Source organism: Natronospira elongata (genome assembly GCF_034931365.1).
In the GTDB taxonomy this organism is placed as follows: Bacteria; Pseudomonadota; Gammaproteobacteria; order Natronospirales; family Natronospiraceae; genus Natronospira; species Natronospira elongata.
In genome coordinates this window covers 1-57,671 of the sequence record NZ_JAYGII010000006.1, presented here as the reverse complement: position 1 = coordinate 57,671, position 57,671 = coordinate 1, and the positions used below count along the sequence as shown (strand labels likewise).

Sequence of the window (57,671 nt, the reverse complement as noted above, 5' to 3'; positions counted from 1 at the left end):
GGCACATAGCAACGCTACGTCACCCCGAAGGAAGAGACCGTGGGGTCGCTGGCCCGGGGGGAATGCGAGTGGCTGAGGGGCTGTGCGGTTCTCTCGCGCCGCGCTGGAGCGAGGTGCGTAGTGGCGCTACGTGCCGAGCGAAGCGCAAGCGAGAGGGCCGCACAGCCCCTCAGACGCCGCAGCCACCCCGGGTCAGCGACCCCCACCAAAAAAAACCCCGGCACATCCCGTGTGCCGAGGTTCACCTGTCAGCGAAGGTGATTGAGTGCACGCCCGCCACCATCCCGGTGTGCATCCCTTCGTGGCCGGTTCCGGTGACGATCCTGTCACCCCTCCCTGTGGGTGCCGTCCTGGCACTGTCCTTTCCAGCCTGCGGACGGTTACAGTATGGCCCCTGTTCCGGGCCCCGACAGTCGGGGAAGCGCGCATTCGGCTGTAGGACAATGCCTACAACCCCGTGGACAGACAATAAGTTGACAATTTTTCCCAGTCAGCAAGGGAGGCGAGGTGATTGCACTGCTACAAAGGGTTCGCGAGGCCAGTGTTCGCATCAAGCAAGAGACGGTGGGCCGGATCGATACCGGCCTGATGGTGCTGTGGGCGGTTGAACGGGGCGACAGCGAAAGGGCTGCGGAGCGCCTGGTGCGGCGAGTACTGGCTTACCGTGTCTTCCCGGACGAGGGCGGCCGCATGAATCAGAGTCTGGTGGATATCGATGGCGGCTTACTGTTGGTGCCCCAATTCACCCTCGCGGCCGATACCCACAATGGTACCCGCCCAAGCTTCACCCCGGCGGCCCCGCCGGAGGAAGGCCAGCGCCTCTTCGAGCATGCCCTGGCTTTCGCCCGGCAGGAACACGCCCGCGTCGAGGCCGGCCGTTTCGGCGCGGACATGCAGGTGGCCCTCGTCAACGATGGGCCGGTGACCTTCTGGCTGTCGGTGCCGCCGCAGGTCTAGGTGACCCGCGGCGGCAATCCAGGCCCTAGAAGTGGTAACTGGCACCGAATCGGATAAAGGTCTGATCGACAAAGTCAGCCTCGTAGACTTCCACATCAAGGCCGAGACTGAATTCGGGCGTTATGTCATAGGCCGCACCGACCCCGATTATCGCCGTCTCGTCATCCAGATGGTCGAATATAGCGAACTCCAGGCTACCCCGAAGATGCAGTTCGGGCAGCACGGAATACTGGACCTTGGCGTGTAATGAGTAAATGTCTTCGTCAAAATCGCCCTCAAAGTCCCAGTAGCGATAGGAGTAGCCCAGGTCGATTTCCAGCTCATCCATGTCAAGCACCCAGCCGGCGCTGAAACGCAGGACATCCAGGTACTCGACAGAACTGAATTCACCGCCCAGGCGAAGTTGTGGCAGGAAATCCAGTGATTCTATGGACCCGGAAACACCAAAACCGTCATCGAAATCATCAAAATCGGCATAGTGGAGTCCAATTTGCGCTTCCATGGCATTGGCACTTCCCGCCATGGCTAGACAGGTCAGCCCGGCAAGTGAGAACCGCTTAATCGCTGTCAATTTCATATGTTCCTCCAGAATCTGTCACGCTATCAATCTAGGGCCAGCCACCTCCGCCGTTGATTCGGCGGAGGTGGCACCAGTGTCATTCAATGCTGGAACGGATCAGATCACCATCAGCATCTGCTGCCTGTCTTGATGGCTCAACCATCTTTGTTTCCGAAATGCTCTCTGCCGCCTCGGGTGCGGACCAGATCGGCTCGAAGGTATCGGCATCCAGAAGCGCAATATAGCGCTGCCGGTAATCACCCACCTGGACAAACTCACCCGCCACTGCAATGAGGGTGTCCGTCTGCGCAATGGCATGGACACGACCATCGAATCCCGGCGTATTGTCCTTCAGGGTGAAGTCGTCACCGTCGAAGTCAAAGGCAGCGAATCCATGGCGGTTGCTGACGTTGATCTCGTTGAAGTCCCCACCGATGAGCAGTCGCTCGCTGTCAAGCCGATAGTCGATCGCCCACACAGTGCCGTCGGGCTGAGGGGCATCATCTTCCGGGTTGTAGGAGTCAGGATTCCAGACGAAGTACTCATGCGGATCACCCTGAGCTTGGGTGAACTGACCACCAACGAAGGATAGATTCTCATCGTCCTGATCAATCCACACAGCGCGGACGTTGCCATTGAACTCCGTAAGGGAAAAGGTATTGGAAAAATCCGTATCACCAAAACCGTGGTAGTGGTCCACATCATCCCCAGCAGACTGCGTGAAACGACCGCCGACAACGACAGCATCTGAAATGCCCGTGTAATGGCCCAGACTGTAAGCGACATCATTCAGTTCAGGGTCGCCAGTATCCGCATCCCATATCCCGAGATCCGGATCCACGAGCGCCATGCGCTGACGGTCCGCTGTGCCCACACCCGGAAAATCAAGGGTGGTGAAGGCACCTGCCAGGTAGACACCGTTCCCCGAGAACAGAAGATCATGAACGGTATCATCCGTACCGGGATCCCAACCCTCAAGCTCCCCGGTCTGACTATCGAAAGCAGCGGCGTTGCCGCGCTCCTCACCGTCGGCGCCCGCGGTCGAAAAGCTGCCACCGACATATAGATGACCATTGGAATTATCAACATCGAGGGCATAGACCGGGCCGTCGACCTGGGCCTGCCAGTCAACTTCGAGATCGCCCGACTCAATCTCGAAGGCGGCGAGATGATCGACCCTATGGCCACCAGCAGCCTGAACATAGCCTCCAAGTGCGGCATAACCATCAAAGAAATCAATACTCCAACCATAGGCGAAGCTACCCTGATGCTCCACCACCGGCACCCAGCTTTCATCCAAAGCGGCGGTATCCGGGTCCAGGCGAGCAAAGGCATGGACTGTGCTATCGGCTACCTGCCGGAATTCGCCAGCAATATAGAGCTGACCTTCGTGGACCGTGATTCGATACACCTCCTCATCAGTCTGAGCATCCCAGTCCGGATCGACACTACCATCCTCCCGGTCGAGCGCAGCAAATCCCATTCTGCTTACACCGGCCACTTCGTTAAAAAGGCCACCCACGAAGAGGTAATCGTTCCAGGCATGAACCCCAATGGCGCTTCCGGAAACCTCCGGATTCTCGAAATCAGAATCCAGGCTACCGTCTGACAGATTGAAGATGGCAACGCCCTCATAGGGCTCACCATTAGCCTCGCTAAATTGGCCGGCGACAATTAAGCGCTCTGAATCGACGAACAGGTCGAACGCACCATCGTTCAGACTGGCTTCAAAGTCCTCAATGACATCGCCGGTCTGGGAATCCAGCGCCGCGATGCCTTGCTGATCGTTGGGCCCGTAATCTGAAAACCTGCCAGCGAGATAAAGTCGATCATCTTCAATCAGGATGCGGAATGCCCGGTCATTCGGAGATTCAGGGCTAAAATCCGTATCGACAGTACCATCCAGATTCAATGCCACGAGATTGGCATGGCTATCATCGCCATCGACCTCACCGAAATCCCCCGTGACATAGAGACGATCTTCGTACATCACCATGTCCAGAGCGAAACTACCGGAGAATTCCGCACCCCAGTCTTCATCAAGACTGCCATCAGGATTCAGGCGAGCAACCAGGGGCTTGTCCACGCCCTGAACGGTTTCAAAGTGGCCGGCAACGAACCACCCCCCCTCAGGGTCCTCAATGACCCTGGAGGCTTTGCTGAGGACGCTAGCATCGAGCTGCACGATCGGGCCAGTTGTGGGAGCACCATCGAGGTCCGGTCGCACAAAGCTCAGCCCAATTGATTGGTCACCGTACATGCCAAATTCGCCACCGACGATCACATGTTCACTGAGAATCACGGTGTCATGAACGGGCCCGGAAAGCTGGAAGCTGGCCGGCGTAGCGACGACTGGAGCAGAAGTTTCGCCCGCAACTCGCTTTACGAAGGTGTAGGCGGCATTCAGCTCAAGGTCGTCTTCCGACACCGATAGACTGTGCTCACCGCCTTCGACATCGACCACCGTGCCGCCATTTTCACAGGCCTGGACATTGGACCAGTCGCATTCATAATCGGTGCTATAAAGAATATCCACAGGCCCGGCCAGGTCCCAATCCAGATGAACCGCGCCTTCGGCGTTGGAAGCGTTGAGGGCCAGTGAGTCGCAGTTGACCTGGAGATCCGTGACATCACTACCTGCCACGACGCCACTGCCATTGGACACCTCACAGAACTGGCCGGACGGTTGCCCATCCACCACAACTTCATAATCACTGCCGTCTTCAATCTCTTCCTCGAAATTGAAGGCGCCATTCTCGCTCAGGGTCAAGGTGTGCTCGTCGTTGAGCAGCAAATCGACGCTGTCATCGCTCAGGCCCTGGAGCTCGCCGCCAACGGTGAAAAAGTCGGGCTCCTCACCAACTGCATCGCCTGGATCACCCTCGCCATCGGCGAGACAGGCACTCAGACCAAAACCTGCGAGCAGCGCCAGTGCCGCTGCCGACCGCTTATGGAAGGAGCACGCCTTTTTAGGCGCGGCCCCATCTTTCACTTCAAATTCCATCTTTGCCTCCCGGCCCTTCGCGGGGCGATCATTCAAACCAAAATCACACGGTTTGCAGCTTAGTTGGGAATTTTGGCGCATTCACCCCCCCGGGCAGGGGGCCCCAATGCCCCCCAGATACCCCCCAAATCAGGTGGGATTGTGCCGGGGTACTGACCATGACGGGGACATGCGGTATGCTGGTCTCCTTGATTTCCAACCGTGAAGATGCACAATGACCGCCCGCAAGGCAGCCATCCACCGCAAGACCCGTGAGACGGACATCCGGGTATCCCTGGACCTGGACGGCAGCGGCGAAGCCCGACTGCGCACCGGTGTCCCCTTTCTCGAGCACATGCTGGATCAGATCGCCCGCCACGGCCTGATCGACCTTGAGGTCGAGGCCGACGGTGATCTGGAGATCGATGCCCATCACACCGTGGAGGATGTCGGCATCACCCTGGGTCAGGCCCTGGCCGAAGCCTGGGGCGAGGGACGGGGCCTGACCCGCTACGGCCATGCCTATGTACCCCTTGATGAGGCCCTGTCACGGGTAGTGGTGGATCTCTCCGGACGCCCGGGACTGGAGTATCGGGTTGACTACCCCCGGGCGCGAATCGGCGATTTCGATGTGGACCTCATCCGTGAGTTCTTCCAGGGGCTGGTCAATCACGCCCGCCTGACTCTGCATGTGGACGGACTGCAGGGTCGCAACGCCCACCATGTGGCGGAGACCGTCTTCAAGGCCTTTGGCCGGGCACTGCGCATGGCGGTGACCGACGACCCACGCATGGGCGATACCACACCATCCACCAAGGGCAGTCTCTAGCAAGGGCAACGGGGAGCAAGCCAGCAACACCGGGCCGGCATGAACAGAATCGCTGTCATCGACTACGGAATGGGCAACCTCCACTCCATGGCCAAGGCCCTGGAGAAGGTGGCCCCGCGCAGCCGTGTGGTGGTGACTGCCGACGCTGACGAGCTCGCTCGGGCCGACCGCATTGTCTTTCCCGGCGTGGGGGCCATGGCCGCCTGCATGAGCGAACTGCAGCGACTGGACCTTGTTGAAACCGTCCGCCGCTTGAGTCGCGAACGCCCCTTCCTTGGGGTCTGCCTTGGGATGCAGGCGCTATTCGGCCACAGCGAGGAGAGCGGCGGGCAGGCGGGCCTCGGCATCCTGCCCGGACGCGTGCGCGGCTTTTCCCCGGAGTTGGCAGAGACTCACGGCCTCAAGATTCCCCACATGGGCTGGAACCGGGCCCGGGCCAGACAGGACCACCCCCTGTGGTCGGGGCTGGATGCGCCGTGGTTCTATTTCGTTCACAGTTTCTATTGTCAGCCTGATCGGGACGAAGACGTGCTGGCCGAATGTGACTATGGGCAAGCCTTCTGTTGTGCGGTGGCCCACGAGAATGTGGTGGCGGTGCAGTTTCATCCCGAAAAAAGCCAGGCCGCGGGCCTCAGGCTGTTGAGCAATTTCGTCGAGTGGCGGCCGGAAACGGGCGCCCGGGGTGGGTCCCGGGTCGCCTGAATCAGTCCGGCTGGCAAAAAGTGGAGGAAGGACCATGCTCGTGATTCCCGCAATCGACATCCAGGATGGGCGCTGCGTGAGGCTTCGCCAGGGCAAGCTGGATGACGCCACGGTATTCTCCGAGGACCCGGCCGAGGTGGCACGCCGCTGGGTGGAAGCCGGCGCCGAGCGGGTCCATGTTGTGGACCTGGATGGTGCCAAGGCCGGCCGCCCGGTGAACGATGGCGTGGTGCGTGACATCGTTGCCGCCTGCGGAGATATCCCGGTCCAGGTGGGCGGCGGCATTCGCGATGAAGACAGTGCCGACGCCTACCTCAGCACCGGCGTGGAATGGGTCATCATCGGCACGAAAGCCGTCAACACCCCCCATTTCGTGGAAGACCTGTGCGTGGAGTATCCCGGCCGCATCATCGTTGGCCTGGACGCCCGGGACGGCAAGGTAGCCATCGACGCCTGGTCCAAGCTTTCCGAGCATGATGTGCTGGATCTGGCCCAGAAATATGAGGGCGATGGTGTCTGCGCCATTATCTTCACCGATATCAGCAAGGACGGCATGATGGCCGGCCCCGCCGTCGATTCCACCGCCGAACTGGCTCGCAGCATCAACATTCCCGTCATTGCCTCCGGCGGGGTCAGCAAGCTGGATGACCTCAAGGCTCTGGCCACTTACCAGGAGGAGGGCATCCAGGGTGCTATCGTCGGTCGTGCGATCTACGACGGGGGCATGGACCTGGCCGAAGCGATCCGCCATTTCCACGGCGACCCGCGTCCAGACGAGTCGATGGTATGACCCAGAGTGACGGGCTTGCCCGGCGCATCATCCCCTGTCTCGATGTGGATCGGGGGCGTGTGGTCAAGGGCGTACGCTTCGAGAACATTCGTGACGCCGGCGATCCGGTGGAGATTGCCCGACGCTACGACAGCGAGGGCGCGGACGAAATCACCTTTCTGGACATCTCCGCCAGCCACGAGGGCCGTGACACCATGGTGGACGTGGTGGAACAGGTGGCCGGGCAGGTCTTCATGCCGCTGACCGTGGGCGGCGGCATCCGCGAGGCGGACGATGTCCGCCGCATGTTGCGCGCCGGCGCCGACAAGGTGGCCATCAACACCGCGGCGGTGCACCGGCCCGAACTGGTGGCCGAGGCGGCGGAGCGCTTTGGCAGTCAGTGCATTGTCGTGGCCGTGGATGCCAAGCAGGTGTCGCAAGCAGAGGAACCCTTGCGCTGGGAGATCTTTACCCATGGCGGACGCCGACCCACGGGCCTGGATGCCGTTGAATGGGCGCAGCGGATGGCCGAGCTGGGCGCTGGCGAACTGTTGCTCACCAGCATGGACCGGGACGGCACCCGCTCGGGCTTCGATCTGGCGCTGACCCGCGCGGTCAGTGATGCGGTCACGATACCTGTGATTGCCTCCGGTGGTGTGGGCAGCCTGGATCACCTGGTGGACGGTTTCATCCACGGCGGTGCTGATGCCGTGCTGGCTGCCAGTATTTTTCACTTTGGCGAGTACCGCATTGGCGAGGCCCGAGAGGCGCTGGTGCGAGCAGGCATCCCCAGCCGTGAGGTGGAAGCGGCATGAACGCGCCGAGCTGGCTCGAGGCAGTAAAATTTGATGATCGCGGCCTGGTCGCGGCCATTGCCCAGGACGCCGACAGCGGCCAGGTACTGATGCTGGCCTGGATGAACCGAGAGGCACTGCTGGAAACCGTTCGCCTGGGGGAGGCGGTCTATTACTCCCGCTCCCGCCAACGTCTCTGGCACAAGGGGGAACGATCGGGCCACACCCAAACCGTAAAGGACATTCGCCTGGACTGTGACGGTGACACGGTGCTGATGCAGGTGGAACAGCACGGTGGCATTGCCTGCCACACGGGGCGGGCCCGTTGTCTTTTCCGGCGCCTGGAAGCGGGGACCTGGAAGAGTACCGACCCGGTGCTGGCGTCGCCGGAATCCATCTATGGCGGGGACAATGACAGATGAGCGATGCCGAAGGCAGTGACATCCTGGCAGCCCTGGACGCGGTCATCGAGGCCCGCCGGCAGGAGGATCCGGAATCTTCCTACGTGGCCGGCTTGCTGGCCGCGGGGCCGGCAAAGATCGGACGCAAACTGGGAGAAGAGGCCGTGGAGGCCCTGATCGCAGGGATCGAGGAAAGTCCGGATGCCCTGCGCGATGAAATCGCCGATCTCTGGTTTCACAGTCTGGTCCTGCTGGCGGCCCGTGGCCTGGACTCACGCGATGTGCTGGCCGAGCTGGAACGGCGTTTCGGCCTCTCCGGGGTCGAGGAGAAACGGCGGCGCCAAAAATGACCCAGGACAAGCCCCCACGCCGTCGGGTCGGCTACAATGTGCCCGTTGATCAAACCTGAGTGGAATTCACCCCCGACCACCCGTGGTCGAGGCATTGTTCCGGGAGCATTCTTATGGGCATTGGCGGCATCGGTATCTGGCAACTTCTGATCATCCTGGCCATCGTCATCCTGCTGTTCGGCACCAAACGGCTGAGCAACCTGGGACAGGACGTGGGCAGCGCCATTCGTGGCTTCCGCTCGGCGGTCAAGGAAGAAGACAAGGATGAGGGGGAAGAAACCTCGGAGCGCCTCTCCCAGAATGAGGAGTCCGCAGACGCGGACTTTGAGCAGGATGAAAAACAAGATCAGCAGAAGCCTTGAGCCCGACTAGCTGATGGGTATCTGGGAAATTCTGCTGATTGCGCTGATCGTTCTGGTGGTGGCTGGCCCGGAGCGGCTGCCGGTCATCATGCGTAATGTCGGTGGCTGGGTGGGCCGCGGCCGGGCCGCGTTGCGGGGCCTGCAATCGGAACTGGAGCGTGAAGGCGAAGAACTGCGCCGAAACGTCGAGAAGCCGCTTGGCGAAGGTAGCGAGGGTGAGGAGCAGGGGCGTGACTGAACAAACGCCGCTGATTGATCATCTGACCGAGTTGCGCAACCGCCTGCTACGCATGGTGGCGGCGGTGCTGCTGGCATTCATCGCCATAGCCCCCTTCGCCCGCCATCTCTTCACCATGCTGGCCGAGCCCCTGGCCAGACATTTGCCGGCGGAAAGCAGTCTGATCGCCACCCAGGTGGCATCCCCCTTTCTGACCCCGTTCAAGATGGCCCTGGTGGCGGCGATTTTCCTGGCCATCCCCTATCTGCTCTACCAGGTCTGGGCCTTCATCGCCCCCGGCCTTTATCAGCGTGAAAAACGGCTGGTATTCCCATTGATGGTGGCCAGCAGTCTGCTCTTCTACCTGGGCGCCGGATTCGCCTGGCTGGTGGTCTTTCCCCTGGTATTCGGCTTCTTCGTCGCCGTGGCGCCGGAAGGCGTCGCGGTCATGACCGATATACACCACTATCTGAATTTCGTGCTCAGTCTTTTCATTGCCTTCGGCCTGGCATTCCAGGTGCCGGTGGCCACCGTGCTCATCGTCCGGGCCGGCATGACCACGCCGGCCGCGCTCAAGAAGAAACGCCCCTATGTGCTCGTGGGCGTCTTCGTCATCGGCATGCTACTGACGCCCCCCGATGTGATCTCGCAAACCCTGCTCGCCCTGCCGGTCTATGCCCTGTTCGAGTTGGGGCTGGTGATGGCCTACTGGCTGGTACCCGGCATTCGCGAGGTGGAGGCCCAGCGCGGGGAACGCTGAGGCGGGACCTGGCCGCAAAAAAAGGGCGCCATCAAGGCGCCCTTAAAGCATTTTAGTCTGTCGTTCAGCGGATTCGCGGATCCAGATAGCGCAGGGCATCGCCGATATGGACATGGCCACTGCGTTCAATATCCTCTCGGGTATAGACCCGCAGCCCGGAAGACGTGGCGATGGTACGACCAACCCGCACACTGTCCACATCCCGGGCAATCCGGCTGCCAGTGATCCGGACCTTACCATTCTCAACCTTGAGAGCCGCAATATCGTTCATCAGCGGCACTTCAGCCTTCTCCTTCTCCTTCTCCTCGGCCTGGGCGCTGTCCAGCCCAAGCCCCAGGGCAAGAAAGACGGCAGCAACGCTGCTGATGGTGTATTTCTTCCACATGAGCCGAAACCTCCCGGCACCTCTGGGGCACCTCCGAATCTGCTTTCGCTGATACTTCGACCATTGACGGATTGTGGTGTTCCCGGCGTCAAAGGGCCTTTGGCCAGACCAAAAGCGTAGACTAGGATAGCCTCTGTGTCTGCCAGTCCCTTCTCCGCACCGTCGTCACTGCCGGATGGGGCGATTGGCCGGCGCCCTGTTATGCTGTGCCTGTCAGCGGCAAAAACGTGATCAAGCGATGCTGGAGAATCTGCTCAAGATGCTGGAAAGGGGCCAGGACAGCGCCATGCTGCGCTTCAGTCTCGGCAATGAGTATCTGCGCCGGGATGCGCTGCCGGAAGCGGCCCAGCATTACCAGGCCGCCCTGGAGCTGGACGCACAGTATTCTGCTGCCTGGCGGGCTTACGGCCGGACCCTGTTGCGCCTGGAACGACTGGAGGCGGCCGTGGAGGCCCTGGAACAGGGCATCCCCGTGGCCGAGGCGCGCGGAGACAAACAGGCTGCGCGGGAAATGCAGGTCTTTCTCAAGCGGGCCAGAAAGCAACTGAGTGAACGGGATCGAGACAAATCATGAATGACGACAATTTCCGGGAACTGACCGAAAGACAGCAGGCCCGGCAGCGCAACGACAGCAGTCTGACTCGGGAATCATGGAAGATCTTTCAGATCATGGCCGAGTTCGTGGAAGGCTTCGAGAAGCTATCGCGAATCCGGCCATCGGTCAGTATTTTCGGGTCGGCCCGCACGCCATCGGAGGAGCCTTACTACAAACTCGCGGTGGACATCTCCCAGCAGCTCTCCGATGCCGGCTTTTCCGTGGTCACAGGTGGCGGCCCCGGGATCATGGAAGCGGCCAACCGGGGTGCTGAGGCGGGGAAATCGCCCTCCATCGGTCTCAATATCGAACTGCCCCACGAACAGGTGGCCAATGCCCATCAGGACATTGAGCTGCATTTTCGGCATTTCTTCACCCGCAAGGTCATGTTCGTCAAGTACGCCTCCGCCTACGTAGTGCTCCCCGGCGGTTTCGGCACTCTGGACGAAATGGCAGAGATCCTGACCCTGGTCCAGACCGGCAAGACACGCCGAATTCCCATTGTCCTGGTGGGGCAGAGTTTCTGGGCGGGTCTTGTGGATTGGTTCCAGTCCCATCTTGTCGGCCAGGGAATGATTTCTCCCGAGGACATGGAACTCTTCCACGTGGTGGACAAGCCCGAGGAAGTATTGGATGTGATTTTTGACCATTACAGTACCCGCTCCTTCCAGCCGTCCGATGCGGAAGCGGATTTGATGCTGGACCTTTGATCTAAGGAGCAATGGCGGCAATGAAATACAAAACCGTGAAGCAATATCGCAACAGCCTCCAGGCTGAAGTGGGAAAAGGCAGGCTGGAAGCGGAAGGCATTCCGGTGATTCTGGCTGGCGTTGGTCTGGGCCCTCTCACCGGTTTCTTCAATCCACGCAGCAATGATGTCCGCCTTCAAGTCCCCGAGGATCGGCTGGAGGAAGCGCGGGAGATCCTGGAGACCGACTTTTCCGCGGATGTGGATGAGCAATGGGATCAGCAATAGTTTTGCTTGAGCGCGTCCCCTCGAAGCTCAATGCCGATCAGCGCTGCCAGAAAGCCGGTGTCAGCAATACCAGGACGGTAAAGATCTCCAGCCGCCCCATCAGCATGGCCACGATGAGCACCCATTTGGACAGGTCATCCAGGATGGTGAAATTGGCCGCCACATCGCCCAAGCCCGGCCCCAGGTTATTGAGGGCCGCGGCCACCGCCGAGAACGCGGTCACCTGATCCAGGCCCGTGGCCATGAGGATCAACATCATGACCACGAAAAGGGCCACATAGACTGAGAAGAACGCCCACACTGAATCCAGGACCCGCTGAGGAAGGATCCGGCGCCCCAGCTTCGCCGGAATCTCCGCATTGGGGTGGATTAGCCGGGTAATCTCCCGCGCGCCCTGGTTTACCAGCAAGCGAATACGGATCACCTTGATCCCGCCGCCGGTGGACGCGGCGCAGGCGCCGACAAAACTACTGAATATCAGCAAAACGGGCAGGAATCCCGGCCAGGCGACGTATTCAGCGGAGGTGAATCCTGTGGTCGTGGCGATGGAAACGGCCTGAAAGCTGCCCTTGATCAGGGCATCCAGACCGGATTCATAGACCTGGGCCAGCAGCAGATAGCCCACGACCAGACTGACCACCAGAGCCTGAATGACTAGATAGGTGCGGAATTCGGGGTCCTGGAAGTAGTGCCCCACGATCCGCCGCCGGACAGCAAGGAAATGAAGGGCGAAGTTGACCCCGGCCAAGAGCATGAAAGCCACTGCGATGAGTTCGATGGCGTGGCTGTTGAAATGCCCGATGCTGGCATCGTAGGTCGAGAATCCCCCAATGGCGACCGTGGAATAGGCATGCCCAATGGCATCGAATGGCGTCATCCCGGCCAGCCAATAGGCCAGGGCACAGGCAGCAGTCAGGCCCAGATAGATGTACCACAAGCCCTTGGCGGTCTCGGCAATCCGGGGCGTGAGGCGAGCCTCCTTCATGGGTCCGGAAATCTCGGCACGAAAGAGCTGCATCCCCCCCACGCCCAGCATGGGCAGGACGGCAATGGCGAGCACGATGATGCCCATGCCACCCAACCATTGGAGCTGCTGACGATAGTAGAGAATCGATTCAGGCAGATGATCCAGGCCCACAAGAATGGTGGAACCGGTGGTGGTCAGACCGGAGACCGCCTCAAAAGCGGCATCGGTAAAACTGATTTCCGGGTTTTCCGACAGCAGCAAGGGGACCGCGCCGGCCAGGCCGAGCACCAGCCAGAAGCTGGCCACGACCACAAAGCCGTCGCGGGTGCGCATGTCCCGGAATTCCCGCCGCGCCGGAAACCACATCAGCAGGCCGGTCCCGGCGACGATCAGGAAACCGACAATGAAGGCGAAGGCGGCGCCGTCCTGATACCACCAGGAGACCCCGATGGGGGGCAGCATGGAGAGGCTGAAGGCCATCAGCAGCAAGCCGAGAATGCGCTGGATCACCTTGACATGCATCAGGCGCCCTCCTCCCCTGGGATGCCCCGCCCCATCATATGAAGGTTACATCCACCTGAAACAGGCGCTCCACATCGGCCACATACTTGCGGTCGACGAGAAAGAGGATCACATGATCCTCGGCCTCGATCACGGTGTCGCGATGACCCATGAGCACCTCATCATCCCTGACAATGGCACCAATGGTGGTGCCGGGGGGCAGAGGAATATCCTCGATCGCCTTGCCCACGACACTGGAAGTATTTTCATCCCCGTGAGCTACTGCCTCAATCGCCTCGGCCGCGCCTCGGCGAAGGGAATGCACGGCGACCACATCACCCCGGCGGATGTGGGCCAGCAGGGAACCGATGGTGACCTGCTGGGGTGAGATGGCGATATCGATGGCGCCGCTCTGAACCAGGTCCACATAGGAAGGCCGATTGATCAGGGCCATGGTCTTGCGGGCGCCCAGATGCTTGGCGAGCATGGAAGACAGAATATTGGCCTCCTCGGCATTGGTCACGCCGCAGAAGACATCCGTGGCCTCAATGTTCTCGTCCCTGAGCAGCTCCTCGTCAGCCGCATCGCCATGAAGAACGATGGTCTTGTCGAGCTGCTCGGACAGCTTTCGGGCCCGGTCCTTGTCCCGCTCGATCAATTTGACGTTGTGGGTCTCTTCAAGCGCGGCTGCCAAACGCATGCCGATGTTGCCACCACCGGCAATGATGACCCGGCGGGCGGGTTTATCGAGCTTGCGGAGTTCGGAAATGACCTGGCGAATGTCTTCCCGGGCGGCGATGAAGAAGACCTCATCGTCGGCCTCGATCACGGTGTCACCCTCGGGGATGATGGCATCCCCCTGGCGATAGATGGCTGCTACCCGGGTATCCAGATCCGGCAAGTGCTCCCGGATGGTACGCAATTCGCTGCCCACCAGTGGCCCTCCGTAATAAGCCCTGACAGCCACCAGACGGACCCGGCCCTCGGCAAAGTCCAGCACCTGCAGGGAACCGGGGTACTGGATCAATCGGCGGATATAGTCCATCACCAGCTTCTCCGGGCTGATGACAACATCCACCGGCATGGCTTCCTGCACGAACAGCCCCTCGGCCTGCACATATTCGGTGGAACGAATGCGGGCGATCTTGGTGGGGGTATGGTAGAGGGTATAGGCCACCTGACAGGCGACCATATTGGTCTCGTCGCTGTCAGTGACCGCGACAATCATCTCGGCATCATCGGCGCCGGCACGCTTGAGAACGTCGGGAAAGGAGCCGAAACCGCGAATCGTGCGAATATCGAGGCGATCCTGTAATTCCTGCAGGCGTTCACTGTCCAGGTCAACGACGGTCACATCGTTGGCCTCTTCTCTCGCCAGATGCTGCGCCACGGTGGATCCCACCTGGCCGGCCCCAAGAATAAGTATCTTCATGCGCTCGCAGATTACGCCTAGGGCGGGAAGGGTGCAAGATCGAAGTGCTGAGTGCTGAGTGCTGAGAGGGCAGTGCCTTCCCACACTCAGAACTCAGAACTCCTCACACCGGTTCAAGATTTGCGTAGGCCAGTACCAGCCATTTCGCGCCCACGCCCTCGAAGTTGACCTGGATTCGGGCCTGGGGGCCGTCGCCCTCCCGGTTGAGCACCACGCCTTCGCCAAAGGCGGCATGACGGACGCGGGATCCCAGGGTGATGCCATCGGCCGGGCGGCCGGCATCCATCAGGCCACTGCCGGCCACGGCGGGACGGCTGACCTGCACCCGAGGCCGAACTTCGTGCAGGCATTCAGCCGGGATCTCGGCCAGGAAGCGGGAAGGCACACCGTAATTCTCACTACCATGCAGACGTCGTCGCTCAGCATAGCTGAGATAGAGGTGCTTCATCGCCCGGGTCATGCCCACATAGCAGAGCCGCCGCTCTTCCTGGATGCCGTCCGGATCCTGAATGGAGCGCTGGTGAGGGAAGAGGCCATCCTCCATACCCGTCAGGAACACCAGGGGGAACTCCAGGCCCTTGGCAGAATGCAGGGTCATCAACTGAACGCAGTCCTCCCAGGCCTCCGACTGGCCCTCGCCGGACTCCAGCGCCGCGTGGGAGAGAAAGGCGGCCAGTGGTGGCAGGGTTTCTTCCAGCGGATCGGGCTCATAGCCCTGGGCGGCGGTGACCAGCTCATCCAGGTTCTCCAGCCGGGCATCGGCCTTCTCGCCCTTTTCCTTGCCGTAATGCCCATAGAGACCGGAGGCCTGGATTACATGGTCCACCTGTTCATGGAGGTCCAGATCGGCCGTATCGGCCGCCATGCCATCCACCAGTTGGGCAAAGCGCTGCAGGGCTGACCCGGCCCTTGAGGAGATGCGACCACTACTGACCAGATCATGGGCGGCCGCCCACAGACTGCCGCCCATTGCCCGGGCATGACTGCGCAGTTGCTCCATGGTGCGCTGACCCACGCCCCGGGTGGGGACATTGGCAACACGCTCAAAGGAAGGATCGTCGTCGCGATTGGCAATCAGGCGCAGATAGGCGAGGGCGTCCTTGATCTCCTGGCGTTCGAAAAAGCGCAGGCCGCCGTAGACCCGATAGGGGATGCTCTCCGCCATGAGCAGTTCTTCGAATACCCGAGACTGGGCATTGGAACGGTAGAGAATGGCAATATCGGAGCGGGCGCCACCATCACGCAGATACTGCCTCAGTGACTCCACCACGTATTGGGCTTCATCGCGCTCATTGTAGGCGGCATAGAGAGTGACCGGCTCGCCCTCCTCGCCCTCGGTCCAGAGGTTCTTTCCCAGACGGTCGGGGTTGTGGGTAATCAGGGCATTGGCCGCCCGCAGAATGAGGCCGGTGGAGCGGTAATTCTGCTCCAGTCTCACCACCAGGGGATCGGGGAAATCCTCGCGAAAGCGCTGCAGGTTCTCGATCTTGGCGCCACGCCAACCGTAGATGGACTGATCATCATCGCCGACAATGAAGGGATGGCCGGTCTTACCGGTAATCAGGCGCACCCAGGCATACTGGATGGCATTGGTGTCCTGAAACTCATCCACGAGCACATGCCGGAATCGCTGCTGATAGTGGCGCAGGATATCGGCATTGTCCCGCAGCAGTTCGTGGGCGCGGAGCAGCAGTTCAGCAAAATCAACCACACCGGCGCGCTCACAGGCCTCTTCATAGGCATGATAGACACGCAGGAAATGGCGCTGGACCGGATCACCATTGTCGGCCACATGACGGGCACGCAGACCTTCATCCTTGCGGGCATTGATAAACCACTGGATCTGACGCGGCGGCCAGCGACCATCGTCGATTTCCAGGGCCCGGAGCAGGCGACGGATCATGCGCTGCTGATCTTCGGCATCGAGTATCTGGAAGCCTTCACGAAGACCGGCTTCGCGCCAATGCAGACGAAGCAGGCGATGGGCCAGACCGTGGAAGGTACCCACCCACATGGTCCCCGCCGGCGCGCTCAGCAGGGATTCGATCCGCCCCCGCATTTCGGCGGCTGCCTTGTTGGTGAAGGTCACTGCCATGACGCCCAGGGGCGAGACCCCTTCGACCTGCATCAACCAGGCAATTCGATGGACCAGCACCCGGGTCTTGCCACTGCCGGCGCCGGCCAGTACCAGCACAGGGCCGGCCGGGGCGGTAACGGCCTGGCGCTGGGCATCATTGAGAGGATCGAGAATTGCGGTGACATCATCCATGGTGGATATTCTAACAGTCCTCGACCTTGGTGGGCCTTCCGTCGCAATATCCTTGCCCTGCGCTGCTCGAATTGAGAGTATGCTCGGCTGCGAACTTGGGTTGGGGAACCCACAGGGGTGTTGAGGGGGCCGACGAAGGAACGCTGGAACTCGCATGATCGAAGCACTCACCCTGATGGTGGCCTTGGCCGCCGGTGGCAGCTGCCCGGCGGCGGCGCCACTTCACCTCCCCGAAGATGGTCTGCATATTGTTGCCCCCGAACAGCTTCTGTCCTGGAGTGAAGATGGGGGGCGGATCAAGGCTGAAAAGCTCATCGAGGCACCCGCCTGCCAGGCGTTCACTGGCGGCCACCAGGATGAGGCCCTGGCCGGCCAGCGAGTATGGCTCAAGCTGAACCCGGAGAAGCTCAACGGGAACCAAAGCTGGGGTATTCGGATCCCCGCTACCGGCTATCGCGAATTCTGCATTCACTGGCCAGTGGCTGAGTCAGACTGGAACAGGCAATGCATGCGGGCCGTGGCCGACACCCAGCCCACCGACCCCACCCGCATCCTGAACGCGCCCCCGAACATGGCCAGCGTGGCACCGCCCGACCTGGATGCAGACCGGGCCATTCTGATCTCCGCCCGTTCTCCCTTTCGCGCCTCGATTCCCCTGCTGGTCGGCCCCGCCGATGCGCTGGTCAGCGGCAACAATCGGCAAATGCTCTTCAATGGAGCCGCCTACGGCGCGCTGGCCACGCTGGTGATCTATGGACTGCTGCTCCTGGGCAGTATCCGTCAGTCGGGCCTGCTGTACTTCTCCGTATACATCGGGGCCTTTGGTACCGCGCTTTTCGTTGGTGAAAACCTTCACCAGCAATGGTTCGGACTCAATGCCATGGAACTGAACCTGCGGGGTCCCTACTTTCTATTGGCATTGAGCTTCCTGGCAGGCAGCTTCTTCCTTGCCCGCTTTCTGCGTGACCGGGACGCCCCCGCCTGGCGGGACCGCCTGCTCTGGCTCGGGGCCACCTTCAGCATTGCCTTGATGATGTTGGCCGGCATTCGTCTGGACTGGGCGCTCTGGAGCTCGGACACAGCGGCGCTCTTGTTTGCCTCGGTGGGCCTGGTGGTTACCGCCGAAGGCGTATTCAATCGCCGGCGGAATGCCGGCCCCCTGCTATTGGGCTTTGTCTTCCTGCTGCTTGCTCTTTGCATTAACGGTCTGGTGCGTCTGGAGTTGCTGCCACCCGTGGGCCTGGGAAGCTTCGACTTGTTGAAGCTGGGCATCCTTGCCGGGGGCCTGAGCCTGGGGCTGGCGGTGCAAAGGGAATTCGCCACGCTTCGGAAACAAAGGGACAGGGCCTCCCTGCTCGCCGATACCCATCAGCGGATTGCCCGCTACCGCGCCGACTTTGACACCACCACCGGCCTCCCGGGTCGCCGGCGCTTTTTTCGTCTGGTCACTGAACGAGTGGCCCACGCGCAAGGGCGAGGCGTGGGCCTGCTGATGATCCGGCTGGAGGGTTTTCGTCGCCTGCGCCACTTCCGCGGCCAGGAGGCCAGCGATGACCTGCTTCGAATCGTCGTTGGCCGACTGCAGGCCCTGGAGACCGGCGGGCGCGTACTGGCCCGGACGGAAACAGACGAATTCAGCCTGCTGTTGCCATTGCCCGCCCTGCACAACGCCGCGGAAAGCCTGGTCGACGCACTCGCTGCCGAGCTGAGCGAGATGCTGCGCGAACCCATTGAGCTTGGCGGCGAGGATATTGCCCTGGAGATGAGTATTGGCGGCAGCCTCTACCCCGGGGCGGCAAACAGTGGTAACACTCTTCTGCGACAAGCGGAAGCGGCTCTGTTTGAAGCGCGCGCCACCGCAGAACGGAGTTTCAGTCTCTACGGACGGACTGATGGGCCGGGCCTGGTGGAACGCTGGGAAATGAGAAATCGATTGGTTCAGGCCCTGGCAGACGATGCCCTCGACATCCATTACCAAACGATTATCGATCTCGATAGCGGCCAGATTCGACAACTGGAAGTGCTGGCACGCTGGCATGATCCGGTCCTTGGAGATGTGCCGCCCTCTTTGTTCATCGGCGTCGCTGAAAGCTTCGGCCTGATTGATGATCTCGGCCGACAGGTGATTGAAAAGGCCTGCCGGCAACTGGCGGCCTGGGAACGCAAGGGTCGCTTCCGTGGGGTACAACTGGCACTGAACCTTTCACCGCTGCAGCTCCGTGATCCCGAATTCGAGCCGTGGCTTGTCCGATTGCTGCGCCGCCTGGAACTCTCCCCCCATCGGCTGAACCTGGAAGTCACCGAGAATGTCCTTGTGGAGAATCTGGCGGCGGCCCGGGTTCAATTGGGACGACTGGCCCGACGAGGCATCGGCATCAGCGTGGACGATTTCGGTGTGGGCTATTCCTCGCTCAGCTACATCCGCGAACTGCCCATCGACGTGATCAAGATCGATCGCAGTTTCGTGGCCAGGCTGGACCAGTCGGCACCGGAGAGGGAGATTCTCCGCAGCATCCTGGATATGGCGGCCAAACTCCAGCTCGACGTGGTTGCCGAAGGCATCGAAAGGGAGAGCCAGGCAGCGTTTCTAAGAGAGAATCACTGCCCCATGGGCCAGGGCTTCCTGTTCAGCCGACCGGCACCGGCGACAGCGATGGAGGGTGATGAACCGGGTCCGGGCGCGGTGGTCTATACTGGACACGCTCCCAACTGACGCCGACTTTCACGGAGGTTTGGCATGCAGTATCCCCGCTCACTGATACTCCTCATCAGCTTGCTCGCCCTTGGCCTGGGCGGCTGCGATGATGACGACAATGATGCCGGTTCGGAAGGACCGCGCTTCGTTACCGAAGTCCATGTCGAAAACACGGCGGGCGAGCGCGTGGACAGCCTGCCGATAGGTCAGGATGCGGTAGTGGTATTGACGGTGAGGAACCGAAGCACCGAAGCACAGAGCCTGACATCATCCGACGCCAGGACCCGGGATTTCGTGGTCCTCGACGACGCCGAGGAGGCCGTCAGGGTCTGGTCTACCCGCCATGGCTTTGATCAGGCTGTAAGAGAAGTAGAATTCGAGCCCTTGGAAACGCGCCGCTTCGACATGGAGTGGGAGGGCCTTCTGGATGACGATGGCCAGCCCTTGCCGGTCGGCCAGTATGAGATCCAGGGCTGGCTGTCGGTCGAGGAAGAAGACGGCATTGACGATCTCTCGCCAGGACAGTTCCGGTCGACCCTGCAACCGTTTGCCATCGAAGGCTGAACAAAGCTACGTTGACGAGCAAGGGGCGTGTCCCGATGGGACACGCCCCTTCTGCTTGTCGCATCTAAACTTCAGGCGCTGGGCCCGAGAACCACGGCATTGAGAAATAGCCGGTCAACACCGCGCCAATAGCCACGGAAATTCAGATCCTCCGGAAAGGCCACCACCCGACCACTGCCCACCCGTTGCTCCCAGGCGAATACCCCGCCGGGCAGCTTGTCCAGGCTCTCTTCCCAGACATGTCCCGCCACCGGGGCGTCCAGGTTGCCGGCATAGCGAATGACTGCATTCTGCGCGGGTGAGGGCGGCCCCTCGGGCGCACGGTAGATTCGATTGGAATTGACCATCACTCGCGGGGCGCGATCAAAACCGGCAGACAACCAGTGGCGCTCGTCGATCTCGGTTTCGAAGAAAGCGCCGGGAACAGCAATGCGGTGGGCCGGTGGCTCATCATCGCCGGTCGCCCAGGCGTCCTCCAGGCCGATCAGCTCCAGTTGCTCCCGGACCAGATCGACGGCATTGCCAATCACCACGAGATTGCCGCCGTCTCGCACCCAGCGCTTTAGCCGTTCCTGGCCATCCTCACCCAGACGCTCGGCGAGGGCGGCGGCGCTGAAGGTATCCGCGATAACGATGGTGGAGAAGGATTCCAGGCGGGTCCCGGCGACGGACTCCACCCGCAACACGGTGCTGTCCAGTCGGTAGGCCTGGTCCAGGGTGTGCCATGCCCAGCCGAAGGAATAGGGATGCATGGGCTGTTCCGCCAGCAGCGCGATTTTTCCCGGTGCCAGATGGAAGGTCTCGGCGCCACCAAGGGCGGGCAGATCGCCGCCGCTGGTGCGACCGCTGTCCACCCCGTGGGCCATCAGGTCGTATTCCGCCACCAGATCGGCGAGTTGCTGTTCCAGGCCCTCATCCTGGCCACCGCGTCGAATAATCACCGTGCCCCGGGAAAAACGCTCGCCACCGGCCTCGAAAGCCCGGGGGCTGACCGCCACTCGGTAGCCGGCATTGCGCAAGCGGTGAGCCAGGGGAATGGCCGCGGTCTGGCGGCCATCCAGCAGCCAGGCATAGTCAGCATCCGGGAGTTCTCCCCCCACCCGTGGTTTTTCTGTGACCGGCTCGGTGGGCAGATTGGCCCCACTGGTGCTTGAGAAGGCCTGGAGATCGAACAGCAGGGGCAGAGACCAGGCGGTGATGTCATAGAAGCGCGGATTCTCGCCCCGGTCCACCCGTTCACGCGCCTCGGCCAGAAAGTCCTCCGGCACCGGCGCATCCGGCTCCAGCAATACACGGATCAGTCGATTACGCGGCTGCTCGGCCTCGATCACGTAACTGTTGGCGGGCAAGGCGCGGGTACCGACGGAGTTGCCCTCCCGGTCACGAAGGCCTCGCAGTCTTACCGATTCGCTGAGACGGGACACTTCAATGCCATTGCGCTTGAGCATGGCCACGGTCTCGGCCAGGATCTGCGGGTCGGCGTCCGGGGTGAGAATATATCGGCGGACCCCGCTGCGGCCCTCATCCAGGGCGCTTTGGTGCCCGGCCAGATAATCTTCAAGCAGTCTTGCCCGTTCCTCGCTGGCCAGGCGAACCGCTGCCCGTGCGGTGATGTACTGCTGCTCTACCGCCTGACGGAAGTGGCGAACGGAGCCGTCACTCAGCTCAAGGGCAAGCCCTCTTGTGGAGCCCTGCTCATAGAGCATGCCCACGGCGCCCTGATAACTGCCCCAGGAGGTGGTGTAAGCGGGATAGAAGTAATTGAAGATATCCCGCTTGGTGTACTCGGCACCGGCCTCATCAAAGGCATCGGCGTAGGCAGCCCCAAAATCCTCGAACCAATCCCAGGCAAAGTCGGGGAAATGGGGATTGCGCGGCCCGGTGGGCGGATCGAAGTAAAATTCGGTGTCATGCCCCATTTCATGAGCATCAATCACCACCTGCGGACGCCAGCTCTGAATCAGGGACATCCGCTCCCGTGTCTCGGGATGGGTATGGGCGAACCAGTCCCGGTTGATGTCGAAGAAATAATGACTGGTCCGAAAGCCCAGGGCATCCCAGCCATCGAAATCATTCGACCAATCCTTCTGCGAGGGATTGGCCTCACGACCGATACGGCGGTGATTGAACATGGCGAAGGCGTCACGGCCATCGGGGTTCAGGGTGGGATCAATGATCACCACCGTATTTTCCAGCCACTCAAGAACCTCCTCGTCCTCGCTGGTGGCCAGCTCTTCCATCAACCGGGTCAGACCGTCGCTGCCGGACAGCTCGAAGCCATGGATAGAGCCGCCAAACCAGAGCACGGCGGGTTGATCGTCGATCTCCGCCTCACCCAGCCGGGGATCCCCCAGACGCTGGGCGCCTGCCTGGATCTCGTCCAGCCGCTCGTGATTGGCCGGTGAGGTGATGATGGCGGCGACCAGGGGGCGGCGCTCGTAGGATTCGCCCTGATGGACCAGCTTGACCCGGTCCGTTTCCCTTTCCAGGGTCTCCATATACCGACGGATGTCATAACTGCTGGCGATGCGTTCACCGAGGGGATATCCGACCACGGATTCGTATTTGGGAGCCTGCGACCAGGCCGGCTGAACAAGAAAGAGGAAAAAGGCGAACAGACCCAGGCGCATTGGGACACGAGACATGGATGACTCCTTATCGACCGGAACCTACGGGGGTTCCTTAGGGAATTCGGGACAACACCGTACAACAACCCGGTGCGGCCCTTACATCCTAGCCGACCCCATGCCGTCGAATTGGTTCCGACGGGCTCCCCTTATCCCGCAGCAATCGTTTTCCCGGCCCAGACGGTGCAAGCACTATCACTCCGTGGTGCGCTAGAACTCGAAGGCAAAGCTGAGGCTGGCGATCTCGGTGTCGTCCTGCTGCTGGTAGAAGGCTGCAAGGGAGTAACCACCCAGATCCAGATCGAAGCCCAACTGGAGCCCGATGGTGCTGTCCACGTCCACATCCGAGCTATCCCTTTGCAGCGTGCCCTGCGCATCACGAAAGCGAGTATTCACAGTGCCGTTCCCGAAAAGCACCGCATTGACGGTGGCATAGGGGGTGAACCCCATCCGGCCATCTGCCAGGGGAATGCGGTTCTGCACACTGAACTGCGCAGAAAGGGTTCCAATGATGGTGTCCGAGCTGAAATCATCACCCCCATCCACATCCACCGTGAAAATATCCGTTCCGAAGGAGCCGGAGTAGGCCACTCCTTCCGGATCGCCCATTTCCATACCCCAACGAAGGTTGAGCACGAACAGGTCAACGAAGCCGGCATCATCTTCACCGGCGGCCAACCCCCCGGAAAAGAACTCCCCCCTCCTGCTTGGTCACATAGGTCACCCCCACCATGGAAAAATCCGAGGGGCCATTGTCGGTGTCCTGCTCAATGGTGAGCGCATTGACACCGATCCGATGCTGACGACCCGGATCACCGTCCTCGGGATCCCAGGGGGAAGTGATCGGAGCGGGTGCGAAACTCAGAGTAATGTCGTCGGCAATGACGGGGGCGGAGAACAGCAGGAATGCGGCGATCAGGCCGATCAACAGTCTCCGTGGACCAGGTAATTCCATCATCGGGAGCCCTCCAGAGTTCAATCACGATCGATTCAAGCTTAGTCCGCGGTCGCATCGGCCACATCACCCATTTGGGTGATCAATTGACGCTAGCAGCTCCCGATCAGCCCAACTGCGGCCCCTTTGCCATGCGCACCGAAGCGATAATTCGCCAGCTCGATCCCAGTCTGAGTCACCTACCCATCGCGCCACGCCCGACGACGGGCAGAGGAGGATGAAAAAACGCCCCGGACCATCTGGTCCGAGGCGAAGCTTTTGAGGGAGATTGCGTCTCGCTTAATTTCGGGTCAATACGCGCCGTGCGAAAAGACCGGCAGCAAACAGCACCAGGAGGGGCAAGGACGGGTCTTTGAAACCATTACCATTACCCATGACGCAACCGGAGCCGGAAGAGCTGCTGCCCTCAGAGCCGCTATCGCCCTCGTCTCCATCATCGCCGTTACTATCATCATCGTCGTCGTCCTGACGATTGATTCGTACATCATCGATGAACACCCGAAGATCGGGATCCTGGCTATCCAGGGCATCGACAACACGGATGCTGAGGCGAACAAAATTATCACCGGCTCCCGGGGTTACCGGCACGGTTTCGAACAGCTCCCAGGTATCCGCCTGGAAAATCTGATCGGTATCGCTGTTGTTTTCCAAAGGATCATCATTATCCAGGGTGGAGTTGATGCGAGTAAGGCAGCTATCCCAGTCTTCGTGGAACTCATACATCAGCGCCACATCAAGACGCTGACCTTCGTTACTGCGCAGGTAGGCGCTATAACTGAACTCCCCGTCGAGGTCGCGAATGTCGACGCACTGGTCCAGATTATCGTCGTTGGCATCTGATGGATCACCGCTGGAGATGTCATCGATACCGCGGAACTTGAATACCCTGTTACCGACGACGGCATCGAAATTCAGCCCACGGTCTTCATTGGGCACGGCTTCGGTTGCGGCACCTCCATCGCTCTGGAGGTCCGACAGCATCCAGCCGAAAGGTCCCTGGTCGTCATCCGGCCACGGCGTACGAACCGAGAAGAATGCGTCCCTTTCAAGGTCACCGGGGAGCTGATCAAAATCACCATTGACCAGCAGGTTGTCACCGTCGTTGATCCCATCAATGCTCAGGACCACATGGTCCAGATAACTCTGCCGGGGTCCAGTGGGTTCAGATCCATCATCGGTCTGGTCACCGGCGCCAATGAAAATGGCCACCGACTGGTACTCTTCGTCGGCGGCACCCTCCAGGATGGCGGTGGCCCACTCCCACGGCTCGATGACCAGGGCTTGGACATGATTTTCCACGGCGGTGCCGGAGCTGACGAGGTCGAAACGCTGGAAGTGCACCTGAGCGCCATCGGCAAGGTCCACCACGTCGTCAAAGAGATCGATGTCTTCGTTCAGCTCGCCCGCACAATCAGTCTCGCTGTAAAACTTCACGGCGAGTTCTACTGGCAATTCGCCGATGCCATCGGTAGCGCGGGGGAACTGGGTCGTGGCGTTCACGGAAAGGCTGAAATCAGCGCCTTGGACGTTGACCGTCGACAGATCCACGCACTGGGCGATTGCATCGTCATCGCCACTCAATGCATTGTCATTTTCGGAGAAGCGCACGACCGTATCTTGATACGCATCCAGATAATCAAAGGCGCTGATGTCGGTGAGAATGGACTGTTCACCGAGATCAAGGATAACCCAGCCCGGCAGGCTGTCCAGCTGGCCTTCGCACATGTCATCGAACGCGGATTCACATTGATCGGCATCGGTTTCGCTCTGGAGCACGAAAGCGCGTTCCGAGACCGAAAAATCACCATTGACAACATGTCCGGCCTGGGATGTGGTGGCGGCGAGTCCCAGTGCAATGGCGGAAGCGAGGGCCCCGCCCCCGAATTTTCCAAAATTCTTTGCTGTGCTGTTCATTTGCTTACCTCTCTTGCTGATGAAACGGTCCGAACAGATCCGGTGCGCTACACCCTGACCAAGGCAGGTTTCACATCCGTGACGATGAGGTTAAAAGCAGGTTTCTTTTGGACCGCCGGGCATCCACCTTGAGACTCACGACCCAATCTGATCCGCTGCCTGTTAGAACTCGTACTGAAAGCGCAAGGCGTAAGCCATGCTTTCCCATGACTTCGGCCCACCATCGACCGGGTCGATGCCACGTTCGGCATCGATGTACATCACATTGAACTTGAGGATGATGTCGTCTTCGGGATACCAATTGAGTGCAAAGGTGTAGTGATCAATCTTCTGTCGATCGTCTGCCACGTGATGCTCCATGGAGTCGGCAGTGGCAAAGCGTGCAGCCAGTTCCCAGGCACCTCGCCCGCCCTTGCTAAGAGGGCTGTCGACGCTGGTTCGTCCAAAATCTCCACTGAAGGCCCGGTAGTTGCGCTGTTCGCCGGTGAGGAACCAGTTGGCCTGGAGGTAATAGCCGGATGATTCCATTTCGGTCACCTCCGGATTGGCTCCCTCAAAACCACGGGACTCCTCGTCCCGAAAGAGTGTCTGTACCAGGTATTCCCCCTGAAGTGAGAACGGGCCTGTACCCCAGGCGGCTTCCAGGGCATATGTGGTCCAGTCGCGAACATTTTCCATATCATTTTCGCCGATCATGCGACCGTCCACGGCGCGGGTGCCAAGACGGGTCCGCATGCGCACCGGGTTGTATTGCCGTTCCCTTCCGCGACTGCGTTCATACTCGTAGGCATTGCGTCGATAGTTGACAGAAAGACCCAGGTGCGACCAGAGACCGGCTTCTTCGTCCAATACGGGTGCGAATGAGGTACGGCCCGCGAAGGACCAGCCTTCACTCACGTCACGATCTCGTGCAACGCCATCACCGCCGAACAGTCCTGCCGCGGCATACCATCGTGGCAGGATGGTTTCATACATCACACCGAGTTCACGGCTGGGTCGATAGGCGTCCACTGGAGCAGCTCGCTCTATGAAGGTGATCCGGCGGGAACTGGTGCTGCTCTCCATGCTGAACGGTTCCTTGAAGTGTCCAACCGCGAGACGACCCTGAGGAAACAGATAGGCGATATAGGCGTTGGCGAAGCGAACTTCGTCATCCCGGAAATCCACCTCCAGCTGCCACTCCCAGTTGTCGTACATCACACCCAGGGCCCCGAGGCGGGCACGCCGCAAGATGGTGCCGTAGCGAGCAATGTCGCCCCGATCGGCTCGCTCGTCGTCGGTGGTCTTGAATGGATTCTCAAGCCAGGCGGCGTCGGCCATTAAACGGCCACGGAAGCCGAAACGGTGTTTTCCATCGGCCGTTTCAATGGCGAACTTGTTCACTCGAGCGCGAATGTCATCGCCGACGACGGGCATGGTCGGTTCATAATCAAAGGACTCGAACCGTTTTACCGGCGCGTCTTCGGCCAACAGGGCATCCGCCCGCTCACGGCTCAGCGTACCCTCCTCGACCAGGGCTTCGATGAGACGGGATTCAGCACTGCTTGCATTGGCCGCGGGTGCACTCATCAATGCAGCCAGGCCAATGCCAATCAGGGAACTGGCATGCTTATTCATGATTTCTCCTTCACGTGCATGGAAGCGCCCGGGTTGACACGACAGCGGCACCGCCGTCCGTGGGTGCGTGGGGCGCGAGGCAAGTCCTTCCCGGGGAACAAGGAAACGCCGCTGGTGGGCAAGCCATGTTAGGCGGTAGAGATTGCAGGGATTTAACGAGAATGTTTCAGCGATTTTTCAGTGGGATGAACGGCGTCTCAGCTGGAAGGCCACGAGCACGATGGTGCTGAGCAGAATGGTCAGGCTGGCCATCGCCATAGCCAGGGAGATATCCCCCTGTTCGAATTGGCTGAAGATGAAGGTGGCGGTGGTGTCGGTGCCGGGCGGCAGCAAGAGGATGGAAGCCACCAGTTCCCGCATGCAAACAATGAAGGTGACCAGCCAGGCGGCACTCAGCGCCGGACCCAGTTGAGGCAGTACGATGCGGGTAAACACTGTGAAACGGTTGGCGCCCAGAACGGCGGCGGCATTCTCCAGATTCACGCTCATGCTTTGCAGGCTGGCATTGGCGTAGTTGAGGGCGTCGGTGATGTAGATGATCACGTAGGCCAGCAGCAGCATCCACACCGTATTGTAGAGATCGAACGGTATCCAGGGCGCGTTCCAGGCCAGAATCAGGGCCACGGCCATGACGATCTTTGGAATCACCCGGGGCAAGGTGGCAATGCCATCCAGCAACTGTTGCAGGAGACCACGGTTGCGACTGCCCACATAGGCGATGTATCCGCCAATCAGAATACAGACGGTGGCGGCGGACAGGGACAGGCCAAGGCTCGTCAGCAGCGCCGAGGCACCCCGGGATCCCGGACTGAGGAGCTCGCGATAGTGAGCCAGAGTCAGGGCGGGGCGACCACCCTGCCAGCCCTCGGCGAGGCTGCTGAGCATCATGGCCAGGTAGGGGACTATCGTGCTAAGCAGGAACAGCAGGGCGACGAAGGCCCAGCCAAGCCAGTGACCCTTACGCCCAATGGGGAGTTGTCTTGCCGGGCCCGGGCGGTAGCGCCCCCCACCGATCCATTGACCAAGCCAGCGACTGCCATAGAGGCCAGCCAGCGCCATCAGGCACAGCAGACTGGATAAGGAAGTGGCCAAACCAAGATCGACCGGCCAGCTGGTCACCAGATAGAAAATCTCAGCGGGCAGCAGCGGCAGATTTGAACGTGTCCCCAGCACGGCCGGAACCCCGAAGTTGGAGATGGCCTCCAGGAAGACCAGCAGACCGGCATTGAGAATGGCTGGCAGCAAGAGCGGCAGCAGAATCAAACGCAGACGCTGCGACAGGCCGGCACCGAGCTGGGCGGCCGCATCATCAAAACGTTGCGGGAGCCGTTCCAGAGCCGCTTCCACCGCCAGCGCCACATAGCCAAAAGAGGCCAGGGCCATGACGGTACTGACCCCCCAGAATGAAAAGAACCAGGCACGCAGGCCGGCCGGCAGTCCCCCGAGGAAAGCGTCTGCAAAGCCCCCCTCCTGCATGACGAGAATGTAGGACAGCGCGGCGATGTAGGGCGGTGTCATGATGGGAAAGAGGAGGCTGAGCCGCAGCCAGAGCTTTCCGGGGATGTCAGTACGGGCCAGCAGGAAACCGCAGGGAATGCCAATCACCCAGCTGATCAGGGTCACGCTGCCGGCCCACAGCAGGCTGGTGCCGATCATGGCGCCCAGATCCGTGGTTTCGGCGATGCGTTGATAGGGCTCGAGGAAGCCGCTCAGGGAGCCGCCGAGAATCTGCGGGAAGACGCTTTGCAGAAAGAGAATGAGCAAAGGATAGCCGGTCAACAGCAGCAACAGACCCAGGCAAAGGAGCAGGGGCAAACGCTGCAGAAGGAACGCTTGCCTGACCATCACGGCGTCGACTCCGCAGGGATCACTTCCGCTCTTTCCACACGAATCTGGAAGCGACGCAGGATGGTCGCCTGTTGCTCCCATGCCGCGACCGGATCCACATCAAAGGTGGCGGGTGCCTCGGCGTGTCGGCGCAGTGCGCTTGGCTCGACGCCTGTTCTCGCCGGCAGAAGATGTTGCGCCGCAACCGCTTCCTGCATGGCTTCACTGAGATAGAAGTCGACAAAATGTCGAGCCAGCTGGGGCACCGGCGTATCCGCCAGGACGGCGACGGGCCGTTCCACCAGGGCCGAGCCAGACGGTGGGTAATGCATGCGAATATCCGCACCGGCGTCGATCTGACGATAGATCAGGTAATCGGCGGCCGCGAGTATCACGTCATAGGTTCCGACTACCAGGCCGCTGATGGCCTGACTGTTGGCAGCCGAAAAAATCAGGCCATGCTGGCGGGCGGCACGGAAATCGTCCCGCGCGGCCGCCTCGCCCCGTTGCAGACTGTAGGCGACGAGAAAGTCACCGGCCGAACCGGAGCGGGAAGGCGAAGGCATGGTCACCCTGCCCGGCCCCTCGCCGGCGAACACGGTCGCCCAGTCGAGGTTTTCGTCCTTGTCCGCTCGCAGGGCCATGCCGACCAGTGCCGCCGAGGTGGCAAAGTAGTACTGATCCGGGTCGTGCCACTCCTCACGACTGTCTTCCCACCAGTCGGGATTGGGGTAGGCCAGCAGGCGGCCGTCCTGTTTCAGGGCCTCGGCGGCCGAGCGACTGGCGAAAACGACCACATCCGCCCGTGGCCGATAACGCTCCGCTTCGAGACGGGCCATTACCTGTCCGGTGGTGGCGGCAAACAACTCGACACGTACGCCTTTCTCCGACTCGAAGGCCTCTGCCACCTGTTCGGCCAGCACGCGTGGCCCGGCGGAATAGACCACCAGGGTCTCGTCTTGATCCTGCTGGCTGCAGGCAATGACCAACAGGAGAAGCAACAGCAAGGAGGTAGCCGTCAGGGGATGACGCGGAAGGGACATGGTTGATGTCAGTCAGGCAGGAAACGAAGGGCGTTGCGGGGAAAGCGCACCCGCACAGTGGCGCCTTCGCGCACCGGCCCGTCCGCGATGCCACGCAGGGTATGGCCGTTCTCCAGTTCGGCGAAGGCCTCATGACGATCACCAAGAAAATGCATCTGCCGACAGATGGCCGAGAGTTCGATCACATCATCCCCGGGGCAGCAGGCACTCTGACTGATGCAGACGGCTTCCCGGCGCAACATGCAATTGCCTTGTGCCGGGAGACGCTCGGCCTGACCGTTGAGGGACAGGCGCAGGCCACCCTGGACGGCGACCTCGTTGGCCTGGCGCTGATAGGGCAGGAGGTTGGAGCTCCCCAGAAACTCCGCCACGAAACAACTGGACGGTTCGCGATACACCTGTTCGGGCGGACCAATCTGTTCGATGCGCCCACCTTTCATCAAGGCGATTCGATCACCCAGGGTCATGGCCTCGGACTGATCGTGGGTGACATACACCGATGTCACTCCGCTGTCTTGCAGCAGCGCCCCGAGTTCCGTTTTCAGGTCCTCGCGCAGGCGAGCGTCCAGGGCGGAGAGAGGCTCATCGAGCAAGAGCAGTCGCGGCTGCACCGCCAGGGCCCTGGCAATGGCCACCCGCTGCTGCTGCCCCCCGGACAGCTGTTCCGGTTTGCGGTCAAGAAAATCACTCATGCGCACCCGCGCCAGTGCCTGCTCCACCTGCTCACGAATGCGTGAGCGATGAGCGCCGCGAACACGCAAGCCAAAGGCAACATTCTCCGCCACGGTCATGTGCGGCCACAGACTGAAATCCTGGAAGACCATGGAGAAACGACGATCCCGCATGGGCCGGTGAAAGCCCTGGGCCGGTGCATCCAGAACCTCACCATCGCAGCGAAGCTCACCCTGGTCCGCCGCCAGCAGCCCGGCAATGATGTTCAGCAGGGTGCTCTTGCCACAGCCCGACGGCCCCAGCAGGACCAGGCACTCACCGCGGTCGAGAGAGAAATCGATGCCATCCAGCACCGGGTTGCCATCGAACTGCTTGTGAAGCTGATGACATTCGAGGAAGACGGACATCATGACCTCCGGAAATACCTGCCGTGCCGAACCGGGGAAGATTCGGGCAAAAACCGACGGTCGAGGATGCCAGAGGGGCCTTTCAGTTTTATGACAGGGCCATGACGGGAGACGGCCGTTCGTCGGGAACTGTAACGGTCAGATAGGGTTCAGACAACCGTGCTTATTTCGCTTTCCCGGATACATCAGCAACTTCGGAGGCACTTGAAGGTTATAAAAGAAAGCCCCGTTCAATCATTGAACGGGGCTTTCCCGGGACGCTTTCCCTGTACTGGCCAGCGAAAGCGGTGCCTGGCAGAGGGCAGAAACTCAGCCGGTCTCGCGCATTTCCTTGCGAGGCCCATGTTCCAGGGCGTCACGCACGGCCTCGATCATCAGATCGACCTCTTCGGAGGTGATGTCAAAATGGGGCGTGAAGCGCAGGGAGTTCTCGCCGCCGTGGATCACGCCCAGGCCGCGGGTACGCATGTACTCCTCGGTGGAGCCGGCGCCGTAGCACTTGTACTCGCCGCTATCCAGTTCGCAGGAGAAGAGCAGACCGGTGCCCTGGACCTTGGTGATCTTGCCCGCCAGCTCGGTCTTCAGCGCTTCCAGCTTGTCCACGCATTCCTGACCGCGATCGCGGATGTTGGCGCGCAACTCGTCACTGATGGATTCCAGCACCGCCACGCCCACGTCCATGGCGCGCGGATTGGCGGTCATGGTGTTGCCGTAGATGCCCTTACGATAGAGGCTCGCGGCACGCTCGTTCATGGCCAAGACGGACAGGGGATACTGACCGGCGTTCAGGGCCTTGGAATAGCTCTCCATGTCCGGACCGTCCAGCTTCTCGAAGCCGGGGTAATCGACAATGGACAGACAGCCGGTGGCACGCAGGCCGGCCTGAATGCTGTCCACCAGCAGCAGGGTGCCATGCTCACGGGTCAGCTCTCGAGCGGCCTGGTAGAACTCGGGGGTAATGGCCATGCCGGGATTGCCCTCACCCATCACCGGTTCGATGAACAGTCCCTCGATGAATACGCCATCCGCCTCGGCCTGGGCGAACCTCGCCTTGAGGTCCTCGACATTGTTCACTTCCACGGTCACCAGATCCTCATCGCGGTCGCGGAAGCTGGCCAGATGCTTCTGATAGGTGCCGCGACTGGAGTCGGAGAACTGGGCCGGCCGATCGGTACGGCCATGGAAACCGCCCACCAGGGCCATGCGACGAATCGCCTTCCCGGCATGGGGGCCACCCTCATCGGTGGCGATCTTGGCATTGACGTCAGCGATACGGGCCGCCACGGTCACGGCCTCGGAACCGGAGTTCATGCACAGGAAGCGATCGAAGGGGCAGTCGCCGCCGCGGGCATGACCAATCTCGCGTTCCAGGGCGTCCACCAGGCGGCGCTGACTGAAATTGGCGGTCATGATGTTGGCCATGACGTGCGGCCGGTTCATGGCCTCAAGCACCCGCTCGGGGGCATGGCCCATGCCGAGCATGCCGTAGCCGCCGTTGTCATGCAGCACCGCACCCTTGGCGGTCACGATCCAGGGCCCACGGGCCGCCAGGGTCACATAGGGATTGACGGCATCATCGGGGTAGAAATTGACGAAGCGCCCCTGAATTTCCTGGATCTGCTGCTCTTCATCCAGGTTCAGCATGTCACCGTAGTCACCCTTGAGCTCGGCGAACACCGCCAGCGCCTCGTCCACGGCCTGGACCAGCAGTGGATCCTGCTCGGCAAAACGACTGATCACATCGTCGGACAGCCCACTGGTGAGTGTAGCGCCGCCCACGGCGCGAATTTCCCTGAGTTTGTCGAGTACCGACATGGCTCCGGCCTCTCTTCTGTTGGGAACCCTGAAGCAAACAGACTCCGGGTTCGGTGGCCCCAAAAACAAATACCGGACGGAATGCTCGAACGACTGGGGCCTGCTGGCCCCGCGCCCGGAATCCGCCCGGTTCGTGTACAATCCTCGCTGTTCGGCATGGCGCCGAAGACCTTGTAGAATACCGAAAAACGCCCCTTATGTCCAGGCAAGCCGCTCCCTCCTGCCCCCTCTGCGACACCCGCCAGGGCCGTCTGTTCTGCATCGACGCCCGCCGGGGCCGCCGCTACCGGCGCTGCCCGGATTGCCGCCTAACCTGGCTTGACCCCGAGCAACGCCCCAACCCGGCCAGGGAAAGGGCGGAATACGCCCTGCACCAGAACGATCCGGCCGATCCCGGCTATCGGCAGTTTCTCTCCAGGGTGGCCGACCCGCTGCAACAACAGCTGCAACCGGGTTCACAGGGCCTGGACTACGGCTGCGGCCCGGCAGCGGTCCTCGCGGACATGCTCACCGCCGCCGGCCTGCCCACCACGGCCTATGACCCCTGCTTCCGGGCAGAACCGGCGGCACTGTCGGGACGCTATGATTTCATCAGCTGCACCGAAACGGCGGAGCACTTCTTCCACCCGGGCCGGGAATTTCGCCGACTGACCGAGCTGCTGCGACCGGGCGGCGTGCTCGCGGTGATGACCGGCCGACTGACCGAAGACGCCCGCTTCGCCCGCTGGCGCTACCGTCACGACCCCACCCACGTCTGCTTCTACCGCGACGAGACCTTCGCCTGGCTGGAACAGCACGTCGGCTATTCCCGTGTCTACCGCCGGGGTGATGTATGGATCGGTCGGCGGCTGGCTTGAGGGTCAGGGCGAGGGAATGATTGTAAGCAGTGTGCGTTGGCTTTCGGCTGGCGATTGCCCTTTGACGAGGGTGACGGGGGCGCGTTCCGGCTGCGGGGCGGTAAGCTCCACATCGCGAATGAATTCGCTCCCACGGTGCCTGTGGCGCAGGCTGAAGCCGCCGTGGGAGCGGATCTATCCGCGATTGACCGGGCTGAATCGAAAACACTCTCCCAGATCTTAAAGGCAGCCTATGCACATAGGCCCTCATACCATCAAAAACTGGATACTTTCGCTCCCTTCCTTAGGCCTAGCGTGACATGTGGGCTAATGATGGGCCCAGCAGTTGGTGGGCCCATCATCTGGTCACTTTGCTGTTAGTCCTATGGCTCGTGTGTGGCGCATTCGACCCATTGCGCCAGGATCTCATCCGTACTTTCCACGCTGGCAGTAAACTGGTAACACACAGTGATATAGCGCCCACCAGGATTTACATGTGGACCTGTTTCAGTCACATCAACTCCGCTTATTCCACCGAAATTGAAATTCGAGTTTGGATCAATGATCTGCCCATCAGCCACGGCCTGCTCTAGGCGCTGACGACTACAGTCATCTAACTCACTGCGATCATGTGGCTCGGTCAACCACCCCTCCTCGCCATGTACACGGCTGAGACTTGGATCCAACTCCATTGTTACGCTCAACTCTCCATCAGTTGAGGGCTCCAAGACAAACCTAAAAGCAAGAAAGTCGGGATCATCCGAAATGCTGGCCCAGCCATTACTGCCATCTTCCATGAAGTCGAAATAAGCTCTCCAATGCTCTTCCAGCTCAATGCTTTCTTCTCTCTCAAGGTCAAAATTCAACCCTGCGCCCAAAGGCCCTGCATCTATCGACAGCCAACCCCCACTAATTGCTAGTGTGACGCCATATCCTGATAAGCGGTCCTCGTAAGCTGATTGGAACTCCGAAACTGCCTGCTCTTTCAATTGAGTCAGCTTTGCGTGATCGCCCAAGGCTTCTAATGCGGTCCCACTAGGGCATGCGATTTCATCGGAATCACTCACCCCGATACTTAATGGCCCGTAAGAAGGCGTGTTGCCGTTCGGCTGCAAAAACTCGGCCATCCGCATTTCAACGTCTTCGATCATAGCCAAATATTCCAGATACAGGCCCCAGCCCGTGCGGATTTCCTCAGCGGTCGCAAGACTGATGTCTGCAGAAACGACCAAGAACTCCGCTTGACCAACACCGGGAAGGGAATAGTGGACGTCAAATGCGTACACCTCCTGCTGGTCGGGCTCAAACAGGAACAGGGTTTCATCTGGAATACTGCAGGCTGGCGCGAGACCAGGTTCGCCATATCCGTCTTCATAGCTGGAAGCCCCACCACTCGCCGCTTCGCACTTAACTTCAGCGATAGCCTTGGCCTCCTCAAAAGCGGCATCACCGTCAACACACTGGCTGCAGACATGAACCCGCTCGACCGAGGCGGCAGAGGCTTGCGCAATACAGAAAAGGCCAATCAGGATGGTGAAAACAGCAATCACTTGGATGGCAGGATTGAACCCGTCTTTCATCTCCCCCTCCATTCTTCTGTACTTCTGAGGTTACCACCCTTATACCAAAAGCCCGTAAACCCTGGGCCTTATATCCCATTGTAATGAGCCTCCCGCAGGCTGACAAGACACTAATGCATTGCAATACTCGAACAGGCTGTAGACTGATCACTATGAAAACGCTTCATCACACTCGGGCTTTAACGGGCGCCATACTGCTGCTGACCTTCGCCGCGCTGGTCTCGGCCTGCGGGGGAGAGCCGGATGATCCGGAAACGCAAGTGCGGGCGGTGATCGCAGCGGCCGAAGAGGCGGCCGAGGATCGCTCCACGCGACGGCTGATGCGCCATATATCCGAGCGCTACCAGGATGAGTCCGGCCATGACAAGGACGGCCTGCGCGATCTGGTTCGGGTCTATTTCATGCGCCATCAGAATCCGCGCATCCTGAGCCGCATTCGTGACATTGATCTGGTCACCAGCGTGCGTGCCGACGTCCGTCTGCTGGCCGGCATGGCCGATACCGGCGGGGGCCGACTGCAGGCCGATGCCTTCGATATCACCCTGACCCTGGATCTGGAAGAAGACGGGGAATGGCGAGTGATCCGGGCCGAATGGCGCCGGGCGGGACGCGATGTGGAATGGTGAGCAGCGCCACACAGGAACACGACTTTCTCGATCCGAAAGCCCTTGAGCGTCGCTGGCAGGATGCCGACAGCCGGATTCTGCCGATCTGCGAGGAGCGGGTCTTCCTCGACTGTCGGGAAACGGCGGCCGGGCCCATCCGCCTGCTGGCACCCCGCCGGGCCGAGGCATCTGAACTGCTGGATCATGCCGACACCCCGGTTTGGCTGGGGGAATGGGATGGCGCGCCCTGCTTCGCCGTGCGCCTGCGCCGATTCACACCACGGCAGCGGATCCCTGGGGGTGACTTTGCCGAACTGCGCGCCATGGCTGCCGATCTCAGCCGGCAGGACTGGCAGTGGCTGGCGCGGGCAAAATCCCTGATCCACTGGCACGATACCCACGGTTTCTGCGGCCGCTGCGGCCATCCCACCGAGCGCGGGCCGGCCGGCCTGTCCCGCCAATGCAGCAACCCGGACTGCGGTCGACGGCATTTCCCCCGCACCGACCCGGCGGTCATCGTTGCCGTATGTCACCAGGACCGACTGCTGCTGGCCCGCCAACCAAGCTGGCCCGCCTCTCGTCGCTCGGTGCTGGCGGGTTTCGTCTCGCCCGGCGAGACGGCGGAGGCCGCTGCCATCCGCGAGATCCATGAGGAGGCCGGCCTGCGGATCGCCCCGGCCAGCCTGCGCTACTTCGACTCACAGCCCTGGCCCTTTCCCGGCTCCCTGATGCTGGCCTATACAGCCGAAAGCCGGGATGCGACCATCCGCTGCCTGGATGGCGAACTGCGCGATGCCGAATGGTGGCGCCGCGAGGACCTGCGCACCGCCGTCGCCGAGCAAGGCCTGCAGTTGCCCACCCACCACTCCGTGGCCCGTCGCCTGATCGAGGACTGGCTGCAGAAAGGACAGTAGATACCATGGCCGACTCCCAGGGGCGCCGGCGTCGACAGGCCCTCGCCGAAAGGACCTATGTCGCCCTCAGTGGCGACCGCAAGCGACTGGATCTCACTCCCGATCAGCGCGATCCCCATCTGCCGGGCAATTACTTCATGAACCTGGGCAATGGCGCCGCCACCCGTCTCGCCGATCAGGTCGCCGGCCCCGCCGTGGTCCTGCCCTGGCTGCTGGGCGCCATGGGCGCACCGGCCGCCCTGGTGGGGCTGCTCATGCCGGTGAAGCAGACCGGCAAGCTGATTCCCCAGCTGGTGGTGTCCGGCTGGATGCGGCGTTTTCGCCTGCGCAAGGGGTTCTGGTTCTGGTCCGGGGTGATTCAGGCCCTGTGTCTGCTGGGCATGATTCCGGCCGCCGCCCTGCTGCCCCCAACCGGCGCCGCCCTGGCGGTGGTGGCTCTGCTGGGCCTGTTCAGCCTGGCCGGTGGCATGGGCAGCGTGGCCTTCCAGGATGTCACCGGCAAGACCATTCCCAAGGGACGGCGCGGTCACCTGATTGCCAACCGTTTCGCGCTGGGGGGCATGCTCACGGTGGTGGCCGGGCTGCTCCTGACCCGTTACATCGGTGAGGATCAGGCGGAATACGTTTATCTCGGCCTGATTGCCTTTGGCGCCGCCCTCTGGGTGCTCTCTTCACTGGCCGTAGCCCGCATTCACGAGATGCCGGGCGATGCCGAACCCCATGCCCGGCGTTTCACCCAGGAAGTGAAAGCCGGGCTGAGCTGGTTTCGCCGCATCCCCGGCTTTCGCTGGTTCATCCTGCTCAGGGCCGGCCTGCTGGGGGTGGAGATAGCCACCCCCTTCTACATCCTTCACTCCCAGGAAGTGCTCAACAAGGATCCGGCCAATCTGGGTCTTTTCATCCTGGCGGTCGGCGTGGCCCATATTGTCGGCAGTCTGTTCTGGGGCGTGATCGCCGATCGCTCCTCAAGGGCCGTGCTGTTGTCCGCGGCCCTGCTCGGACTGGCCGCCGGCGGCATGACCCTGGCCACCGCCGTGCTGCCCTCCGACTGGCTCAACGTGGTCTGGTACATGGCCATCTTCGCCCTGCTTGGACTGGGTGAGTCGGCCGCCAACATTGGTCGCAAGACCTGGCTGGTGGACGCCGCCCCGCCGGCCGACCGGCCCACCTGGGTGGCCTTCTCCAACACCGCCATCGGCGGGGTGGCCCTGGCCGCCGGCTCCCTTGGCCTGATCGGCGACTTAGTCGGGCTCAACGCCATGGTCATGACCCTGATGGCCCTGATCCTGCTCGCCCTGATCGCCCTCACCCGCCTGCCGGCACCGGAACAGGCAGTGGATGTCAACGGCGATCCGGCACGCACACTCTGATCCGGAGGCGTCAGGGCCTCTGTTAAACTCTGTCGTCTTTCGATCCAGCGGAGACCGCCGTGAGCGAATCTGTCGAGGTCAAGGTGCGCGACCCGGAACAACTGAGCAATCGTGCCTATGCGGTGCTGAGCGGGGATGATCAGACCGATCGCCTCTGCCAGGCCATTCCCGAGTCCGCCTGCACCAATCTGCCCCGCAACTATCTGCTCAATGTGAGCAATGGCGCCAGCAGCAAGCTGGCCGAGCAGGTGGCGGGACCCAATGTGGTGCTGCCCTGGCTGTTGGCCGCCCTGGGTGCGCCGGCCTTTCTGATCGGCCTGCTCATGCCCATCAAGCAGGCCGGCTCCCTGCTGCCCCAATTGGCCATTGCCGGACTGATCCGCTCGGTGGCCCGGCGCAAGTTCTTCTGGATTTTTTCCGGCCTCACTCAGGCCGCCTGCCTGCTGCTGATGGTCCCGGCCGCGGTCTTTCTCCCTGCCCACGAGGCGGGCTGGGCCATCGTGATCCTGCTTGCCATCTACGCCATCGCCAGCGGTACCGCCTCGGTGGCCTTTCAGGACGTGGTCGGCAAGACCATTCCCAAGGGACGCCGGGGGCGGCTGCTGGCCAACCGGGCAGCCATTGGCGGCGCCCTGACCATCGCCGCCGGCCTGCTCATCAATCAATATATCGGCCGCGGCGAGGACATGGTGGTCTACCTTGGCCTGATCTTTCTGGGCGCGATCCTCTGGTTCCTGGCCGCCGGCCTGTTCGGACTGATCCGGGAAGAACCGGGGGCCACCGCCGGCGGTCGCAATGCCATTGATGAGGCGTCTCAGGGCCTGCGCCTGCTGCGGGAGCTGAGCGGCTACCGGCGCTATCTCATCGCCCGCACCCTGTTGCTCACCGTGGAAGTGGCAACGCCGCTGTTTGTGCTCTTCGGCCAGGGCATCCTGGAAGCCGGTGCGGTGGGCCTGGGCACCTTCGTGATTGCGGTGGGCGTGGCACAGGTGATCGGCAGCCCCTTCTGGGGCAAGTTCTCCGACGCCTCCTCGCGCAAGGTATTGTTCTGGAGCGCCCTGCTGGCCGCAGCGGCCGGTGTCCTCGCCCTGCTGGTGGCGGTGCTGCCCGAGAGCCTGCGCACCGCCCCGGTCTATGCCCTGGTTTTCGTCCTGATCGGCCTGGCCGAGGCCGGCGTCCGCCTGGGCCGAAAGACCTGGCTGGTGGATGCCGCTCCCGCCGCTGACCGGCCCACCTGGGTCGCCTTCTCCAATACCGCCATCGGCATGCTCACCCTGGCAGCCGCGGGGCTCGGCCTGGTGGCCCATGTCTTCGGCCTCAACGTCATGATGCTCTGCATCATAGGCCTCTGCCTGGCCGGTGCCGGCAGCGCCTGGCTCATGCCCGAAGCCGCCGATGCCGAAAGAGAGGCTTTGAGCAAACAAGCGGAGTCCGCTTCATGAATGAAAGAAATCTGGAAATCCTGCTCATCATCATCCGTGCCCTGATTGCCATCTGCTCGGGCATGGTGGCTGCCATGCTCTGTCTGGCGGCGGCTTTCTGGCTGCAGGCGGAAGTCATCCAGCCGACCAATGACGTCCGCGCCTCGGCCATCAGCTTCCTGCTGCCCTTTTTCGTCGGCGGTCTGATCACCGCCGGGGTGCTGCGCTGGCAGCGTTACCGCAGCGCTCTGCTGCTGGGCCTGGGCTTTGCGCTTGTTTATCTTCTGATGTTCATCCCCGGCTGGCTGGGTACCGAGGAAATTGGCGCCGGCCTGATCACCGGCCTGGTGCTCGGTGGACTGGCGCTGGCGCTGATTGGCGCCTCCCTGGGCTTCCGCCTCCGGCAGCTCATCACCCGACAATGAAAGTCCCCCGACAGACCCTGGCGCTGGCGGGCTTCGCCCTGCTGGTGCTGACCTGGGGTTACAACTGGGTGGTGATGAAGATCGCCCTGGATTACAGTCACGCCCTGGACTTTGCCATCCTGCGCAGCCTGGGCGGCATGCTCTGCCTGTTTCTGATCGCCTTCGTGGCCGGGCAGGGCTTCCGCCTCACCGCCCCCTGGCATGTGCTGCTGCTGGGCCTGGTGCAGACCACCGGATTCACCGGCCTGGTGACCCTGGGCCTGTCCATGGAAGACGCCGGCAAGACCGCCATTCTGGCCTTCACCATGCCCTTCTGGGTACTGATCTTCGCCGCCCTGGTCCTGGGCGAAAAGGTCCGGGACTGGCAGTGGCTGGCGGTCGCCTTTGCCCTGGGCGGACTGATCCTGTTGGTGGGGCCCTGGGACCCGGCCCTGCGCGGTGCCGGCAGTCTGCTGGCCATCGCCGCCGGGGCCTGCTGGGGGGCCAGCGTGGTGGTGGCCAAGCGCATTCCCATGCGCGACCGCTGGGAGCTGATTCCGATCACCGCCTGGCAGATGCTGCTCGGCGTCATTCCCCTGCTGCTGTTGCTGCCGCTGGTGGAGCGCCCACCCATCGACTGGGATCCGGTCTTCATCGGCGCCCTACTGTTCAACATCCTGCCGGCCAATGCCCTGGCCTGGCTGTTCTGGCTCTACCTGGTCAGCCGCCTGCCGGCCGGCGTCACCGGCCTCAATGCCCTGGCCATCCCGGTGGTGGGCATGAGCGCCGCCTGGCTGCAACTGGGCGAACGCCCCACCACGCTGGAAGCCACCGGCATGGCCCTGATCCTCACCGCCCTGGCCATCCTCAGCCTCCGTGGCCTGTGGCTGTGGCGGCGAAAGCAACGCGTTATGGAGGCGCGCAAATCCCCTTGACCGCCGTTCTGGCCTGACACTGGCGCCACCACCCGGCTATCATGCATCAATGACCGAGACTGTCGAAGTACCATTCTGGCTGCTGGCCGCAATTGGGCTGCTGGCCCTGTGGGTGCTGTTGGAGCGCCTGCTGCTTCCCAGCGTGCGCTGGTTCTTCCGGCGCCGGGTCAATCTCCTCATCGATCAGCTCAACCGCAAGCTCAAATTGCGCCTACCCACCTTTTCGCTGACCAAGCGCCGGGTACTGGTGGACCGCCTGGTCTACGATCCCCGCGTGCTGGAGGAGATCCGGGCCCATTGCGAAAGCACCGGTGCGCCCTGGGACGCGACCCTGGAACGCGTGGAACGCTATGCCCGGGAGATCGTGCCGGCCTTCAATGCCTACTTCTATTTCAGCCTGGGCCGCCGCTTTGCACGCTGGCTGGTGCAAAGGCTCTACAAGGTGAGGCTATCCCCAAGAGGCACTAGCGTGGTGGAAGGAATCGAAGGTGAGGCCAGCATCGTCTTCGTGATCAACCACCGCTCCAATATGGATTACGTCCTGCTCGCCTATCTGGCACAGAAGCAGGCCGCGCTGTCCTATGCGGTGGGGGAATGGGCCCGGGTCTGGCCCCTGCAACAGATGGTCAAGGCCACGGGCGCCTATTTTGTTCGCCGTGGCTCCAACAGCGCCCTCTACCGACGGGTACTGGAACGCTATGTGCAGATGGCCGTGGAGGGTGGCGTGGTCCAGGCGGTGTTCCCGGAGGGCGGCCTGAGCCGTGACGGCGATTTTCGCGAACCGCGTATCGGCCTGCTCGATTACATGCTGCGTGAACATGACCTTGACGCGGCCCGCGACATCGTCTTCATTCCGGTCTGCATCAACTATGACCGGGTCATTGAAGACCGGACACTGCTGGATGAGGCCGGCAAGCGGGCGGAACGGAAATCCGCCGTCTCGGCGGTCTGGGGAAGCCTGAAGTTCCTGGCCCGGAGCCTGCGTCGGCGAAGCCGGGGACAGTGGTATCGCCTGGGCTATGCAGCCGCCAACTTTGGCGAGCCCATCTCCGCCCGCCAATGGGCGAGGACACGGGGTGTGAATTTCCGTGATCTGCCACGCCGGAAAAGGATCGATATCACCCGTGAATTCGCCGACCATCTGATGTCCGCCATCGCCGACGTCATGCCGGTCACGCCGGTCTCCGCCCTGGCCTGGCTATTGCTCAGCGATTCAAGCAGTGCCTGGACACGGCAACGCCTGGTGGATGGGTATCGCCAACTGCTCGACAGAATCGCAAGCCGTCATGGCAATACCTGGGTAGTCCGCCGGGATGCCGACTATGCGGTGGATCTGGGTCTGCGGATGCTTACCATCCGCCGACTGCTGGCGAGCGAAGATGACGGCTATAGAATCCGTGAGGGAGAAGCCCCGGTATTGCGCTATTATGCAAACGCCATCCGTCATCTGCTGGAGGAGACTGAGACGGCGATTTTATCCAACACGCAAGCCACCTGATACGGCGAGGGCAGTTCCATGAAAAATGCATCCAAGCAATCGGCCTGGCTGACGATACCGACACTGGTGCTGCTGGCCCACCCCCTGCAGGCCCAGGTCTGGCCACCGCAGCCGGAATGGCATCTTGGAGTCGAGGTCGGCAGCACCCAACTGGATGTCAGCGAAGAGGACTTTCGCATCTATCAGAGCGACACCTCATTCGGGGTCCGCGCCGGTTGGTCAGTCACCAGCAATGTGGATCTGGTTGCCGGTTATCTGGACATGGGGCGCTTCGATACCGTGCTGTTCGAGGATGAAGTGGACGAGGACGGCGACACCCGCCGCGTAGTGGGAGGCTTTCGAACATCCTCGGCCACCGCCTGGACGGCCCATGCGGAACTGAACTACGAATTATTTGGATTCCTCCATCCCAGCGTGGGTCTGGGCGTGGCCCGCTGGCGCCTGGACATCCCGGATGGCCAGCACAGCGATACCCAGGATACCGCTCCCATACTGCGCCTGGCGGTGGGTTTCGAACTTGGCGGCAACACCCGCCTGGACATCAGTGCCCAGCGGATTGGTCGTTTGGACGCCAGAAGCGGCGGCCTGACTCTGCGCTTTGATTTCTGAGGAAGCCTATCGAATATGTGCCTGCTTGTTGTCGCCTGGCGTCGCCATCCCCGTATCCAGCTCCTGGCTGCCGGCAATCGAGACGAGTTCCATCAACGACCCACTCTGCCTGCCGCGTTCTGGCCCGACCGGCCGGAAGTGCTCGCGGGCCGGGATCTGACCGCCGGCGGTACCTGGATGGGTGTCAGCCGAGGGGGACGTTTCGCCGCCATAACCAATGTGCGGGAACCCGGCGCCGAACCGGGCCAGGCTTCCCGCGGTGACCTGACCGCAGACTTTCTGGCCGGCCATCAGCCCGTGGAGGAATACCTGGAAGGGGTCGCTTCCCGGGCGGAACGCTATGCCGGCTTCAATCTGCTGGTGGCCGACGGTGAACAGCTGGGCTATTTCAGCAACCGGGATCCCGGCGGCATCCGTCTGCTGCCACCCGGTGTGCATGCGGTCAGCAACCACCTGCTGGATACCCCCTGGCCGAAACTGAAGCGGCTCAAGGATGGTTTCCAGCGCTGCCTGTCCGCTGATCGATTGGATCGCGCCTCCCTGTTCTCGATTCTCAATGATCGTGAACCCGCACCAGACGAAGAGCTGCCCAGGACCGGGCTCAGTCCCGCCCTGGAGCGCCAGCTCTCTGCCCCCTTTGTTCTCGGCGAGCAGTACGGCACCCGCTGTGCCACTCTCTGCTGGATGGAGTCGAATCGAGGTCATGTCAGGGAACGGCGATTCAACCCCAAGGGACAAACAGAGGGTGAGTCGGGCTTTGATTTCACCATAGAAAGGGTTTCGGAAAGACATGGCAAGGAATGAATCAGCCGTCGCACCCTATGGAAGCTGGATCTCCCCCTGGACGGCGGAGGCCATCGCCCGGGGTGGTGCCAAGCTGGCCCAGCCCCAATGCCATCAGGGCCGGATCTACTGGCTGGAGAGTCTGCCGGACCAAGGCGGGCGCACGGTGCTCCAATGCTGGCACGATGGCAACAAATCCTGCCTGACCGCCGATGGCTACAGTATCCGCTCCCGGGCACGGGAGTATGGTGGCGGAGCCTGGTGCCCGGACCACCATGACGGTCATTTCTTCATCAACGACAGTGATCAGGGTCTCTATCATTGCCGCGATGGCCGGGTCCGCCTGGTGACAGGGATCGATGGCCTGCGCCTTGCCGATCTGCAATGGGATCCGGTCCGATCCCGCCTGATTGCGGTCTGCGAGGACCATCGGGAACCCGGCACCGAGCCTTCCAGCAGCCTGGTGGCAGTGGATGCAGAAACGGGCCGGCTGCAGACCCTGCTGGGGGGCGCTGATTTTCATGCCGGGCCGCGGCTGTCGCGGGCCGGCGATCAACTGGCCTGGGTGGAATGGGACCATCCCCACATGCCCTGGGACCGGACCCGGCTGCGAGTGGCCCGCCTGGATTCCCCGGGCCTGCCGGAAGCGGTCGTAACCATCGCCGGAGAACAGGCGGAAGCGATCTTTCAACCGGAATGGGGGCCTGACAATGGCCTCTATTTCGTCAGTGACCGCGAGAGCGGCTGGTGGAACCTCTATCGCTGGGATGGCGGGGGTATTGAGGCGGTCACCGACGACATGGCCGAGTTCGGCATGCCCTGGTGGCAGTTCAACATGCGAAGCTGGAGCTTCTCCCGAGACCGAAACATTCTTGCTGCGCGCACGGCGGACGGTCTCTGGTCCCTGGTCGGCATCGGTGATGAGGGCATGACCGAACTCGATCGGGAGTGGAGCACCATCCGTCATGTCCACGCCGAGGGTGATCTGGCGGTGATGCTGGCCGGCCGGCCCGACCATCCCCTGGCGGTGGTGCGGATTGACCCCGAGCGAGGCCCGGTGGAGGTATTGGCCAGCGCGGCAGCCCCACCGGGCCCTTCGCTGCCGGTCAGCAGGCCCGAGTCGATCAGCTTTCCCACCGGCGACGAGGAGCTGGCCCACGCCCTCTACTATCCGCCGGTGGGGAATGGCCACCAGGGGCCGGCGGATGAGCGTCCACCGCTGCTGGTGAAATGCCATGGCGGGCCCACCGGGGCCACCGAATCGGCGCTCGACCCCAAGATTCAGTTCTGGACCAGTCGCGGCTTTGCCGTGGTGGACGTCAACTACCGTGGCAGCACCGGCTATGGCCGCGCCTTCCGTCGCCGCCTTTACGGGGGCTGGGGGGAACTGGATGTGGCCGATTGTGTGGCCGCGGTGGATTATCTGGCCGACCGGGGGCAGGTGGATCCGGCGCGCTGTCTGATTTCGGGCAGCAGTGCCGGGGGCTACACGGTACTGGCGGCGCTGACATTCACAGATCATTTTGCCGCCGGTGCCAGCCATTACGGCATCGGCGATCTGTTCGCACTGGATGCCACGACCCATAAATTCGAAGCCCGCTACACCCAGCAACTGGTGGGGCCACTGCCCCAGCGCCGCGACCTCTGGGATGCGCGCTCACCCATTCGCCATGTGGAACAATTGCGGGCCCCGGTCATTTTCTTTCAGGGCGACCAGGATAAGGTGGTTCCCCCGGATCAGGCGCAGGCAATGGCGGATGCCTTGCGGGACAAAGGCATCCCGGTGGCTCATGTACTGTTTGCCGGGGAAGGACACGGTTTTCGACAGGCCGAGAACGTGGAAGCCGCCCTGGCCATGGAGCTCCACTTCTATGGGCGGGTTCTTGGCATTGCCATTGCAGACCCACCCCCCGAACTGAGGATTGAAGGCCTGTGAGTGGCCAGCTCGCCAGGAGTGCCTCCCTGTGCCTGCTGCTGACGCTGCTGCTAGCGCTTGCCGCGGCACCAGCCCAGGCCCAGTCCGTGCGCATTGAAATCGAAGGCCTGGAGGGCCAGCCAGAACTCCGGGAGAACGTACTTGCCAACCTCTCCCTGCAGCGTTACCGGGACGACGCCATGGGCGAGCCCCGTCTGCGTCGTCTTCACGGCCGGGCCACAGGCGAGGTTCGGCGCGCCCTTCGTCCCTTCGGCCACTATCAGGCCGAGGTGGAATCAGAGTTGCGCCAGGAGAATGACCGCTGGATTGCCGTCTATCGCATCGAGCCGGGGCCCCGGGTCCAGGTGGAATCGGTGGAGGCACGGGTGGAAGGCGATGGCGAGGATGACCGGGCATTCCAACGCGTCCTGGAGACCTTGCCGATCCGGGCCGGTCAGCCCCTCAATCATCAACACTATGATCAGGCACGGAACCGTCTGCTGGAAGTCGCCAGCCGTCACGGCTATCTGGAAGCACGCTGGCTCGAGCGGTCCCTGATGGTGGATCCGGTGGGGGGCACGGCGAGGGTCCGTCTGATCATGGAAACCGGGCCCCGTTTTCGTTTCGGCGAGACTCGCATTGAGCAGGATATTCTCGACGACGCCTTTGTCCAGCGCTATGTGCCCTTCAGTCCCGGTGACCACTACGATGAACAGAAACTGGTGCAGCTCCAGTACGGCCTGTCCGACAGCGAGTATTTCAGTTTCGTACAGATCCAGCGCGACATGGACAACATCGATGAAGAGGGTCGCGTGCCGATTATCGTGGAGACCACCCAGCGGCCCAAGCATCGCTATCAGGCCAGTCTGGGTTACGGCACCGATACCGGCCCACGCTTTGGGGTTCGCTGGGATTACCGGCGGATCAACCGCCGCGGTCATCATGGCGCCCTGGGCTATAACATTTCCCAGGTCCGTCGGGCCGTCGAGCTTCGCTATGTCGTGCCGCTCGCCAAGCCCACCCGGGAACGTCTGACCTGGGATGCGAACGCCATCCGCGAAGACCGGGGCGACGACCTGGAAAGTCGCCGGCTGGAGCTTGGCGTGGGGCGCACCACCCAGTGGGGCAGTTGGCAACGCACCCATTTCCTGCGTTATGAACAGGAACGGTCGATCTTTGGCCCCGATGAGGAGTCCCGCTCGGAAATCGTGGTGCCGGGGATTCGCATCACCCGCACCCGCGCAGATGACCCCACCCTGGCCCGCCGGGGCCTTTATCTGAAGGGCGAAGTGCGTGGCGCCCGCGAAGAGGCCTTGTCGGATCTCAATTTCTTTCAGGCCCGCATTCGCGCCAAACGGGTGCAACCGCTGGGCGAAGACTACCGCCTGCTCGCCCGCCTTGAGCTGGGTGGCACCGGCACCGAAAACTTCGACCAACTACCGCTCTCGCAGCGCTTTTTCACCGGCGGCGATCAGACCATCCGGGGCTACAGCTTTGAGGAATTGAGCCCGGAAGGCGAGGATGGCCGGAAATTGGGTGGCCGCTACCTGGCGGTTGCCAGCCTGGAGCTGGATCGCCGGATCCGCGGGCCCTGGCATGCAGCTGCCTTTGTGGACCACGGTAATGCCATGATGTCCTTCTCCGAGCGCCTCGAAACCTCGGCCGGAATGGGTATACGCTGGGCTTCTCCAGTGGGCATGGTTCGGCTGGATGTGGCCCAGTCAATCAGCGACACGGATCGCAGTCCCCGATTGCATTTGAGCGTGGGTCCGGACCTGTGACAAGGATACGACAGAAGAAGATTGGCTTTCGTGGCTGGCTGGTGATCAGCACATCGCTGCTGTTCACCCTGCTGGTGATGCTGGTCTTTTGGCTGTTTTATACCGAGCCCGGGCTGCGCTGGACCCTGGAGCAGGTCCGTGCCCACGCGCCCGGTGAGCTCCAGTATCAGCGGGTGGAAGGCCAGCTTGCGGGACCCTTGAAGGTTGAAGACCTGACCTGGCGGGATGACTACCTTGAGGTCCATGCCGAGCGGGTGGCGCTTGACTGGCGGCTTGGCCTATTGCTGGCCCGCACCCTTCGCGCTGACGAGCTCTCCATCCACGGCCTCTCTGTCTCTGTCCTGGAACGGGATACCGAGGCGGCCCCCTCGGATGACTTTGAATTGCCGGAGATTTCCCTCCCGCTGCGACTCAGCCTTGGGCAACTCGAGCTTGAGCGGGGGCGGCTTCGCTTGCCGGGAAGGGACGAAGCCCTCGAACTGGATCGATTGAGGGTTTCCGGCCGTTATGGGGGCAGTCAGCTCGAGCTTTCCGAGCTGTTGCTTGCCAGCCCCTGGCTGGATGCCGAGGGGGCACTGTCGGTGCAAACCGCTGGAGACTGGCCACTGGACCTGGATCTCAAATGGCAGCTTCGCTGGCCGGAATTACCCGAAGCCAGGGGACATACGGTGCTGGAAGGCGATCGCCACCGTCTCAGTATCAAGCAATCATTGGAACGTCCCTTTGTCCTGTCGCTCGAGGGGCAGGTAATTGAGCCGCTGGACAGGCTGGGCGTTCAGCTTTCATTCCAGTTTCGAGAGCTGATCCCGGATCAGCTCCACGCCGAGGCGCCACCCGGCCAGCTCAGTGGTCAGTTCCGACTGAGTGGGCACCGGGAGCGACTCCGCCTGGAAGGTCGTCTGGATGCGGTGGACACGGACTGGGGTGATGTCGGTTTTGAGGCGAGTCTTGCCTCCAATCTGGATCTCGATTGGCTGGATCTGAACCGGCTTGAGCTGGACCACCAGCGCCACCCGCTGCGCCTCCGTCTGCAAGGCCGGGTAGATGAACCGCTTGCCGAGGCCCGGCGCGTCGACCTGGAACTGAACTGGTATGAACTGCAATGGCCGCTGGACGATGAGCCGGACTATCAATCCGCTCAAGGTGAACTGGCCTTGCAGGGTGGCATTGACGATTACCGCGGCCATATGAACAGCCGCTTTCACTGGGCCGGACTGAACGACATCGGTCCACTGGGCGGCAAACTGTCTGGGGGATTCGAGGGTGACCTGAGCTCAGTGTCACTACAGGCGCTATCGCTGCGCCTGGACCAGGGGAGCGCGCTGGATTTTGACGGCGATGTCAGTTGGGCCGAGGACGATCCATTCCTGCGCGGGCAATTTGATCTGCGGCGTTTTGACCCGGCCTTGGTGTCGCCGGACTGGCCGGGGCAGCTGGATGGCCGGGGACAAATCGATGTGGTCTGGCTGGCTGAGGCGGAAAGCCTGTTCCTGAGCCTGGATGAACTCAGCGGCGAGCTGGCCGACCGCCCCCTTCGGGCCAGTGGTGTGCTGGATTACCGCGATGAACGCCTGCAGCTTGAGAACTGGGAGATGGAATCCGGAGACAGTTTCCTCCGCGCCCACGGCAGCCTCGCCCGCACCCCGGATGTGGATGCCAGTGATATCGAGCTGTCGTTGTTTGTCGATGAATTGGCGGACTGGCCGCTGCAGGAAGCCAGTGGCCAACTTCAAGCCGATGGGCGACTGAGTGGACGCCTGGATGAGTTGAACGTCGCACTGACCCTGCAAGGACGGGCGCTGAGTTACCAGCACTACCAGCTGGAGCAACTGGATCTGGGACTGCAGCTCGCCAACGGCGGGGAAGACGACGGTGACCTTGAGCTTCGGGTCCAGAATCTGATGGTTGACGAGGACTTGATTCCCGATCTGCGGGTAGAGGCCGATGGTCGGCGCAGTGATCATCGCCTCAGTCTGCAGCTGGAACATGAGCTCGGCGGGCTTGGGCTTAGCCTTGCCGGTGGCCTGGACCGTGAGTGGCAATGGGATGGGGAGTTGGTGGATCTGCGAATCCATCAACCGGCCACCGGTAACTGGGGCTTGCGAGAGTCGGTGGCGCTCTCTGCCGGCCCGGACGGTGGCCGGCTGGAACGCCTTTGCCTGCGTCGGGAGGAACAATCGGGCCGCATTTGTGCACTGGCCGAGGCCGATGCCAATTGGCACTGGGGGGCGGAAGTGGACGGTGAAGACTTCCCGCTGGCCATGTTCATCGACCCCCAGGAAACCGGCCTGGATGTAGACGGCGAGATGGGCCTGCGCAGTTCGGTGGAAGATCGGGGCGAAGGCCTGCGTGCGGAAGGCCGGCTCGAATTCAGTCCCGGCAGGATCAGTCAGACGGTGGATGGCCAGGCGATGGATCTGCTGGCCATTGAGAGCGGCACGGCGGACTTTGACTGGACCCCAACTGCGGCCAGTGCTCGACTGGCACTGTCGCTCAGTGACGAGGGCTTCGTCACCGCCGATCTGGCATTGCCGGAAGGGCTGGAGGGCCCCCTGGAAGGGCGGCTGGACGCCCGGATCCTGGAACTGGGCCTGTTGCCGGTACTGGTTGCGGAAGTCGGCCGCGCCGAAGGGCAACTGCGTCTGGGCATCAACCTTGCCGGGACGCTGGCGGATCCGCTGCTTAATGGTGAGGTGGCGGTGGAAGACGCCTCGGTGGCCCTGCCGGACCTGGGTATCACCGCCGAGGCGGTACAGATTGGCTTGACAGGTGACATGAACCGTCTCAACCTTGACGCCCGCGCCGAGTCGGGTGGCGGCGAGATTCGATTGCGGGCCGACCTGAGCCGGCCCAATGGCGACTGGGTAGGCGAGGCCAGCCTGAGGGGGGACCGTTTCCTGGCCGTCTCCGTGCCGGATGCCCGGCTGCGAATCAGCCCGGATCTGGATCTGCAGGTGTCAGAACAGCAGAGGGTGGATGTGGGCGGTTCCCTGCATGTGCCCTGGGCCCGAATCACGCCCGGTGACATCCGCATGCCGGTGGCGGTCAGCGAAGACGAAGTGGTCATGGGTGAACTGGGTCAGCGGAATCGTGACGACAACGAGACGAACGGCTGGCGCATTTTCACTCGGGTTCGGACCACCCTGGGCGATGACGTGGAGTTTGACGGCTACGGCCTCAGCGGGCGCCTGAGCGGCAGCGTGACCGTGCGGGACGAGCCGGGCGCCATCACGCGAGGCACCGGCGAGCTTAGCGTCGAGGAGGGGCAGTACATGGCCTGGCGGCAGCGGCTGGGGATTGAACGGGGGCGCCTGTTTTTCAGCGATACCCCCATCAATGACCCGGCCCTGGATATCCGGGCCGTGCGTCGGCCTCGGGGCGTGGTGGTGGGGGTCAATATTCGCGGTACCCTGCGCGAGCCTAATCTGGAAATCTTCTCCGACCCGCCCATGCAACAATCAGAGCAGCTTTCCTATCTGCTCACCGGCCGTCCCCTGACCGAAGGGGGCGCCGGAGAAATGGATCTGATTCAGGAGGCTAGCCTGGCCCTGCAGATAGCCGGCGGGGCCGCGGTGGGGCGACAGTTGGGTCGCCGATTCGGCGTCGACACCGTCACCATCGAGGCGGGCGACTCACCGGAAGAAACCCAGGTGGTATTCGGCGAGTACCTGTCGCCACGGCTTTTCATCAGCTACGGGATCGGCCTGTTCGAGGGCTCCAACATTTTCCGGATCCGTTACGAAATCAGCAGCCGATGGTTCCTGGAAGCCCAGACCGGTGACCGCGGCGGCGCCGACTTCATCTACAGCCTGGAACGCGGTTGACGGGACGACGAACGAAGAAAGCAGTCGGCTTTCTGGCGTTGCTGGCCCCAGGCCGTTAGCCCTGACTGAACAAGCGCTCAGGGTGCTTGAAACTCTTGAACTCGAGGGCATTGCCGGAGGGGTCGCGGATGAAAAAGGTGCCCTGTTCGCCCGCCTCGCCCTGGAAGCGGATACGCGGCGGAATCAGGAATTCCACACCCTGCTGACGGAGTTTGTCTGCCAGGGCCTCCCATCGGGGCCAGGGCAGTACTGCACCAAAATGCCGGACGGGGACCGCATCCCCATCCACGCTGTTATGCGCCTCGACCTCCGCCGACTCGGACACATGGGCGCTGAGCTGGTGACCGAAGAAATCAAAATCAACCCAGCGTTCAGCCTGGCGGCCGACGGAGCAGCCAAGGGTCTCTTCGTAGAAGCGGCGGGTGCTGTCAATATCCCTGACCGGGAAAGCCAGGTGAAAGGGCACTGGGTTGGCGGTCACGGTCTCTCTCCTTGGCAGGGTCGCTTGCTTAGCTATCCAACTGCAGGGCCTTGCCCGTTTCGCTGTCGATGGGTGCGGCGTCATCCAGCGTGCGAATACCGTCTATGTCGGCGTTAAGAACGGCCTCACGCACGGCTCGGACTGCCGCCGGGCGGGGAAAGGTTTCCCGCCAGGCCAGGGCGATCTGTCGGCGCGGAGCGCGGCCCGCAAAGGGACGGTCACAGAGGAGTTCCGCCTGTTCGCTACCACCATACCAACGACCCAGGGAACTGCGCGGCACCACGGTAATCCCAAGGCCGCTGGCAACCATGTGGCGAATGGTTTCCAGACTGGAGCCCTCGGTGGTGCGCGCAGGCTTCTGGCTCTCCTCCCGGCCATTGCACTCCGGGCAGGCGCTCAACACCTGCTGGCGGAAGCAATGACCGTCCCCCAGTAACAGCATGTTTTCATCGGCCAGTTTGCTTGGAGGAATGCTTGCCTGGCTGCTGAGATGATGTTGACGGGGCATGAGGACGCTGAAATCTTCCTCATAAACAGGCCAAAGGGCGATGCCGGGCTCACTGAAAGGGGGGCTGATGAGAATCACGTCGAGTTTGCCTTGGCGCAACTTCTCGCCCAGCACATGGGTGTAATTCTCCTCGATCACCAGGGGCATCTCGGGGGCGCTCTTATGGAGCGGACTGATCACATAGGGCAGAACATAGGGGCCCACGGTGAAGATGGCGCCGATTCGGAGCTGCCCGGCAAGCTGATCCTGTCCGGCCCTGGCCAGCTCCACCACCCGATTGGACTCGGCAAGAACCTTTTCAGCCTGGCTGATGACCCGCCGCCCCACATCCGTGGGCACGACCCGGCTGGATTGACGCTCGAACAGGGGTACGCCCAGCTCATCCTCCAGCTTGCGCACGGCCACGCTAAGGGTGGGTTGGCTGACGAAACAGGCCTCGGCCGCACGACCGAAATGCCCCTCTCGAGCCAGGGCGCTGATATAACGGAGCTGGGTCAGGGTCATGAATCGTCGCCGCCTTCCCGGGCAGAGGTGCTGTCATCGTCTTCCGAGCAATCCACGCCCAGGCCCAGGGCTACCCGATTGAGGAAGTTGAAGTAGGCCGCCAGCAGATTCATGTCCAGGATATCCCGGTCACTGTAGCCCACGTCCCGCAGCTCCTGGATGTCTTCGTCCGTGACCTGACTGGGTGATGTGGTCAGCTTGAGGGCATAGCTGAGCATGCGCGCCTTCTTGTCAGGAAGATCAAGAAACTGAAAATCGGACACCATGCGGCGCAGCCGGGAATTGTCCTGCTCGTAATGGGACAGGGCCTCGGCGTGATGGCGGACGCAATACCCACAGTTATTTGCCGCCGATACCACCACAGCAATGCTCTCCCGGTCTGCCCGGGACAAGCCGCTGCGGCCAAACATCAGATGGGTATAGAGCGACATCTGCCGCTCCAGGGCACCGGCATTAAGACTGTGCACCCGAAGTATGCTGGCGATCTTCTTCTGCTGGGCGTCCAGTGCCTCGTATGCGTCCTTGAGATCCCCGCTTGCCTCGGATTCCTTGATGGTGTCTATCCAGGCCATGGGCTCATTTCTCCCTCGGCGACGGTCTCTGGCAACTGATGGTGCAGCGGGACCGGCATGACGTTGACCACCCCTTCCAGCTGCTGCATTCTGTGCGCGGCAACGGATTCTGGGACCCATTGTACGCCTGTTGCGCGCCCATGCCATAGCGGGCACGCCAGCGGGTCCACAACGGCTTGGACAGGAGGATGCGGTCATGGGATCCCGCTCACGCGCCGTCAGGCGTTTCGATTTCGCCCCCGGCGACCGCCTTGCCGACAAATACGAGGTGATTGAACGCCTCGGCCGAGGCTGGGAGGGAGAGGTCTACAAGGTCCGGGAGCGGGCAACCGGGATCGAAAGGGCGGCCAAATTCTTCTATCCCGAGCGGAACATGGGCAATCGGGCGGTGGCCTATCATGCCCGCAAGCTCAATCGGCTCCGCCATTGCCGCATTCTGATTCCATACCTGACCCATGATCACGTCAAACATGAAGGGCGGGATGTCCCCTTTCTGGTCTCGGAATTCGTGGAAGGGGAATTGCTGGAGGACTTCATCTACCGCCGACCGGGCAAGCGCTTGCCGCTCTTCGAAGCCCTGCATCTACTCCATGCCCTGGCCGCCGGCCTGGAGGAAATTCATCGCCTGCGGGACTATCATGGCGATCTGCACAGCGAAAATATCATCGTTGCCCGCCGGGGCATCCATTTCGAGGTCAAACTGATTGATTTCTATCGCTGGAAGACCCCCACGAGCGAGAATATCCGCGAAGATGTGCGGGATATCATCCGGATCTTCTACGATGCCCTGGGCGGGCGACGACATTATGCGAGGCAGCCTCGGTTGGTGAAGGAAATCTGTCTGGGCCTGAAACGCAGTCTGATTGCCCGGCGTTTTCGCACCGCGGGCGCCCTCCGGCACCACCTGGAGAATCTGGAGTGGGAAGACTGAGCGACCGGCTGGGGCGGGAACGGATAAACGTCAAAGAGCAGGAGTTGGTGATGGTTGACTATGGCCGCTTTCCAAATACGCGCATGCGGCGCATGCGACGGGATGACTTCAGCCGGCGGCTCATGCGAGAGAATTCGCTGACGCCGGATGATCTGATCTATCCCATGTTCGTGCTGGATGGCGAGGCCCAGCGCCAACAGGTCCCCTCCATGCCCGGGATAGAGCGCCTGTCCATCGACGGGATCATGCGCGAGGCCGAGGCACTGTTGGAACTGGGCATTCCGGCCATTGCCCTGTTTCCGGTGGTGCCAGCCGAATGCAAGAGCCTGGATGCCGAGGAAGCCTGGAATCCGGAAGGCCTGATTCAGAATGCGGTGGCGGCGATCAAGTCCGAATACCCGGAACTGGGGGTGATTACCGATGTGGCGCTGGACCCCTACACCAGTCACGGCCAGGACGGGCTGATCGATCATCGGGGCTATGTGCTCAATGACGAAACTACCGCCGCACTGGTCAAGCAGGCCCTCTCCCATGCCGAAGCCGGCGCAGACGTGGTCGCACCCTCCGACATGATGGACGGGCGGGTGGCTGCCATCCGCCAGGCCCTGGAGGCACAAGACCACCGCAATGTTCGCATTCTGTCCTATTCGGCAAAGTATGCTTCCAGCTTTTACGGTCCCTTCCGAGACGCGGTGGGCTCCGGGGCGGCCCTGGCCGGAGCGGACAAGAAGACCTACCAGATGGACCCCGCCAACAGCGACGAGGCAATCCGGGAGATCGCCCTGGATCTGAACGAGGGGGCCGACATGGTGATGATCAAACCGGGCATGCCCTATCTGGATATCGTGCGGCGAGTGAAGGAACACTTCGGCGTGCCAACCTTTGTTTATCAGGTCAGTGGCGAGTACGCCATGCTGATGGCCGCGGCCGAGAACGGCTGGCTGGATGAACGTGAGGTGGTTCTGGAGTCCCTGACCAGCATCAAGCGTGCCGGCGCCGACGGCATCCTGAGCTATTTCGCCCGCCGGGCGGCGGAGTGGCTGCGGGAGGAATGAAGAAGGGTTGATCCAGTACGTGTTCAGAGCCGCTTGAGTACCAGCTCCCGGGCCAGTAATCGATTGTTCTTCTCATGAAAGGCGCCGTTATGCTCGAGGCGGAGCCCGGGATGGTTTCGATATTGCGCCAGGCGGTTTTCATCGACTGCGACGGAAATCAGATCCGCCAGTCTTTTACGATTCTGGCGAATGCTGTTTGAGAGTGTCTCAAGCGCCTGGTGCTTGCGTGTTAAGGGCTGCTCCACGGCCGGGCCAAACAAGGACGCCACACTGTCCAGCCATTGGCGAAGGGCGGATTGTCCCGCCTCGGACCGTGCCAAGGCTTGCAACGCCGCCACCTCCTGATTGAGTCCCTGCCGCAGGGATTCGGCGCCAGGGTTATCGGCCAGGGCCCGCAGGCTGGCTCGGCTGGGGTGTTCACCCATTTTTTCAGACAAGGCCTTGGCCAGAGCAATCAAGCCACGCTCAGATAGCGCCCGGTCGGCCAGCCCGGCTTCCTCTCGTGCATCCCGCAGAATGATGGAGTCGGGATGATGACAAAGCAGATAGGCCTCGCAGCCGGGTCGCAGGATGCGCGCAAGTTCATTCAGGCTGTCCTCACTGCGACCATATTCGAAACCAAACTGGCTGCAGACCACATCGAATGAGGCATCCTCGAAACCGGTGGCCTCATTGGGGCAGGCAGGCCAGAAGCGAACCCCCCGGGGATCACTGGCCTCATTCAGGGCTTGCCGCGGTGGGTGAATCTCGGCGGCATCAGCGGCGTGGATCTCCAGTGCCAGTCCATGGCGACGACTGGCCTCTGCCAACAGCATGGCCACCGCGCCATTGCCCGCCGCCATATCCAGTATCTTTCCCCTCGGGGGAAACTTGCGGGCACGGTCGGCCCAATAGTGAGCGATGCTGCCCTCATAGTTGGCCTGGAAGCGACCGGCAAATGAGGTGATCGAGCCGCTTCGCCAATACTCATTCCAATGCTCGGTTTCGCTGGACTCCACCTGACGCCTCCATGGCTGATTGCCATCCGGAATGGTAGGGAACCTCTGATTAATATTTATCAGAGGTTCCCCAGAACAGGAAGGCCCACCAAATTGGTGGGCCTTCTCTGCCTTCAGGCAACTGCAGCTCGGGCTTTAGAAGCGCTGACGATACTGCAGGGTATAGACCCGACCGAAGTAATCGTAGAGCTCAATGTTCGACTCCCGGTTAAGGTCCAGCACCGGGTCCTTGTCGAAGACATTGTTGGCACCCACCGTGATCCGGCCATCCCAGGGCGTTTCGTAGGAATAGTTCAGATTGGTCACGGCATAGGAGGGCACCTCACCGATCTTCTCATCTCTGAGTGTGTCCGGGTTAAGCGCCTCGGTCTGAGCCTGACCATCAATCCAATAGGTGGTGGAACTCACCTGATGGGGCCCCTGCATCCAGCGGAGCTGGACGTCGGCACGGTTTCTCGGCTGATTACGGAAACCGGCCACATCCTGCAAGGGACTGGCGGGGGTGGCTCGGGTGTTGTAGTTCAGAATGTGGGTTGCATTGAACTCCACACCCATGTCCCCGAAGTTCCCCAGGCCAAAGCGATACTGGACGTTGAAGTCCAGGCCCTGAGTATCGAAGCTCTCGAAGTTCACATCCGTGACATCGACGATGTCAACTTCACCAGCCGCGGTCCGACCCACGTTGACGCCGTCAAAGTCATCCAGCATGCCCAGGTGTTCCAGCCAGAAGGCATCCTGAGTCGTGATGGCAGTGATGGTGTCGTTGATGGTGATGTCGTAATAGTCCAGGGACATGTTCAGCTGCTGGCCGGTGAGGGGCTCGAAATCGAACACCGCACCCACGGAGATCTGTTCGGAGGTTTCCGCATCCAGATCGGGGTTGGCCGCAATGAAGGTCTCATGCTGCTGATCCGTCTCCTGCACACAGCCAGCCACATCATCCGCGCGACCCGGGTCGTCCAGACAGCCCTCGATATCCACCGCGAAAGCAAAGGACTGGGCCGGAGCCTGGAAGAGTTGATCCAGCGTCGGCGCACGGAAGCCCTCACTGTAGGAACCACGCACCAGGAACCAGGGCTGGGGCTGCCAACGAATGCCGGCCTTGGCGGAAAGATTGTCGCCAAAGTCACTGTAATCATCCCGGCGCAGGGCGAAGTCCAGCTCCACGTCTTCGTGGAGAGGCATCACGGTTTCAGCAAACAG

The 57,671-nt window shown here is 61.8% G+C and carries 51 protein-coding genes; 30 read left to right on the top strand and 21 right to left on the bottom strand.

All coding sequences use genetic code 11. The annotated features are described in order from the left end of the window. Positions 1 to 507 precede the first annotated feature (507 nt). Entirely contained in the window at positions 508 to 957 is a 450-nt protein-coding gene (gene dtd, locus VCB98_RS04585) for a D-aminoacyl-tRNA deacylase (RefSeq protein ID WP_346050726.1), read from the top strand. Between the two features lie 25 nt (positions 958 to 982). On the opposite strand, the gene VCB98_RS04580 is transcribed toward dtd, so the two are convergent. Both VCB98_RS04580 and VCB98_RS04575 read right to left on the bottom strand, forming a co-directional pair. Further along, a complete protein-coding gene (locus tag VCB98_RS04580; protein ID WP_346050725.1) occupies positions 983 to 1,534 on the bottom strand; it encodes an outer membrane beta-barrel protein in 552 nt (183 codons plus the stop codon). 79 nt (positions 1,535 to 1,613) lie between these two features. Beyond that, positions 1,614 to 4,520: a delta-60 repeat domain-containing protein gene (locus VCB98_RS04575; protein WP_346050724.1), complete on the bottom strand. Its 2,907-nt coding sequence runs from the start codon at positions 4,518 to 4,520 to the stop codon at positions 1,614 to 1,616. A gap of 214 nt (positions 4,521 to 4,734) precedes the next feature. On the opposite strand from VCB98_RS04575, the gene hisB reads away from it, so the two are divergent. The 9 genes from hisB (at position 4,735) to tatC (ending at position 9,683) form a co-directional block, all read left to right on the top strand. Continuing rightward, positions 4,735 to 5,328 carry an imidazoleglycerol-phosphate dehydratase HisB gene (hisB, locus tag VCB98_RS04570; protein WP_346050723.1) on the top strand — a complete coding sequence of 198 codons (594 nt, stop codon included), beginning with the start codon at positions 4,735 to 4,737 and terminating at the stop codon, positions 5,326 to 5,328. 39 nt (positions 5,329 to 5,367) lie between these two features. Continuing rightward, a complete protein-coding gene (hisH, locus tag VCB98_RS04565; protein WP_346050722.1) occupies positions 5,368 to 6,030 on the top strand; it encodes an imidazole glycerol phosphate synthase subunit HisH in 663 nt (220 codons plus the stop codon). A 34-nt stretch (positions 6,031 to 6,064) separates the two neighbouring features. After that, complete coding sequence (gene hisA, locus VCB98_RS04560) at positions 6,065 to 6,820, top strand: 1-(5-phosphoribosyl)-5-[(5-phosphoribosylamino)methylideneamino]imidazole-4-carboxamide isomerase (RefSeq protein ID WP_346050721.1); 756 nt, start codon at positions 6,065 to 6,067, stop codon at positions 6,818 to 6,820. After that, entirely contained in the window at positions 6,817 to 7,614 is a 798-nt protein-coding gene (gene hisF, locus VCB98_RS04555) for an imidazole glycerol phosphate synthase subunit HisF (RefSeq protein WP_346050720.1), read from the top strand. The genes hisA and hisF overlap by 4 nt, the downstream gene beginning before the upstream one ends. Then, positions 7,611 to 8,015 (top strand): phosphoribosyl-AMP cyclohydrolase, encoded by a 405-nt coding sequence (gene hisI, locus VCB98_RS04550; RefSeq protein WP_346050719.1) that lies wholly within the window; start codon positions 7,611 to 7,613, stop codon positions 8,013 to 8,015. Before hisF ends, hisI begins: the two co-directional genes overlap by 4 nt. After that, positions 8,012 to 8,344: a phosphoribosyl-ATP diphosphatase gene (locus VCB98_RS04545; RefSeq protein ID WP_346050718.1), complete on the top strand. Its 333-nt coding sequence runs from the start codon at positions 8,012 to 8,014 to the stop codon at positions 8,342 to 8,344. Before hisI ends, VCB98_RS04545 begins: the two co-directional genes overlap by 4 nt. A 113-nt stretch (positions 8,345 to 8,457) precedes the next feature. Next, the gene (gene tatA / locus VCB98_RS04540; RefSeq protein ID WP_346050717.1) at positions 8,458 to 8,706 is read left to right on the top strand and encodes a twin-arginine translocase TatA/TatE family subunit; all 249 of its coding nucleotides are present in this window, start codon (positions 8,458 to 8,460) and stop codon (positions 8,704 to 8,706) included. A gap of 13 nt (positions 8,707 to 8,719) precedes the next feature. Then, positions 8,720 to 8,944: a Sec-independent protein translocase subunit TatA/TatB gene (locus VCB98_RS04535; protein WP_346050716.1), complete on the top strand. Its 225-nt coding sequence runs from the start codon at positions 8,720 to 8,722 to the stop codon at positions 8,942 to 8,944. After that, positions 8,937 to 9,683 (top strand): twin-arginine translocase subunit TatC, encoded by a 747-nt coding sequence (gene tatC / locus VCB98_RS04530; RefSeq protein WP_346050715.1) that lies wholly within the window; start codon positions 8,937 to 8,939, stop codon positions 9,681 to 9,683. Before VCB98_RS04535 ends, tatC begins: the two co-directional genes overlap by 8 nt. Before the next feature lie 64 nt (positions 9,684 to 9,747). Here tatC and VCB98_RS04525 read toward each other — a convergent pair whose 3' ends face one another. After that, on the bottom strand, positions 9,748 to 10,068 hold the full coding sequence (locus VCB98_RS04525; protein ID WP_346050714.1) for a hypothetical protein: 321 nt from the start codon (positions 10,066 to 10,068) through the stop codon (positions 9,748 to 9,750). A gap of 238 nt (positions 10,069 to 10,306) precedes the next feature. Between VCB98_RS04525 and VCB98_RS04520 the strand changes: the two genes are divergently transcribed. From VCB98_RS04520 to VCB98_RS04510, 3 genes are read left to right on the top strand one after another with little or no spacing between them, the layout of a single operon-like run. Beyond that, positions 10,307 to 10,642: a tetratricopeptide repeat protein gene (locus tag VCB98_RS04520; RefSeq protein WP_346050713.1), complete on the top strand. Its 336-nt coding sequence runs from the start codon at positions 10,307 to 10,309 to the stop codon at positions 10,640 to 10,642. Continuing rightward, positions 10,639 to 11,373, top strand: coding sequence for an LOG family protein (locus VCB98_RS04515; protein ID WP_346050712.1), 735 nt, complete (start codon positions 10,639 to 10,641; stop codon positions 11,371 to 11,373). The genes VCB98_RS04520 and VCB98_RS04515 overlap by 4 nt, the downstream gene beginning before the upstream one ends. 20 nt (positions 11,374 to 11,393) lie before the next feature. Beyond that, entirely contained in the window at positions 11,394 to 11,639 is a 246-nt protein-coding gene (locus tag VCB98_RS04510) for a putative signal transducing protein (protein ID WP_346050711.1), read from the top strand. A 37-nt stretch (positions 11,640 to 11,676) separates the two neighbouring features. Here the strand turns inward: VCB98_RS04510 and VCB98_RS04505 are convergent, their stop codons facing one another. From VCB98_RS04505 to uvrD, 3 genes are all read right to left on the bottom strand, one after another. Continuing rightward, positions 11,677 to 13,128 (bottom strand): TrkH family potassium uptake protein, encoded by a 1,452-nt coding sequence (locus tag VCB98_RS04505; RefSeq protein WP_346050710.1) that lies wholly within the window; start codon positions 13,126 to 13,128, stop codon positions 11,677 to 11,679. A 34-nt stretch (positions 13,129 to 13,162) separates the two neighbouring features. Further along, positions 13,163 to 14,539: a Trk system potassium transporter TrkA gene (trkA, locus tag VCB98_RS04500; RefSeq protein WP_346050709.1), complete on the bottom strand. Its 1,377-nt coding sequence runs from the start codon at positions 14,537 to 14,539 to the stop codon at positions 13,163 to 13,165. Between the two features lie 103 nt (positions 14,540 to 14,642). After that, complete coding sequence (gene uvrD / locus VCB98_RS04495) at positions 14,643 to 16,808, bottom strand: DNA helicase II (RefSeq protein ID WP_346050708.1); 2,166 nt, start codon at positions 16,806 to 16,808, stop codon at positions 14,643 to 14,645. A gap of 154 nt (positions 16,809 to 16,962) precedes the next feature. Between uvrD and VCB98_RS04490 the strand changes: the two genes are divergently transcribed. Both VCB98_RS04490 and VCB98_RS04485 read left to right on the top strand, forming a co-directional pair. Next, a complete protein-coding gene (locus tag VCB98_RS04490; protein ID WP_346050707.1) occupies positions 16,963 to 19,521 on the top strand; it encodes a putative bifunctional diguanylate cyclase/phosphodiesterase in 2,559 nt (852 codons plus the stop codon). A 24-nt stretch (positions 19,522 to 19,545) separates the two neighbouring features. Continuing rightward, the gene (locus VCB98_RS04485; RefSeq protein ID WP_346050706.1) at positions 19,546 to 20,067 is read left to right on the top strand and encodes a BsuPI-related putative proteinase inhibitor; all 522 of its coding nucleotides are present in this window, start codon (positions 19,546 to 19,548) and stop codon (positions 20,065 to 20,067) included. 71 nt (positions 20,068 to 20,138) lie between these two features. On the opposite strand, the gene VCB98_RS04480 is transcribed toward VCB98_RS04485, so the two are convergent. The 9 genes from VCB98_RS04480 to VCB98_RS04440 all read right to left on the bottom strand — a co-directional run bounded on the left by VCB98_RS04480 (position 20,139) and on the right by VCB98_RS04440 (position 32,944). Further along, the gene (locus VCB98_RS04480) at positions 20,139 to 22,712 is read right to left on the bottom strand and encodes a M14 family zinc carboxypeptidase (protein WP_346050705.1); all 2,574 of its coding nucleotides are present in this window, start codon (positions 22,710 to 22,712) and stop codon (positions 20,139 to 20,141) included. Positions 22,713 to 22,904: 192 nt separating this feature from the next. Next, the gene (locus VCB98_RS04475; protein ID WP_346050704.1) at positions 22,905 to 23,372 is read right to left on the bottom strand and encodes a hypothetical protein; all 468 of its coding nucleotides are present in this window, start codon (positions 23,370 to 23,372) and stop codon (positions 22,905 to 22,907) included. Continuing rightward, a complete protein-coding gene (locus VCB98_RS04470) occupies positions 23,359 to 23,652 on the bottom strand; it encodes a hypothetical protein (protein ID WP_346050703.1) in 294 nt (97 codons plus the stop codon). Before VCB98_RS04470 ends, VCB98_RS04475 begins: the two co-directional genes overlap by 14 nt. A 276-nt stretch (positions 23,653 to 23,928) precedes the next feature. Next, complete coding sequence (locus VCB98_RS04465) at positions 23,929 to 25,563, bottom strand: JDVT-CTERM domain-containing protein (protein ID WP_346050702.1); 1,635 nt, start codon at positions 25,561 to 25,563, stop codon at positions 23,929 to 23,931. A 162-nt stretch (positions 25,564 to 25,725) separates the two neighbouring features. After that, positions 25,726 to 27,180 (bottom strand): OprO/OprP family phosphate-selective porin, encoded by a 1,455-nt coding sequence (locus VCB98_RS04460; protein ID WP_346050701.1) that lies wholly within the window; start codon positions 27,178 to 27,180, stop codon positions 25,726 to 25,728. Between the two features lie 177 nt (positions 27,181 to 27,357). Beyond that, the gene (locus tag VCB98_RS04455) at positions 27,358 to 29,025 is read right to left on the bottom strand and encodes an ABC transporter permease (RefSeq protein WP_346050700.1); all 1,668 of its coding nucleotides are present in this window, start codon (positions 29,023 to 29,025) and stop codon (positions 27,358 to 27,360) included. Beyond that, complete coding sequence (locus VCB98_RS04450) at positions 29,025 to 30,050, bottom strand: extracellular solute-binding protein (protein WP_346050699.1); 1,026 nt, start codon at positions 30,048 to 30,050, stop codon at positions 29,025 to 29,027. The genes VCB98_RS04455 and VCB98_RS04450 overlap by 1 nt, the downstream gene beginning before the upstream one ends. An 8-nt stretch (positions 30,051 to 30,058) precedes the next feature. Further along, positions 30,059 to 31,129, bottom strand: a complete 1,071-nt coding sequence (locus VCB98_RS04445; protein WP_346050698.1) for an ABC transporter ATP-binding protein — start codon at positions 31,127 to 31,129, stop codon at positions 30,059 to 30,061. 309 nt (positions 31,130 to 31,438) lie between these two features. Beyond that, complete coding sequence (locus VCB98_RS04440) at positions 31,439 to 32,944, bottom strand: aminotransferase class III-fold pyridoxal phosphate-dependent enzyme (protein ID WP_346050697.1); 1,506 nt, start codon at positions 32,942 to 32,944, stop codon at positions 31,439 to 31,441. A gap of 197 nt (positions 32,945 to 33,141) precedes the next feature. Between VCB98_RS04440 and VCB98_RS04435 the strand changes: the two genes are divergently transcribed. Next, complete coding sequence (locus VCB98_RS04435; protein ID WP_346050696.1) at positions 33,142 to 33,801, top strand: class I SAM-dependent methyltransferase; 660 nt, start codon at positions 33,142 to 33,144, stop codon at positions 33,799 to 33,801. A 362-nt stretch (positions 33,802 to 34,163) separates the two neighbouring features. Here the strand turns inward: VCB98_RS04435 and VCB98_RS04430 are convergent, their stop codons facing one another. Beyond that, positions 34,164 to 35,360 carry a hypothetical protein gene (locus VCB98_RS04430; protein ID WP_346050695.1) on the bottom strand — a complete coding sequence of 399 codons (1,197 nt, stop codon included), beginning with the start codon at positions 35,358 to 35,360 and terminating at the stop codon, positions 34,164 to 34,166. Positions 35,361 to 35,512: 152 nt separating this feature from the next. Between VCB98_RS04430 and VCB98_RS04425 the strand changes: the two genes are divergently transcribed. Genes VCB98_RS04425 through VCB98_RS04370 form a run of 12 tightly spaced genes read left to right on the top strand, consistent with a single transcriptional unit; the run spans position 35,513 to position 51,419 of the window. After that, positions 35,513 to 35,986, top strand: coding sequence for a hypothetical protein (locus tag VCB98_RS04425; RefSeq protein WP_346050694.1), 474 nt, complete (start codon positions 35,513 to 35,515; stop codon positions 35,984 to 35,986). Further along, a complete protein-coding gene (gene nudC, locus VCB98_RS04420) occupies positions 35,980 to 36,879 on the top strand; it encodes an NAD(+) diphosphatase (protein WP_346050693.1) in 900 nt (299 codons plus the stop codon). Before VCB98_RS04425 ends, nudC begins: the two co-directional genes overlap by 7 nt. 5 nt (positions 36,880 to 36,884) lie before the next feature. Beyond that, on the top strand, positions 36,885 to 38,249 hold the full coding sequence (locus tag VCB98_RS04415; RefSeq protein WP_346050692.1) for an MFS transporter: 1,365 nt from the start codon (positions 36,885 to 36,887) through the stop codon (positions 38,247 to 38,249). 59 nt (positions 38,250 to 38,308) lie between these two features. Next, positions 38,309 to 39,691 carry an MFS transporter gene (locus VCB98_RS04410; RefSeq protein ID WP_346050691.1) on the top strand — a complete coding sequence of 461 codons (1,383 nt, stop codon included), beginning with the start codon at positions 38,309 to 38,311 and terminating at the stop codon, positions 39,689 to 39,691. Then, positions 39,688 to 40,095, top strand: coding sequence for a hypothetical protein (locus VCB98_RS04405; RefSeq protein ID WP_346050690.1), 408 nt, complete (start codon positions 39,688 to 39,690; stop codon positions 40,093 to 40,095). The genes VCB98_RS04410 and VCB98_RS04405 overlap by 4 nt, the downstream gene beginning before the upstream one ends. After that, entirely contained in the window at positions 40,092 to 41,009 is a 918-nt protein-coding gene (locus VCB98_RS04400; protein WP_346050689.1) for a DMT family transporter, read from the top strand. Before VCB98_RS04405 ends, VCB98_RS04400 begins: the two co-directional genes overlap by 4 nt. A gap of 49 nt (positions 41,010 to 41,058) precedes the next feature. Then, entirely contained in the window at positions 41,059 to 42,507 is a 1,449-nt protein-coding gene (locus VCB98_RS04395) for a 1-acyl-sn-glycerol-3-phosphate acyltransferase (protein ID WP_346050688.1), read from the top strand. A gap of 18 nt (positions 42,508 to 42,525) precedes the next feature. Then, positions 42,526 to 43,116: a hypothetical protein gene (locus tag VCB98_RS04390; protein WP_346050687.1), complete on the top strand. Its 591-nt coding sequence runs from the start codon at positions 42,526 to 42,528 to the stop codon at positions 43,114 to 43,116. 15 nt (positions 43,117 to 43,131) lie between these two features. Then, entirely contained in the window at positions 43,132 to 43,920 is a 789-nt protein-coding gene (locus tag VCB98_RS04385; protein WP_346050686.1) for an NRDE family protein, read from the top strand. Beyond that, positions 43,907 to 45,835: a S9 family peptidase gene (locus VCB98_RS04380; RefSeq protein WP_346050685.1), complete on the top strand. Its 1,929-nt coding sequence runs from the start codon at positions 43,907 to 43,909 to the stop codon at positions 45,833 to 45,835. Before VCB98_RS04385 ends, VCB98_RS04380 begins: the two co-directional genes overlap by 14 nt. Then, complete coding sequence (locus VCB98_RS04375) at positions 45,832 to 47,595, top strand: autotransporter assembly complex protein TamA (protein ID WP_346050684.1); 1,764 nt, start codon at positions 45,832 to 45,834, stop codon at positions 47,593 to 47,595. Before VCB98_RS04380 ends, VCB98_RS04375 begins: the two co-directional genes overlap by 4 nt. Beyond that, the gene (locus VCB98_RS04370) at positions 47,592 to 51,419 is read left to right on the top strand and encodes a translocation/assembly module TamB domain-containing protein (protein WP_346050683.1); all 3,828 of its coding nucleotides are present in this window, start codon (positions 47,592 to 47,594) and stop codon (positions 51,417 to 51,419) included. The genes VCB98_RS04375 and VCB98_RS04370 overlap by 4 nt, the downstream gene beginning before the upstream one ends. 55 nt (positions 51,420 to 51,474) lie before the next feature. On the opposite strand, the gene VCB98_RS04365 is transcribed toward VCB98_RS04370, so the two are convergent. Genes VCB98_RS04365 through VCB98_RS04355 form a run of 3 tightly spaced genes read right to left on the bottom strand, consistent with a single transcriptional unit; the run spans position 51,475 to position 53,484 of the window. Continuing rightward, entirely contained in the window at positions 51,475 to 51,900 is a 426-nt protein-coding gene (locus VCB98_RS04365; RefSeq protein WP_346050682.1) for a VOC family protein, read from the bottom strand. Between the two features lie 28 nt (positions 51,901 to 51,928). Continuing rightward, positions 51,929 to 52,912, bottom strand: coding sequence for a hydrogen peroxide-inducible genes activator (locus tag VCB98_RS04360; protein ID WP_346050681.1), 984 nt, complete (start codon positions 52,910 to 52,912; stop codon positions 51,929 to 51,931). Beyond that, positions 52,909 to 53,484, bottom strand: a complete 576-nt coding sequence (locus VCB98_RS04355; protein ID WP_346050680.1) for a peroxidase-related enzyme — start codon at positions 53,482 to 53,484, stop codon at positions 52,909 to 52,911. The genes VCB98_RS04360 and VCB98_RS04355 overlap by 4 nt, the downstream gene beginning before the upstream one ends. A 196-nt stretch (positions 53,485 to 53,680) precedes the next feature. Between VCB98_RS04355 and VCB98_RS04350 the strand changes: the two genes are divergently transcribed. Further along, the gene (locus VCB98_RS04350; RefSeq protein WP_346050679.1) at positions 53,681 to 54,415 is read left to right on the top strand and encodes a protein kinase domain-containing protein; all 735 of its coding nucleotides are present in this window, start codon (positions 53,681 to 53,683) and stop codon (positions 54,413 to 54,415) included. Positions 54,416 to 54,465: 50 nt separating this feature from the next. Next, positions 54,466 to 55,470 carry a porphobilinogen synthase gene (hemB, locus tag VCB98_RS04345; protein WP_346050795.1) on the top strand — a complete coding sequence of 335 codons (1,005 nt, stop codon included), beginning with the start codon at positions 54,466 to 54,468 and terminating at the stop codon, positions 55,468 to 55,470. A 23-nt stretch (positions 55,471 to 55,493) separates the two neighbouring features. Here hemB and VCB98_RS04340 read toward each other — a convergent pair whose 3' ends face one another. After that, complete coding sequence (locus tag VCB98_RS04340; protein ID WP_346050678.1) at positions 55,494 to 56,468, bottom strand: class I SAM-dependent methyltransferase; 975 nt, start codon at positions 56,466 to 56,468, stop codon at positions 55,494 to 55,496. 135 nt (positions 56,469 to 56,603) lie between these two features. Next, on the bottom strand, positions 56,604 to 57,671 hold a 1,068-nt coding region (locus VCB98_RS04335; protein WP_346050677.1), incomplete at its 5' end, for a TonB-dependent receptor domain-containing protein.

Bases quoted from the DNA above. Each gene is read 5' to 3' on its own strand.
- VCB98_RS04390 (WP_346050687.1), top strand. From the start codon at position 42,526: ATGAAAAATGCATCCAAGCAATCGGCCTGGCTGACGATACCGACACTG.
- VCB98_RS04470 (WP_346050703.1), bottom strand. From the start codon at position 23,652: ATGATGGAATTACCTGGTCCACGGAGACTGTTGATCGGCCTGATCGCC.
- tatA (WP_346050717.1), top strand. From the start codon at position 8,458: ATGGGCATTGGCGGCATCGGTATCTGGCAACTTCTGATCATCCTGGCC.
- VCB98_RS04385 (WP_346050686.1), top strand. From the start codon at position 43,132: ATGTGCCTGCTTGTTGTCGCCTGGCGTCGCCATCCCCGTATCCAGCTC.
- VCB98_RS04350 (WP_346050679.1), top strand. From the start codon at position 53,681: ATGGGATCCCGCTCACGCGCCGTCAGGCGTTTCGATTTCGCCCCCGGC.
- VCB98_RS04405 (WP_346050690.1), top strand. From the start codon at position 39,688: ATGAATGAAAGAAATCTGGAAATCCTGCTCATCATCATCCGTGCCCTG.
- VCB98_RS04510 (WP_346050711.1), top strand. From the start codon at position 11,394: ATGAAATACAAAACCGTGAAGCAATATCGCAACAGCCTCCAGGCTGAA.
- VCB98_RS04455 (WP_346050700.1), bottom strand. From the start codon at position 29,025: ATGGTCAGGCAAGCGTTCCTTCTGCAGCGTTTGCCCCTGCTCCTTTGC.
- VCB98_RS04580 (WP_346050725.1), bottom strand. From the start codon at position 1,534: ATGAAATTGACAGCGATTAAGCGGTTCTCACTTGCCGGGCTGACCTGT.
- VCB98_RS04355 (WP_346050680.1), bottom strand. From the start codon at position 53,484: ATGGCCTGGATAGACACCATCAAGGAATCCGAGGCAAGCGGGGATCTC.
- VCB98_RS04430 (WP_346050695.1), bottom strand. From the start codon at position 35,360: ATGAAAGACGGGTTCAATCCTGCCATCCAAGTGATTGCTGTTTTCACC.
- VCB98_RS04380 (WP_346050685.1), top strand. From the start codon at position 43,907: ATGGCAAGGAATGAATCAGCCGTCGCACCCTATGGAAGCTGGATCTCC.
- VCB98_RS04415 (WP_346050692.1), top strand. From the start codon at position 36,885: ATGGCCGACTCCCAGGGGCGCCGGCGTCGACAGGCCCTCGCCGAAAGG.
- hemB (WP_346050795.1), top strand. From the start codon at position 54,466: ATGGTTGACTATGGCCGCTTTCCAAATACGCGCATGCGGCGCATGCGA.
- trkA (WP_346050709.1), bottom strand. From the start codon at position 14,539: ATGAAGATACTTATTCTTGGGGCCGGCCAGGTGGGATCCACCGTGGCG.
- uvrD (WP_346050708.1), bottom strand. From the start codon at position 16,808: ATGGATGATGTCACCGCAATTCTCGATCCTCTCAATGATGCCCAGCGC.
- hisI (WP_346050719.1), top strand. From the start codon at position 7,611: ATGAACGCGCCGAGCTGGCTCGAGGCAGTAAAATTTGATGATCGCGGC.
- VCB98_RS04435 (WP_346050696.1), top strand. From the start codon at position 33,142: ATGTCCAGGCAAGCCGCTCCCTCCTGCCCCCTCTGCGACACCCGCCAG.
- VCB98_RS04360 (WP_346050681.1), bottom strand. From the start codon at position 52,912: ATGACCCTGACCCAGCTCCGTTATATCAGCGCCCTGGCTCGAGAGGGG.
- VCB98_RS04505 (WP_346050710.1), bottom strand. From the start codon at position 13,128: ATGCATGTCAAGGTGATCCAGCGCATTCTCGGCTTGCTGCTGATGGCC.
- VCB98_RS04525 (WP_346050714.1), bottom strand. From the start codon at position 10,068: ATGTGGAAGAAATACACCATCAGCAGCGTTGCTGCCGTCTTTCTTGCC.
- VCB98_RS04440 (WP_346050697.1), bottom strand. From the start codon at position 32,944: ATGTCGGTACTCGACAAACTCAGGGAAATTCGCGCCGTGGGCGGCGCT.
- VCB98_RS04465 (WP_346050702.1), bottom strand. From the start codon at position 25,563: ATGAACAGCACAGCAAAGAATTTTGGAAAATTCGGGGGCGGGGCCCTC.
- VCB98_RS04450 (WP_346050699.1), bottom strand. From the start codon at position 30,050: ATGTCCCTTCCGCGTCATCCCCTGACGGCTACCTCCTTGCTGTTGCTT.
- VCB98_RS04490 (WP_346050707.1), top strand. From the start codon at position 16,963: ATGATCGAAGCACTCACCCTGATGGTGGCCTTGGCCGCCGGTGGCAGC.
- hisB (WP_346050723.1), top strand. From the start codon at position 4,735: ATGACCGCCCGCAAGGCAGCCATCCACCGCAAGACCCGTGAGACGGAC.
- VCB98_RS04395 (WP_346050688.1), top strand. From the start codon at position 41,059: ATGACCGAGACTGTCGAAGTACCATTCTGGCTGCTGGCCGCAATTGGG.
- VCB98_RS04535 (WP_346050716.1), top strand. From the start codon at position 8,720: ATGGGTATCTGGGAAATTCTGCTGATTGCGCTGATCGTTCTGGTGGTG.
- VCB98_RS04425 (WP_346050694.1), top strand. From the start codon at position 35,513: ATGAAAACGCTTCATCACACTCGGGCTTTAACGGGCGCCATACTGCTG.
- VCB98_RS04520 (WP_346050713.1), top strand. From the start codon at position 10,307: ATGCTGGAGAATCTGCTCAAGATGCTGGAAAGGGGCCAGGACAGCGCC.
- nudC (WP_346050693.1), top strand. From the start codon at position 35,980: ATGGTGAGCAGCGCCACACAGGAACACGACTTTCTCGATCCGAAAGCC.
- VCB98_RS04485 (WP_346050706.1), top strand. From the start codon at position 19,546: ATGCAGTATCCCCGCTCACTGATACTCCTCATCAGCTTGCTCGCCCTT.
- hisH (WP_346050722.1), top strand. From the start codon at position 5,368: ATGAACAGAATCGCTGTCATCGACTACGGAATGGGCAACCTCCACTCC.
- hisF (WP_346050720.1), top strand. From the start codon at position 6,817: ATGACCCAGAGTGACGGGCTTGCCCGGCGCATCATCCCCTGTCTCGAT.
- VCB98_RS04545 (WP_346050718.1), top strand. From the start codon at position 8,012: ATGAGCGATGCCGAAGGCAGTGACATCCTGGCAGCCCTGGACGCGGTC.
- VCB98_RS04460 (WP_346050701.1), bottom strand. From the start codon at position 27,180: ATGAATAAGCATGCCAGTTCCCTGATTGGCATTGGCCTGGCTGCATTG.
- hisA (WP_346050721.1), top strand. From the start codon at position 6,065: ATGCTCGTGATTCCCGCAATCGACATCCAGGATGGGCGCTGCGTGAGG.
- VCB98_RS04480 (WP_346050705.1), bottom strand. From the start codon at position 22,712: ATGTCTCGTGTCCCAATGCGCCTGGGTCTGTTCGCCTTTTTCCTCTTT.
- VCB98_RS04515 (WP_346050712.1), top strand. From the start codon at position 10,639: ATGAATGACGACAATTTCCGGGAACTGACCGAAAGACAGCAGGCCCGG.
- VCB98_RS04445 (WP_346050698.1), bottom strand. From the start codon at position 31,129: ATGTCCGTCTTCCTCGAATGTCATCAGCTTCACAAGCAGTTCGATGGC.
- VCB98_RS04575 (WP_346050724.1), bottom strand. From the start codon at position 4,520: ATGGAATTTGAAGTGAAAGATGGGGCCGCGCCTAAAAAGGCGTGCTCC.
- VCB98_RS04400 (WP_346050689.1), top strand. From the start codon at position 40,092: ATGAAAGTCCCCCGACAGACCCTGGCGCTGGCGGGCTTCGCCCTGCTG.